General features: G+C 70.4%; 56 protein-coding genes. 20 read left to right on the top strand and 36 right to left on the bottom strand.

Annotated features, from left to right (window positions below; translation table 11 throughout):
* Nucleotides 1-25: 25 nt before the first annotated feature.
* From H9Y04_RS35905 to H9Y04_RS35895, 3 genes are all read right to left on the bottom strand, one after another.
* The gene (locus H9Y04_RS35905; RefSeq protein WP_187818369.1) at nt 26-658 is read right to left on the bottom strand and encodes an AAA family ATPase; all 633 of its coding nucleotides are present in this window, start codon (nt 656-658) and stop codon (nt 26-28) included.
* A 4-nt stretch (nt 659-662) separates the two neighbouring features.
* A complete protein-coding gene (locus H9Y04_RS35900) occupies nt 663-1,334 on the bottom strand; it encodes a response regulator transcription factor (protein WP_187818368.1) in 672 nt (223 codons plus the stop codon).
* A 63-nt stretch (nt 1,335-1,397) separates the two neighbouring features.
* Entirely contained in the window at nt 1,398-2,603 is a 1,206-nt protein-coding gene (locus tag H9Y04_RS35895; protein ID WP_187818367.1) for a sensor histidine kinase, read from the bottom strand.
* Between the two features lie 157 nt (nt 2,604-2,760).
* On the opposite strand from H9Y04_RS35895, the gene H9Y04_RS35890 reads away from it, so the two are divergent.
* The gene (locus tag H9Y04_RS35890; protein ID WP_187818366.1) at nt 2,761-3,435 is read left to right on the top strand and encodes a DNA alkylation repair protein; all 675 of its coding nucleotides are present in this window, start codon (nt 2,761-2,763) and stop codon (nt 3,433-3,435) included.
* Between the two features lie 48 nt (nt 3,436-3,483).
* On the opposite strand, the gene H9Y04_RS35885 is transcribed toward H9Y04_RS35890, so the two are convergent.
* Both H9Y04_RS35885 and H9Y04_RS47090 read right to left on the bottom strand, forming a co-directional pair.
* Entirely contained in the window at nt 3,484-4,824 is a 1,341-nt protein-coding gene (locus tag H9Y04_RS35885; RefSeq protein ID WP_308801567.1) for a PH domain-containing protein, read from the bottom strand.
* Nucleotides 4,821-5,336, bottom strand: coding sequence for a PH domain-containing protein (locus H9Y04_RS47090; protein ID WP_236071893.1), 516 nt, complete (start codon nt 5,334-5,336; stop codon nt 4,821-4,823). Before H9Y04_RS47090 ends, H9Y04_RS35885 begins: the two co-directional genes overlap by 4 nt.
* A 53-nt stretch (nt 5,337-5,389) precedes the next feature.
* On the opposite strand from H9Y04_RS47090, the gene H9Y04_RS35880 reads away from it, so the two are divergent.
* Nucleotides 5,390-6,541 (top strand): NADH-quinone oxidoreductase subunit D, encoded by a 1,152-nt coding sequence (locus H9Y04_RS35880; RefSeq protein WP_187818364.1) that lies wholly within the window; start codon nt 5,390-5,392, stop codon nt 6,539-6,541.
* On the opposite strand, the gene H9Y04_RS35875 is transcribed toward H9Y04_RS35880, so the two are convergent.
* From H9Y04_RS35875 to H9Y04_RS35855, 5 genes are all read right to left on the bottom strand, one after another.
* Nucleotides 6,506-7,513 carry an SAM-dependent methyltransferase gene (locus H9Y04_RS35875; RefSeq protein WP_308801566.1) on the bottom strand — a complete coding sequence of 336 codons (1,008 nt, stop codon included), beginning with the start codon at nt 7,511-7,513 and terminating at the stop codon, nt 6,506-6,508. The two genes, H9Y04_RS35880 and H9Y04_RS35875, sit on opposite strands and share 36 nt — an antisense overlap.
* A 683-nt stretch (nt 7,514-8,196) precedes the next feature.
* On the bottom strand, nt 8,197-9,264 hold the full coding sequence (locus H9Y04_RS35870) for a hypothetical protein (RefSeq protein ID WP_187818362.1): 1,068 nt from the start codon (nt 9,262-9,264) through the stop codon (nt 8,197-8,199).
* Between the two features lie 134 nt (nt 9,265-9,398).
* Nucleotides 9,399-10,391, bottom strand: coding sequence for an ABC transporter substrate-binding protein (locus H9Y04_RS35865; protein ID WP_438818194.1), 993 nt, complete (start codon nt 10,389-10,391; stop codon nt 9,399-9,401).
* Nucleotides 10,392-10,563: 172 nt separating this feature from the next.
* Nucleotides 10,564-11,244, bottom strand: a complete 681-nt coding sequence (locus H9Y04_RS35860) for an ABC transporter permease (RefSeq protein WP_187818361.1) — start codon at nt 11,242-11,244, stop codon at nt 10,564-10,566.
* Nucleotides 11,241-12,002: an ABC transporter permease gene (locus tag H9Y04_RS35855; RefSeq protein ID WP_214661966.1), complete on the bottom strand. Its 762-nt coding sequence runs from the start codon at nt 12,000-12,002 to the stop codon at nt 11,241-11,243. Before H9Y04_RS35855 ends, H9Y04_RS35860 begins: the two co-directional genes overlap by 4 nt.
* Nucleotides 12,003-12,136: 134 nt before the next feature.
* On the opposite strand from H9Y04_RS35855, the gene H9Y04_RS35850 reads away from it, so the two are divergent.
* Nucleotides 12,137-13,297, top strand: a complete 1,161-nt coding sequence (locus H9Y04_RS35850; RefSeq protein ID WP_187818360.1) for an ABC transporter ATP-binding protein — start codon at nt 12,137-12,139, stop codon at nt 13,295-13,297.
* 61 nt (nt 13,298-13,358) lie between these two features.
* Here H9Y04_RS35850 and H9Y04_RS35845 read toward each other — a convergent pair whose 3' ends face one another.
* The gene (locus H9Y04_RS35845) at nt 13,359-14,468 is read right to left on the bottom strand and encodes an alpha/beta hydrolase (protein ID WP_187818359.1); all 1,110 of its coding nucleotides are present in this window, start codon (nt 14,466-14,468) and stop codon (nt 13,359-13,361) included.
* A gap of 211 nt (nt 14,469-14,679) precedes the next feature.
* Between H9Y04_RS35845 and H9Y04_RS35840 the strand changes: the two genes are divergently transcribed.
* From H9Y04_RS35840 to H9Y04_RS35815, 6 genes are all read left to right on the top strand, one after another.
* On the top strand, nt 14,680-16,467 hold the full coding sequence (locus H9Y04_RS35840) for a phosphatidylglycerol lysyltransferase domain-containing protein (RefSeq protein ID WP_438818193.1): 1,788 nt from the start codon (nt 14,680-14,682) through the stop codon (nt 16,465-16,467).
* A gap of 120 nt (nt 16,468-16,587) precedes the next feature.
* Complete coding sequence (gene folP, locus H9Y04_RS35835; protein ID WP_187818357.1) at nt 16,588-17,532, top strand: dihydropteroate synthase; 945 nt, start codon at nt 16,588-16,590, stop codon at nt 17,530-17,532.
* Entirely contained in the window at nt 17,529-17,978 is a 450-nt protein-coding gene (locus H9Y04_RS35830) for a nuclear transport factor 2 family protein (protein WP_187818356.1), read from the top strand. Before folP ends, H9Y04_RS35830 begins: the two co-directional genes overlap by 4 nt.
* A gap of 300 nt (nt 17,979-18,278) precedes the next feature.
* A complete protein-coding gene (gene folB, locus H9Y04_RS35825) occupies nt 18,279-18,647 on the top strand; it encodes a dihydroneopterin aldolase (protein WP_187818355.1) in 369 nt (122 codons plus the stop codon).
* Complete coding sequence (folK, locus tag H9Y04_RS35820) at nt 18,644-19,243, top strand: 2-amino-4-hydroxy-6-hydroxymethyldihydropteridine diphosphokinase (RefSeq protein ID WP_187818354.1); 600 nt, start codon at nt 18,644-18,646, stop codon at nt 19,241-19,243. Before folB ends, folK begins: the two co-directional genes overlap by 4 nt.
* A gap of 93 nt (nt 19,244-19,336) precedes the next feature.
* The gene (locus H9Y04_RS35815; protein ID WP_187818419.1) at nt 19,337-19,822 is read left to right on the top strand and encodes a DUF3180 domain-containing protein; all 486 of its coding nucleotides are present in this window, start codon (nt 19,337-19,339) and stop codon (nt 19,820-19,822) included.
* A gap of 69 nt (nt 19,823-19,891) precedes the next feature.
* Here the strand turns inward: H9Y04_RS35815 and folE are convergent, their stop codons facing one another.
* The 6 genes from folE to dacB all read right to left on the bottom strand — a co-directional run bounded on the left by folE (nt 19,892) and on the right by dacB (nt 27,516).
* Nucleotides 19,892-20,497, bottom strand: coding sequence for a GTP cyclohydrolase I FolE (folE, locus tag H9Y04_RS35810; protein WP_187818353.1), 606 nt, complete (start codon nt 20,495-20,497; stop codon nt 19,892-19,894).
* Nucleotides 20,498-20,637: 140 nt separating this feature from the next.
* Nucleotides 20,638-22,701 carry an ATP-dependent zinc metalloprotease FtsH gene (ftsH, locus tag H9Y04_RS35805; RefSeq protein ID WP_187818352.1) on the bottom strand — a complete coding sequence of 688 codons (2,064 nt, stop codon included), beginning with the start codon at nt 22,699-22,701 and terminating at the stop codon, nt 20,638-20,640.
* Between the two features lie 224 nt (nt 22,702-22,925).
* Nucleotides 22,926-23,486 (bottom strand): hypoxanthine phosphoribosyltransferase, encoded by a 561-nt coding sequence (gene hpt, locus H9Y04_RS35800; protein WP_052581335.1) that lies wholly within the window; start codon nt 23,484-23,486, stop codon nt 22,926-22,928.
* Between the two features lie 69 nt (nt 23,487-23,555).
* Nucleotides 23,556-24,590: a tRNA lysidine(34) synthetase TilS gene (tilS, locus tag H9Y04_RS35795; RefSeq protein ID WP_187818351.1), complete on the bottom strand. Its 1,035-nt coding sequence runs from the start codon at nt 24,588-24,590 to the stop codon at nt 23,556-23,558.
* Nucleotides 24,591-24,775: 185 nt separating this feature from the next.
* Nucleotides 24,776-25,903 (bottom strand): zinc-dependent metalloprotease, encoded by a 1,128-nt coding sequence (locus H9Y04_RS35790; protein WP_187818350.1) that lies wholly within the window; start codon nt 25,901-25,903, stop codon nt 24,776-24,778.
* A 167-nt stretch (nt 25,904-26,070) separates the two neighbouring features.
* Nucleotides 26,071-27,516, bottom strand: a complete 1,446-nt coding sequence (gene dacB, locus H9Y04_RS35785) for a D-alanyl-D-alanine carboxypeptidase/D-alanyl-D-alanine endopeptidase (protein ID WP_308801559.1) — start codon at nt 27,514-27,516, stop codon at nt 26,071-26,073.
* Nucleotides 27,517-27,607: 91 nt separating this feature from the next.
* On the opposite strand from dacB, the gene H9Y04_RS35780 reads away from it, so the two are divergent.
* Complete coding sequence (locus H9Y04_RS35780) at nt 27,608-28,096, top strand: inorganic diphosphatase (protein ID WP_093611989.1); 489 nt, start codon at nt 27,608-27,610, stop codon at nt 28,094-28,096.
* A gap of 153 nt (nt 28,097-28,249) precedes the next feature.
* Nucleotides 28,250-29,893, top strand: coding sequence for a threonine/serine exporter family protein (locus tag H9Y04_RS35775; protein WP_187818418.1), 1,644 nt, complete (start codon nt 28,250-28,252; stop codon nt 29,891-29,893).
* A gap of 63 nt (nt 29,894-29,956) precedes the next feature.
* Here the strand turns inward: H9Y04_RS35775 and H9Y04_RS35770 are convergent, their stop codons facing one another.
* Nucleotides 29,957-30,550 (bottom strand): dihydrofolate reductase family protein, encoded by a 594-nt coding sequence (locus tag H9Y04_RS35770; protein ID WP_187818348.1) that lies wholly within the window; start codon nt 30,548-30,550, stop codon nt 29,957-29,959.
* A gap of 98 nt (nt 30,551-30,648) precedes the next feature.
* On the opposite strand from H9Y04_RS35770, the gene H9Y04_RS35765 reads away from it, so the two are divergent.
* Nucleotides 30,649-31,218, top strand: coding sequence for a TetR/AcrR family transcriptional regulator (locus H9Y04_RS35765; protein WP_187818347.1), 570 nt, complete (start codon nt 30,649-30,651; stop codon nt 31,216-31,218).
* A gap of 56 nt (nt 31,219-31,274) precedes the next feature.
* On the opposite strand, the gene H9Y04_RS35760 is transcribed toward H9Y04_RS35765, so the two are convergent.
* On the bottom strand, nt 31,275-31,964 hold the full coding sequence (locus tag H9Y04_RS35760; RefSeq protein WP_187818417.1) for a DedA family protein: 690 nt from the start codon (nt 31,962-31,964) through the stop codon (nt 31,275-31,277).
* A gap of 192 nt (nt 31,965-32,156) precedes the next feature.
* Between H9Y04_RS35760 and H9Y04_RS35755 the strand changes: the two genes are divergently transcribed.
* Nucleotides 32,157-32,525 carry a YbjQ family protein gene (locus H9Y04_RS35755; protein ID WP_187818346.1) on the top strand — a complete coding sequence of 123 codons (369 nt, stop codon included), beginning with the start codon at nt 32,157-32,159 and terminating at the stop codon, nt 32,523-32,525.
* Between the two features lie 76 nt (nt 32,526-32,601).
* Here H9Y04_RS35755 and H9Y04_RS35750 read toward each other — a convergent pair whose 3' ends face one another.
* A complete protein-coding gene (locus H9Y04_RS35750) occupies nt 32,602-33,360 on the bottom strand; it encodes a MerR family transcriptional regulator (protein WP_187818345.1) in 759 nt (252 codons plus the stop codon).
* Between the two features lie 207 nt (nt 33,361-33,567).
* Between H9Y04_RS35750 and gad the strand changes: the two genes are divergently transcribed.
* On the top strand, nt 33,568-34,995 hold the full coding sequence (gene gad / locus H9Y04_RS35745; RefSeq protein WP_187818344.1) for a glutamate decarboxylase: 1,428 nt from the start codon (nt 33,568-33,570) through the stop codon (nt 34,993-34,995).
* 245 nt (nt 34,996-35,240) lie between these two features.
* On the opposite strand, the gene H9Y04_RS35740 is transcribed toward gad, so the two are convergent.
* The 4 genes from H9Y04_RS35740 to H9Y04_RS35725 form a co-directional block, all read right to left on the bottom strand.
* On the bottom strand, nt 35,241-36,449 hold the full coding sequence (locus H9Y04_RS35740; RefSeq protein ID WP_187818343.1) for an exo-alpha-sialidase: 1,209 nt from the start codon (nt 36,447-36,449) through the stop codon (nt 35,241-35,243).
* 153 nt (nt 36,450-36,602) lie between these two features.
* On the bottom strand, nt 36,603-37,439 hold the full coding sequence (locus tag H9Y04_RS35735) for an ABC transporter permease (protein ID WP_236071887.1): 837 nt from the start codon (nt 37,437-37,439) through the stop codon (nt 36,603-36,605).
* Nucleotides 37,436-38,386, bottom strand: a complete 951-nt coding sequence (locus tag H9Y04_RS35730; protein WP_187818342.1) for an ATP-binding cassette domain-containing protein — start codon at nt 38,384-38,386, stop codon at nt 37,436-37,438. The genes H9Y04_RS35735 and H9Y04_RS35730 overlap by 4 nt, the downstream gene beginning before the upstream one ends.
* A gap of 231 nt (nt 38,387-38,617) precedes the next feature.
* Complete coding sequence (locus tag H9Y04_RS35725; RefSeq protein ID WP_187818341.1) at nt 38,618-39,268, bottom strand: PadR family transcriptional regulator; 651 nt, start codon at nt 39,266-39,268, stop codon at nt 38,618-38,620.
* A gap of 40 nt (nt 39,269-39,308) precedes the next feature.
* Here H9Y04_RS35725 and H9Y04_RS35720 point away from each other — a divergent pair, with 40 nt between their 5' ends.
* Complete coding sequence (locus tag H9Y04_RS35720) at nt 39,309-40,043, top strand: bleomycin resistance protein (protein ID WP_187818340.1); 735 nt, start codon at nt 39,309-39,311, stop codon at nt 40,041-40,043.
* Nucleotides 40,044-40,117: 74 nt separating this feature from the next.
* Here H9Y04_RS35720 and H9Y04_RS35715 read toward each other — a convergent pair whose 3' ends face one another.
* The 3 genes from H9Y04_RS35715 to H9Y04_RS35705 all read right to left on the bottom strand — a co-directional run bounded on the left by H9Y04_RS35715 (nt 40,118) and on the right by H9Y04_RS35705 (nt 43,160).
* Nucleotides 40,118-40,666: a DinB family protein gene (locus tag H9Y04_RS35715; protein WP_187818339.1), complete on the bottom strand. Its 549-nt coding sequence runs from the start codon at nt 40,664-40,666 to the stop codon at nt 40,118-40,120.
* Nucleotides 40,667-40,767: 101 nt separating this feature from the next.
* The gene (locus H9Y04_RS35710; RefSeq protein WP_187818338.1) at nt 40,768-42,225 is read right to left on the bottom strand and encodes an aldehyde dehydrogenase family protein; all 1,458 of its coding nucleotides are present in this window, start codon (nt 42,223-42,225) and stop codon (nt 40,768-40,770) included.
* 71 nt (nt 42,226-42,296) lie between these two features.
* On the bottom strand, nt 42,297-43,160 hold the full coding sequence (locus H9Y04_RS35705; RefSeq protein ID WP_187818337.1) for a Sco1979 family transcriptional regulator: 864 nt from the start codon (nt 43,158-43,160) through the stop codon (nt 42,297-42,299).
* Nucleotides 43,161-43,435: 275 nt separating this feature from the next.
* On the opposite strand from H9Y04_RS35705, the gene H9Y04_RS35700 reads away from it, so the two are divergent.
* Nucleotides 43,436-43,927, top strand: a complete 492-nt coding sequence (locus tag H9Y04_RS35700) for an ATP-binding protein (RefSeq protein ID WP_187818336.1) — start codon at nt 43,436-43,438, stop codon at nt 43,925-43,927.
* 71 nt (nt 43,928-43,998) lie between these two features.
* Here the strand turns inward: H9Y04_RS35700 and H9Y04_RS35695 are convergent, their stop codons facing one another.
* The 7 genes from H9Y04_RS35695 to H9Y04_RS47085 all read right to left on the bottom strand — a co-directional run bounded on the left by H9Y04_RS35695 (nt 43,999) and on the right by H9Y04_RS47085 (nt 49,807).
* The gene (locus H9Y04_RS35695; RefSeq protein WP_214661971.1) at nt 43,999-44,220 is read right to left on the bottom strand and encodes a DUF397 domain-containing protein; all 222 of its coding nucleotides are present in this window, start codon (nt 44,218-44,220) and stop codon (nt 43,999-44,001) included.
* Between the two features lie 161 nt (nt 44,221-44,381).
* Nucleotides 44,382-44,879: an SRPBCC family protein gene (locus tag H9Y04_RS35690; RefSeq protein ID WP_187818415.1), complete on the bottom strand. Its 498-nt coding sequence runs from the start codon at nt 44,877-44,879 to the stop codon at nt 44,382-44,384.
* A gap of 9 nt (nt 44,880-44,888) precedes the next feature.
* Nucleotides 44,889-45,254 carry an ArsR/SmtB family transcription factor gene (locus H9Y04_RS35685; protein WP_187818334.1) on the bottom strand — a complete coding sequence of 122 codons (366 nt, stop codon included), beginning with the start codon at nt 45,252-45,254 and terminating at the stop codon, nt 44,889-44,891.
* A gap of 16 nt (nt 45,255-45,270) precedes the next feature.
* Nucleotides 45,271-45,663, bottom strand: a complete 393-nt coding sequence (locus H9Y04_RS35680) for a VOC family protein (RefSeq protein ID WP_187818333.1) — start codon at nt 45,661-45,663, stop codon at nt 45,271-45,273.
* 71 nt (nt 45,664-45,734) lie between these two features.
* Complete coding sequence (locus tag H9Y04_RS35675; RefSeq protein ID WP_187818332.1) at nt 45,735-47,987, bottom strand: FUSC family protein; 2,253 nt, start codon at nt 47,985-47,987, stop codon at nt 45,735-45,737.
* Nucleotides 47,988-48,104: 117 nt separating this feature from the next.
* Nucleotides 48,105-49,295, bottom strand: a complete 1,191-nt coding sequence (locus tag H9Y04_RS35670) for a DUF2786 domain-containing protein (protein ID WP_187818331.1) — start codon at nt 49,293-49,295, stop codon at nt 48,105-48,107.
* A complete protein-coding gene (locus H9Y04_RS47085) occupies nt 49,292-49,807 on the bottom strand; it encodes a winged helix-turn-helix transcriptional regulator (RefSeq protein ID WP_187818330.1) in 516 nt (171 codons plus the stop codon). The genes H9Y04_RS35670 and H9Y04_RS47085 overlap by 4 nt, the downstream gene beginning before the upstream one ends.
* Nucleotides 49,808-49,854: 47 nt before the next feature.
* Between H9Y04_RS47085 and H9Y04_RS35660 the strand changes: the two genes are divergently transcribed.
* Complete coding sequence (locus H9Y04_RS35660) at nt 49,855-50,679, top strand: NAD(P)H-binding protein (RefSeq protein ID WP_187818329.1); 825 nt, start codon at nt 49,855-49,857, stop codon at nt 50,677-50,679.
* 111 nt (nt 50,680-50,790) lie between these two features.
* Here H9Y04_RS35660 and H9Y04_RS35655 read toward each other — a convergent pair whose 3' ends face one another.
* Both H9Y04_RS35655 and H9Y04_RS35650 read right to left on the bottom strand, forming a co-directional pair.
* A complete protein-coding gene (locus tag H9Y04_RS35655; protein WP_187818328.1) occupies nt 50,791-51,630 on the bottom strand; it encodes a nitrilase-related carbon-nitrogen hydrolase in 840 nt (279 codons plus the stop codon).
* 79 nt (nt 51,631-51,709) lie between these two features.
* Entirely contained in the window at nt 51,710-51,970 is a 261-nt protein-coding gene (locus H9Y04_RS35650) for a GntR family transcriptional regulator (RefSeq protein ID WP_308801552.1), read from the bottom strand.
* Nucleotides 51,971-52,139: 169 nt separating this feature from the next.
* On the opposite strand from H9Y04_RS35650, the gene H9Y04_RS35645 reads away from it, so the two are divergent.
* The 3 genes from H9Y04_RS35645 to H9Y04_RS35635 are packed head-to-tail and all read left to right on the top strand — an operon-like array spanning nt 52,140 to nt 54,309.
* On the top strand, nt 52,140-52,418 hold the full coding sequence (locus H9Y04_RS35645) for a hypothetical protein (RefSeq protein WP_187818327.1): 279 nt from the start codon (nt 52,140-52,142) through the stop codon (nt 52,416-52,418).
* Entirely contained in the window at nt 52,415-52,621 is a 207-nt protein-coding gene (locus H9Y04_RS35640; RefSeq protein WP_187818326.1) for a hypothetical protein, read from the top strand. Before H9Y04_RS35645 ends, H9Y04_RS35640 begins: the two co-directional genes overlap by 4 nt.
* Complete coding sequence (locus H9Y04_RS35635) at nt 52,618-54,309, top strand: bifunctional 3'-5' exonuclease/DNA polymerase (protein WP_187818325.1); 1,692 nt, start codon at nt 52,618-52,620, stop codon at nt 54,307-54,309. Before H9Y04_RS35640 ends, H9Y04_RS35635 begins: the two co-directional genes overlap by 4 nt.
* Nucleotides 54,310-54,363 lie beyond the last annotated feature (54 nt).

Here is a 54,363-nt window from a genome sequence, read left to right as displayed (position 1 = left end):
AAGCACGCCGAAGGCGCCCACCCCCTCAGTCGAACCGAATGTGCCTGGCCCCGGTAGCCGCCCGCCGCAGCCGCCCCCGTAGCGGACCGTCCGTGTTCGGCAGGAGGGGCAGGCCCGCCGACTCGGCGATGGTGTCCGCGACTTGGGGGATCGGGAGCGAGTCCGTCCACAGGTGCTCGGCGAACTCGGGGCGTGCCAGGGACTCCAGGCAGGCGTCGAGGCGGCGTACGGCGAAGGTCTCGCGGCGAAGGGGCGCGTCCTTGCCCGCCACGAGCTGGAGCGCGCGGCCGAACGCCCGCTCGCGCAGCCGGTTCAGGACCGTCTCGCGGGAGGCGAGCAGCGCGAAGTGGTGGACCTCGTGGCCGCGTTCGCGCAGCCGGCCGACCGTCTCCTCGAAGTACGCGGGGTCGATCACGGTCATCGGCACGAGCACCGGCCCGTCGTGCTTGGCGAGTGCCAGGTCGAGGACCTCGTAGACGCCCTGGCGCCAGGCCGGCAGATCCTGGAAGTCGCCGCGCAGCGCGGGCGGCAGCATCCGGTGCAGTCCGAAGCCCACGTGCTCCGGATCGCAGACCACACTCCCGGGCAGCCTGCGCCGCAGCTCGTACGCGGTCTGCGTCTTGCCGCCGCCGAAGGGGCCGTTGATCCAGACGAGCACCGGCTCAGCTCCCGCCGCCGGCGCGCACCAGGCCCGTCTCGTACGCGAGGACGACGACCTGGACGCGATCGCGCAGCCCGAGCTTGGTGAGGATCCGGCCGACGTGGGTCTTCACGGTGGCCTCGGACAGGACGAGCCGGGCGGCGATCTCGCCGTTCGACAGGCCCTGCGCGACCAGGATCATGACCTCGCGCTCGCGGCCGGTGAGGAGTTCGAGCTCCTTCTGGGGCGGCTGCGCGCCGGTGTTCGGGAGCATCGGGGCGAAACGGTCGAGCAGACGACGGGTCGTGGACGGAGCCACCACCGCGTCCCCGCTGTGCACGGCGCGGATCGCGCCGAGCAGCTCGGCGGGCGGCACGTCCTTGAGCATGAACCCGGACGCACCGGCCTTCAGGCCCGAGAACGCGTACTCGTCGAGGTCGAAGGTGGTCAGGATGAGCACCTTCGGCGGGTTGTCCTGCTCGCAGATACGGCGGGTCGCCTCCACCCCGTCGAGCCTCGGCATCCGCACGTCCATCAGGACCACGTCGACCGCCGTGGCCCGCAGCACCTCGAGCGCCTCCGCGCCGTCGCCGGCCTCCGCGACCACCTCCATGTCCGGCTGCGCGGCGAGCACCATCCGGAACCCGGTGCGCAGCAGCACCTGGTCGTCGACGAGCATCACGCGGATGGTCATGGGGTTCCTTCCAAGGACTTCGGAGCGGGATCGGGGCTTCGGGAACGGGGACAGTGACAGGTGTCAGTGGGCCGGTTTGAGCGGCAGCAGGGCGCTGATGCGGAATCCTCCGCCGGGTCGGGGCCCGGCGTCCAGGGTGCCGCCGACCATGCCGACGCGCTCCCGCATCCCGATCAGACCATGACCGCGGCCGTCCGCGCCGCCGTCCTCGTACAGCTCGTGGGGCGCGCCCTTGCCGTCGTCCTCGACGAGCAACCCGAGCCCGTCGTCGAAGTAGACGATGCGCACACTCGCGCCGGCGTTGGGCCCGCCGTGCTTGCGGGTGTTCGTGAGGGCTTCCTGCACGATGCGGTACGCGGTGAGCTCCACTCCGCTGGGCAGCGGCCGCGGCGTCCCCTCGACCTTGAAGTCGACGGTGAGTCCGGCCTCGCGGCACTGGCTGACGAGGTCGTCGATCTGCTCGACGTCGGGCTGCGGCACGTACTCGCCGCCCTCGGCGGGCTCGCCCGTGCGCAGCACGCCGAGCAGCCTGCGCATCTCGGCGAGGGCCTGGCGGCCGGTGCCCGAGATGGTCTCCAGGGCCTTCTTCGCCTGGTCGGGGGCCTGGTCCATGACATACGCGGCGCCGTCGGCCTGGACGACCATCACGGACACGTTGTGCGCGACGACATCGTGCAGCTCCCTGGCGATCCGGGCGCGCTCGGCGGCCACGGCGACCTTGGCCTGCGCCTCGCGTTCCCGCTCAAGGCGTGCGGCGCGCTCCTCCAGCTGGGCGAAGTAGGCGCGGCGGGTGCGCAGCGAGTCGCCGAGCACCCAGGCGAGCAGGAACGGAACGATCATGAAGCCCGTGAGCAGAACGGTGCCGACCGCGCCCGTCCCGTTGTCCTCGTGCCAGCGCAGCTGGGAGAGCGGCGCGGCGACCAGGCCGCCGCCGAGGGCGAAGCGCCGGGCCCAGGTGACGTCGCGGGCCGCGACCGTGTAGATGATCACGAGCATCGCGAAGTTCGCGACCATCACGTCGTTGTCGGTGATCAGCTGGACGAGGCCGCCGCCCGCGGAGAGCAGCAGCATCTGTTCGGGCGCCCTGCGGCGCAGGGCGACGACCACGCACTGGACCAGCGCGAGCAGCGCCGCCATGACGCCGGGGTCGCGCGCCTCCTGGCTCGCCTCCGTGACAAGACCGAGCGCGGTCATCCCGAAGAGCACGACAGCCCAGAAGCTGTCGACACCCGTGGGGTGTCTGCGGAGGAAGTCGTAGAGGCGCTGCACGTAACCCAGCGTAGAGACGGGGGGCACGTGCTGGGGTCAACCGCAGGGGCGATACGTGGAGCGGGGGCGTACTCCCCAAGGTGGATACGGTGCTGCGCCCGGCCCTGACCTACCCTGAATCCGCAGCCGTACGGAGAAGGAACCGAGGTGACCCGTCGTGGACCAGGTCGAGGAGCTGCTCGCGGAGCTCGCCGCGCTGGACGAGCCCAAGGTCCGGGCCGTCAACGAGAAGCACGGGGACGATCACGGGGTCAATCTCGGCAAGCTGCGGGCCATCGCCAAGCGGCTCAAGACCCAGCAGGAGCTCGCGGAGGAGCTGTGGGCCACCGATGACACCGCGGCGAAGCTGCTCGCGCTGCTGATCTGCCGGCCGAAGGCCTTCGAACGGGATCAGCTGGACGCGATGCTGCGCCGGTCCCGTACGCCGAAGGTCCAGGACTGGCTCGTGAACTACGTGGTCAAGAAGAGCAAGCACGCCGAGGAGCTGCGGCTCGCCTGGACCGAGGACCCGGACCCTGCGGTGGCCAGTGCCGGCTGGGCGCTGACCGCCGAGCGCGTGGTCAAGAAGCCCGAGGGGCTCGATCTCGACGGGCTGCTCGATGTGGTCGAGGCCGAGATGAAGGATGCTCCGGAGCGCCTGCAGTGGGCGATGAACATGGTGCTCGCCCAGATCGGCATCGAGAACCCGGGGCTGCGCGCCCGCGCGCTGGCCATCGGTGAGCGTCTGGAGGTTCTGAAGGACTACCCGACCTCGCCGGGCTGCACCTCTCCGTACGCACCGGAGTGGATCAACGAGATGGTGCGCCGGCAGGAGGCCGCGGCCGCGAAGTAGGGCGTGGGCGCAAGCCCGAAGCAAGGTGGCGGGCGCAAGGGCGCGGCCTCACGCCCCCTCCCCCGCCATCCACCGGTCGGGCCGCGCCTCCCGCCGCCCCGTACGCGAGCGCTCCGCCTGGGACTCCAGGAGCTCCGAGGCCTCGGCGGAGGACCGCAGCCGGGCCGCGACCGAGGTGTTGGCTCCGGTCTCGACGTGGATGTCAGCCACGCCGTGCAGCCGCATCCAGGGCCCCTGCGACAGCCGTACGCTCTGCACCTTGGCGTGCGGGACCAGGGAGAGCTTGCGGCTCAGACGGCCGTGGCGGGCGGCGAAGACCGTCTCGGTGACCGCGAGGCCGTAGCCGCGCCACCACAGCGGTACGCACCAGCGCGCCGAGGCCGGCGGCCGGGAGAGGCCGGAGGGGACGACGACGCCCGGCAGGATCCGTTCGATCACCGCTTCGGCGATCTCGCGGGGCGCGACCGGCACCAGGACGTCGTTGGAGGATCCGGCGACATCCAGCTCGATCCGGACCCAGCCGCGCCGCCGCCACAGGAGCGGCTCGACGATGTGCACGGTCTGCACCCGGCCCGGCGGCACCGTCTCGTGCGCCTTGTCGAGCAGGCCGTGGTCGAGGCGCAGGCCGTCCTGGGAGGCGCCGACGGTCCAGTCGTACTCCTTGATGAACCGCCCCACGCTGCTCGCGCCCGCCGCGCCCAGGAGCGGGATCCCGGTGCCGATGACCAGCGGAAGGGAATGCGTGAGGAACCAGAGCCCGACCGGCACGGCGATGCCGGTGACCGCCCACGCCCACATTCCGCCGGACAGGGCCAGGGAGATCGCGAGCATCTTCGGCGGTACGTGCAGCAGGACCGCGGCCGGTGCCTCGCCCACCTCGCGGGCGTGCTCGGGCGCGAACCCGGCCGCGCGGGCGAGGAGTTCGGCGCGCAGGGCGCGGGCGTCGGGCTCGCTGAGATACGCCAGTTCGTCCTTCTTGTCCGCGCCGATGACGTCCATCTTCAGCTTGGCGACGCCCAGGAAGCGGGCGAGCAGCGGCTGGTTCAGGTCGACGGCCTGCAGCCGGTCGAGCCGGATGTGCGCGGTGCGGCGGAAGACCAGGCCGGTGCGGATGCGCAGCTCGGTGTCGGTGACCGAGAAGTGCGTGAACCACCAGCTGAGGAATCCGTAGAGGCAGGCGAAGAGGACCAGCGCGCCGCCGGCGAGCAGCACGGTCTCGGCGGCGAGGTCGGAGACCCGGCGGTACGCGCCGTCCGGATCGTGCACCGCCCAGCCAGCGCCGACGGCGACCGGGGCCCAGGCGCGGCGCAGGGGGGTGACGGGGTGCAGCCGCCGCTCGCCGGGCGCGGGCCGGGCTTCCGTGGCCTGCTCCTCCGCCTCCGGGTTCACAGCCCCGCCGATCGGGCCTCGCCCAGCTCGGTGAGCCGGTCCCGCAGGCGTTCGGCCTCGGCGGGGTCGAGCCCGGGGATGGTCGCGTCCGTGGCGGCCGCCGCCGTGTGCAGCTGCAGGCTCGCCAGGCCGAACTTCCGCTGCAGCGGCCCCGATTCGACCTCCACGAGCTGCATCCGCCCGTACGGGACGACCGTCTCCTCGCGCCACATCACACCGCGCTGGATCAGCAGATCGTCCGCGCGCTCCGCGTACCGCCACGAGCGCCAGTTCCGCCCGAGCATCGGCCAGCCCCAGACCAGGAAGAAGCCGGGGATCAGCGCGAAGAGCGCCCAGACCGGACCTGCGAACAGCCACAGGAGCACGGCGGTGCCGACCGTGATCGGCGCCAGCCACAGCACGAGCAGCAGCCTGCGCAGCCTCAGCATCGCGGCCGGCAGCCCCTGCCAGCTCGGCTCCTTCTGCTGTGGAGCGCGCCCGCCGGGCACCCCGCTCGTCGTCCCCGCCGTCATCCCGGTCTCCCCTGGCTTCACGACTACCACCCTACGTACGACAGACTGTGCGCATGAGTCCCAAGACGGAGACCATGATCGGTATCGGCGGAGCCGCGGAGAGCACCGACATGGTGCTCAACATCGGCCCACAGCACCCGTCCACGCACGGCGTGCTGCGCCTGAAGCTGGTGCTCGACGGTGAGCGCATCGTGCAGGCCGAGCCGGTCATCGGCTATATGCACCGCGGCGCCGAGAAGCTCTTCGAGGCGCGCGACTACCGGCAGATCGTGATGCTGGCCAACCGCCACGACTGGCTCTCCGCCTTCTCCAACGAGCTGGGTGTGGTCCTCGCCGTCGAGCGGATGCTCGGCATGGAGGTGCCCGAACGTGCCGTGTGGACCCGCACTCTGCTCGCCGAGCTGAACCGCGTCCTCAACCACCTGATGTTCCTTGGTTCGTACCCTCTCGAACTGGGCGGAATCACCCCGGTGTTCCATGCCTTCCGGGAACGCGAGGAACTCCAGGCGGTGATGGAGGAGGTCTCCGGCGGCCGGATGCACTACATGTTCAACCGGGTCGGCGGCCTCAAGGAGGACCTGCCTCTGGGATGGACGCAGCGCGCCCGCGCGGCGGTTGCCTCGGTCCGCTCCCGGATGGACGTCTACGACCGCCTCGTCCTCGGCAACGAGATCTTCCGCGCCCGTACGCGCGGGGTCGGCGAACTGACCGCCGCGGCCGTCCACGCGTACGGAGTGAGCGGGCCCATCGCCCGCGCCTCCGGCGTGGACTTCGACCTGCGCCGCGACGAGCCGTATCTCGCGTACGGCGAGCTGCAGTCGGCGCTGAAGGTGGTCACGCGCGAGGAGGGCGACTGCCTGGCCCGCTTCGAGGTCCTCCTGGAGCAGACGCACAACTCCCTGGACCTGGCCGACGCGTGCCTCGACCGCATGGCGGACCTTGCGCCCGGCCCGATCAACCAGCGGCTGCCGAAGGTGCTCAAGGCCCCTGAGGGCCACACGTACGCCTGGACCGAGAACCCGCTCGGCATCAACGGCTACTACCTGGTCTCCAAGGGCGAGAAGACCCCGTACCGCCTCAAGCTCCGCTCGGCCTCGTACAACAACATCCAGGCCCTCATCGAGCTGCTGCCCGGCACGCTGGTCGCGGACATGGTCGCGATCCTCGGCTCACTGTTCTTCGTGGTCGGGGACATCGACAAGTAGCGCCTGGGGCGCGATGCCCACCGGCTGGAGCAGCCAGCCGAAGTCGCCGAGGCCGCCGCGCGCGGTGAGTTCGGCGGCCTCGCCCGCCCGCGCGAGCGCGCGCACGTAACCCGCCGGATCGGTGGAGGCGAGCGCGAGCGGCGGGCGGCCTGCGGGGATGCCCAGCGCCTGCAGCGCCTCGCGCTGCGTCAGGAGTACGGCGCCGTCGCAGGCACAGGCGTCCAGGGCGACGTGGGCGGTGATGTCGCAGGAACCGTCCGGTACGGGCCGGCACTCGCGGCCCTCTTTGAATCCGGTGAGCGTCCCGAACGGGGGCCGGTGCTCCCTGCCGTGCGCGTAGTCCACGGCCACGGCCAGACCGCGGCGCACCGCCCCGGCCGCCCGCGCCCAGGCCTCGTCCCTCGGCCGCCCGATCTCGGCCCGGTTGCCGGGCTCGTCGCCCAGCGGCCACCACCGCGCGAGCCACTCGCTGTCGGGGCCCGGGGCGAGGGGCTGTCCGAGCGTCTCGGTGCCGTCTTCGTGTACGAGGACTTCGCGGGCGATGCCGTTCTCGTCGACCTCGGCGACGTCGACGGGCACGTTGTCGAGCCACTCGTTGGCGAAGAGCAGGCCGTTGATGTCCGCGGGGATCTCGGCGGTCCACTCGACCGCGGCGTCGATGCCGGTCGGCCTCTCCGCCCGCTCGACGGCGTACGCCCTGACGCGCGCGGCCGTCGCCGGCTCCAGCATCCTGAGCACTCCCTGCGTCAACTCGCCCCGCCCGGCGCCCACATCGACGAAGTCGAGGGTGCCGGGGTGGCCGAGGGCACGGTCGACGCGGGTCAGGAGCTCGGCGACGGCCTGGGCGTACAGCGGGGACGCGTGCACGGAGGTGCGGAAATGCCCGCCGGGCCCTTCCGGCCGCAGATAGAACCCACCGGGCCCGTACAACGCCTGCTCGACGGCGTCCCGCCAACGGATTCCTGTGGTCACGCCACGAGTATCCCTGGGCCCCGGCCCACCTCGTGCCTGCGCCTGCGCCTGCGCCTGCGGCGGGCTTTCCCCCACCCCGCCCCTTCCCGCTGTATCGATTTGCGGCTTCGCCGCGGGCGTGGGCTGCGCCCCCAGGCCCCCGGGGTGGGTGGGCCGACGTGGGGCTTCGCTCCTGGGTCTTGTGAGCACCCGGGTGGGTGGGCCTCTTGGGGCTTCGCCCCTTGCCCCCTATCGCGCTGAACGCGCTCGTCCTCAAACGCCGGACGGGCTGGAGGTGGACGCTCCGTCCAGCGTGGCCGCACGCGGCCGCGCACCGGTCGAGCCAGAACCCCACTCGGCCCGCAGCCGCAAGCCGTTGCCGGGGCACAAGCCCACCCGCCCGACCCCCAACGTGATGCGGCCGGACCAGAACCCCATCCGACCTGCAGCCGCGATGCGGCGGGAGGGGACGGGGTGAGGTGCCTGGTTTTCGGGCGGACCGTTGGCAACAAGGTGAGTCCCTCGGTACCGGCCCACATTGCCCGAAAACCAGGTACCCCACCCCGGCACCGACCCCAAAGCGAAGCAGCAGGCGGCGGCAAGCGGACCAGCCGGAACAGACCCGCGGCCAAGCCAACGAGACGAACCGGGCACGCGGCCAAACCGGCGGGACGCAGGTCAGACCGGCGGGTCGGAACCGAGCCTCAGCCGCCCGAAGCCACCGAGCGCAGGGACGCCACGTCGATCTGCTCGGTCTCGTCGTGGGCCGTGAGGTCGATGACCTCGCCGACCGCCCGCTCCGCCGTCTCCCGCGCCTTGAACTGCCCCTCGGCCTCCGCCTTGTGCACCGCGAGAGCCTCCGCCCCCACCACATCCGCGAGGTCCTCGTTCTGCACCGCCGCGATCTCCGCCGCGCCGCCCCCCGACTTCGTACCGAAGAAGTCGAAGCCACCGATCAACGGCCGGCGCACCGGCGTATGCGGCGCCACGGCCACCGCGGGCCGGGCCACCGGGGACAAGGCGGCCGCACGCTCATGCGCGACGACCGCCTCGGACTTCCCCTGCTCCGTCGCCTCCTCCGAAGCCGAAGCCGAAGCCGAAGCAGAGGCAGAGGCAGAGGCCGAACCAGCCCCCACCGCAGGCATCCCGTTCACGGAGCCCACAGAGCCCGAACCCACGGGCCCGACGCCCCCGCCACCCCGCTGCTGCGGCACCTTCGCCAACTTGTCCAGGGCCGCATTCGCCTTGAGGTACAGCGACACCGTCCCCCGCGGCACACCATCCGCCCCCGCCGGCGGCAACGCCCGCGCCGGAGCCGCAGCCTCGATCGCCAGCTGACGCCGCCCTTCGAGCGCGCTCGCCCGCTCCGTCTCCGCCGTGGCGTACCGCCGCAGCAACGCCGCGTGTTCGCCCCGCAGCGCCGCAAGTTCACCCCGCTTCGACCGCAGCCGCGCCTCGAGCTTGCCGCGCAGCTCACGCGATTCGTCGAGATCCGTCTCCAGCTCGGCTATGCGCTCGTCGTACTTCCACTCGTCGCTCGCCCGCGCCCGCGTCAGCTCGGCGACCCGCTTCCCTGCGAGCCGGTCCCAGCGGCGCATGACGATCGCGCCGACCACGGCGGAGGCCGCCGCGACCCCGGCGAGTGCGCGCAGCACCACGGTGTCGGGAACCAGCCAGGTACTCGCCGCGGCGAGAACGGACACGGCGGCGACCGTCGACGGCGGAAGCAGTCGGTGCAGTGGGGGTGAATGGCGGTGGCGTCCACGTGGCATGGCCAGAAATTTACCGCGCGTAGGCATCACTCGGACCCCCGCCCGGCAATCTGTTCCCTTCCGGTTACTGAACTCCGCACGGAACACTCCACCGCCCTCACCGCACCACCGTCTACTTCTTCTCGAACAGACCCCTACTTCTTGAGCAGCCCCTTCGACTCCAGGTACTCCTTCGCCGCATCGGTCTCCTTCACACGCTCGGCGTCGACCTTCCTGTTGAGCTCCGTGAGGTCCTCCGTCGTGAGGGTCTGCGTGAGCTTCGCGAGAACGTCCGCGATCTCCTTGGCACCCGCGTCCTTGGTGTTGACGACCGGCAGGACGTTGTCCGCGTTCTGCAGATTCTTGTCGTCCTCCAACAGGACCAGGTCGAAGTTGCCGAGCGTCGCGTCGGTCGTGGTGGTGAGCACCAGCTGGTCCTCACCGTTCTTCACGGCCTGCTTGGACTGCGGGGTGCCGACGCCCTTGGGGTCGATCCCGGCGACGTCGATCCCGTACTTCGCCTTCAGACCGGGCGCGCAGAACGGCCGCACCTCGCATTCCTCACCGGCCGCGATCTTCACCTTGAGCTTGGACTTGCCGAGATCGGAGAGGGTCTTGAGGTTGTTCTTCTCCGCGAATTCCTTGCTGACCGCGAAAGCGTTCTGGTCCACGGCCTCGCCGGCCGGAAGGACCGTGAGCCCGCGCGGCTTCGCGAGCTTCTCCAACTCGGCGACCGTCTTGGCCACATCGCTGGACGCGACCGGCTTCTTCTCGGGGGCCTCGGGGCCGTTCACCTTGGCGTTGAGGAATTCCGCGAGCGTCGCCGCGTACTCGGCGACGACGTCGATATCGCCCTTTTCCAGGGCTGGTTCATAGAGCTCACGCGTTTCGACGGTCTTGATCGAGGTGTCGTATCCGGCATCGGCGAGCAGCTGTGCGTACAGCTCGGCGAGGACCTTGGACTCGGTGAATCCGGCCGAACCCACCACCAGCGAGCCCTTCTTGTCACCGCCGCTGCCGCTGTCGCCGGAGCCGCCCGAGCCCTTGTCCTCCAGGCTGTCGCCGCCGCACGCGGTCAGCCCCGCGCCGAGAGCCACGACCACGGCCGCGGCCGCCGCCATCCGTATGCCACGCGGGAACTTGTTCATGGATCCACCATTCATGGTTGTCGCAAGGAAGTTGTCTGAAGGAGTTGCCTGAAGGAGTTGTCTGAAGGAGTCGCCTGAAGGAAGTCGTCCGAAGGAGCTGTCTCGGCGAAGTCGTCCCGGCGAAGTTGTCTCAGCGAAGCCGCCTCAAGGAAGTCGTCTCGAAGAGGGCGTCTCAGACAGCCGACGACGTGCGCCCGCGCATCGGGTCGCACCACTTGCCGACCAGCACGAGCACCAGCTCCACCAGGAGCGCAAGGCCGCCGACGAGGATCGCGCCGGCCACCACCTGCGCGGTGTTCTGCACCGCGAAGCCGTACGTGATGATCCGCCCGAGGCCCCCCTCACCGGCCATCGCCGCCAGGGCCGCGGTCGCCACGACCTGCACGGTCGCCGAGCGGAGCCCGGTCATGATCAGCGGATACGCGAGGGGCAGTTCGACCCGCAGGAACACCTGCCCTCCGCTCATGCCCATGCCGCGCGCGGCCTCCACGACCGAGCGGTCGACCTCGCGCATACCGATATAGGCGTTGGTGAGCAGCGGCGGCACGGCGAAGAGCACCAGCGCGATCAGCGTGGGCAGATCGCCGTGGCGGCCGAGCGGCGTCATGGTGAGCAGCACGAGGATGGCGAGGGTGGGGATCGCCCGCCCCACGTTGGAGAGATTGACCGCGAGCGCACCGCCCTTGCCGATATGGCCGAGCCAGAGCGCGAGCGGCAGAGCGATCAGACACGCCACGGCCAGGCAGACCCCGGTGAAGTAGAGGTGCTCGGCCAGGCGGTTGAACACCCCCTTCTCGCCCTGCCAGTTGGCACCCGTGGTGAGCCACTCCAGCGCACCCGATATCGCGTTCATGCCGGTTCTGCCACCTTCGCGATCCGGGAGTCACGTATTCGGCCACCAGGTGCTTCGGCCCGCACCCGGGTCCAGGGGGTCAACAGCCTCTGCAGCAGCAGCAACAGCAGGTCCGCCACGATCGCGAGCGCCACGCACAGCACGGACGCCGTGAGCACCTGGGCCTTGAAGTCGCTGTCGAGGCCGTCCATGATCAGGCCGCCGAGCCCGCCGTAATCGACGATGGCCCCGACGGTGGTCAGCGCGACCGTGGACACCGTGGCGATCCGGACACCGGCGAGGATCGCCGGGAGCGCCAGCGGCAGTTCGACCTCCCAAAGGAGCCGCCCCGGCCCGTACCCGAGCCCGCGCGCGGCTTCTCGCGCCTCCGCCGGTACGGCCGCGAGACCCGCCATCACATTCCGTACGAGAATCGTCAGCGAGTAGAGCACCAGGCCCGTGATCACCAGGGCCGGCGAGAGCCCGAACACCGGAAGCAGCAGCGAGAACATCGCGAGCGAGGGAATCGAGTAGAGCGCCGTGGTCAGCCCGAGCACGGGGCCCGCGAACCCCTTGCCCGCGCGCGCGAGCAGCGCGAGGGGGAAGGCCACCAGCAGGCCGATCACGACCGAGGCGGCCGTGATCCACACATGCTGGACGGTCGCGTCGATCAGCTCCTGGCTGCGTGTCTCGAAGTACTCGGGACACACCCACTCGTTCGCCACCAGGCAGTTCACCTGGTCCACTGCACTCGTCGCAGCACTTGTCGCGGCACTCATCACGGCGCTCACCTCCCCCGTCACGCCGAACGTATGTATGCCCGAAGACACTAAACCCCCGCACTGACAATCGCCGAGGACTGGCGTCTTGCAGCAACATGGCGTTCACAACAAGCCCACCACAATGGGGAGTCATGATCCGGTTCGAGCACGTCAGCAAGCGGTACGCCGATGGCACCATGGCCGTCGACGACCTGTCCTTCGAGGTCGCGGCGGGTGAACTGGTCACCCTGGTGGGCCCGTCGGGCTGCGGCAAGACCACCACCATGAAGATGGTGAACCGGCTGATCGAGCCCACATCCGGGCGGATATTCCTCGACGGCGAGGACATATCCGATATCGATCCGGTCCAGCTGCGGCGCCGTATCGGCTATGTGATCCAGCAGGTCGGCCTCTTCCCGCACAAGACGGTCCTGGAGAACACCGCGACCGTTCCCCATCTCCTCGGCTGGAAGAAGGGCGAGGGAAAGAAGCGCGCCGCCGAACTGCTCGACCTGGTGGGCCTCGACCCCTCCGTCTACGGCGACCGCTACCCGGAGCAGCTCTCCGGCGGCCAGCGCCAACGGGTCGGCGTGGCAAGGGCATTGGCCGCCGATCCGCCCGTGCTCCTGATGGACGAGCCGTTCGGCGCGGTCGACCCGGTGGTGCGCGAGCATCTGCAGACGGAGTTCCTGCGGCTGCAGCAGGAAGTGAACAAGACGGTCCTCTTCGTCACACATGACATCGAGGAGGCCGTACGGCTCGGCGACCGTATCGCCGTCTACGGCCAGGGCCGTATCGAGCAGTACGACGCCCCCGCCGCGGTGCTCGGCGCTCCCGCCACGGACTATGTCGCCGATTTCGTCGGCTCGGACCGCGGTCTGAAGCGGCTCTCGGTCACTCCGATCGAGGTGACCGACCTCGAACAGCCCCCCGTCGTACGCCCGGAGGACGACGCGAAGAGCGCCGCCGAGCAGATGCGCGCGGAGGGCGCCGGCTGGGCGGTCGTGCTCGACACCTCCGGCGAACTGCACGGCTGGGTGGGCGCCGGCCATCTCACCTCGGGCACGGTGGGCGACCACGCCCGCCGCATGGAGGCCTGGCTGCCGGTCGGCGCCTCGCTGAAGCGGGCGTTCTCGACGATGCTGCAGCACGACGCGGGCTGGATCGCGGTGATCGACGAGGACGGCAGGGGCCGCTTCCTCGGGGTGCTCACGCCGGGCACGCTGCACGAGGCGCTGCGACGGTCCACGGCGGCGGATGCACGCGACATTCCCCGTACGGAAGTGGAGTTGGAGTCGATCACGGGAGCGTGAGGCGCGGAAGGCAAGGAAGGCAAGGAAGGCGCCAGGGCCCGCGCCGGTCCAGCGAAGGGCGCTAAGCCTTCAGCCGCCCGCCGATCCACACCAGCGTCGCCGGGATCTCCCGGCGCCAGGTGTTGAAGTTGTGGCCGCCGGAGTCGAGCAGGATCGAGGAGACCCTGGTCGGCGCCTTGACCTTGTCGATGAACTTCAGGGTGTCCTGGTAGTTGTCCTCGCCCTGCTTGCTGCTGGTCGCGAGCAGCGAGACGGGCGGGGCGGGCTTGTGGTCGAGCAGCCACATCAGGTCGGACTCCTGCTTGAGCTTCTCGTCGCCGTGGAACAGGTCGCCGGTCTGGCCGTCGATCGGCGCCATGTAGTTGGCGGAGAGCCCGGCGCCGGCGGCGAACCGGTCCGGGTGCTTCATCGCGATCTTCAACGCGCAGTAGCCGCCGGTGGAGTTGCCGATCACGCCCCAGTTCTCCGGCTTCGTGCCGATGCGGTACTTACTGGCGACCGCGGTCGGCAGATCCTCGGCGAAGAAGGTCTCGGTCTGCGGGCCGCCCGGTATGTTCACGCACTCGGTGTCGCGGCCGGGGACGATCGAGGGCCGCAGCATGACCAGGATCATCGGCTGCATCTCGCCCTTGCGCGCCTTTTCATTGGCGGTCTGCGGATAGTGCAGGCCCTTGATCAGGTTCTCGGCGGTGCCCGGGTAGCCGGTGATCACGACGGAGGCCGGGAAGTTCTTGTCCTTGTACGCGGGCTGGAAGTACTCCGGCGGCAGATAGACGTACGCGGGGCTGGCGAGCTTGGACTTCGCGCCGGCGATGTCCACCTTCTGGATCTGCCCGCCGACGCGCGGCACCGAGCCGCCGGGCACGTTCACGGACTGCGTGCCGGTCACCTTGACCGGGCCGCTCGCGGTGTCGTGGTCGACCACGACACCGGGCTCCTGCTCCTGGCCGAAGAGGTCGGCCCAGGAGGCGTAGAAGCCGAACTCCCGGTTGGCCGCGAGCCCCACCGAGGCGAACACCATGACCTGGGTCAGGGCGAGCAGCAGGATCCGGCCGAGTACGGCCCGCCAGTTCCGTCCGGCCAGGCGCGGCCAGCACCAGACCGTGCCGACGAACAGGAGCACGGCCAGAAGGACGGCCACTGCCAGCACTGCATCGCTCGTGAGACCCATGGGATTGCTGCCTGTTCTGCCCGGACTGCCTGTCTGCTTTGGGCGGGTTTTGACCGTCTTCGAGTGAACCTGCTCCCCGATCGCGTCGTCCTACAGGGCGCAATCCGCCCGGCGCGCACAGCGGCGGGCACCGGCTCTCGCAGAACCACGGGGTGCGATGTCCAGCTCGATAGATGCGGAAAAAACGGACAAGGTTCCCTTCGGTCCCAGGATGCGCCGTCTGCCCCGAGGTCCGCGCCCCGAGAAGGTCCCGTCCCTGATCGCGACGGCCTGCACCCTGATCGGTCTGCTCGACATCGCCGCCGGCGTCTTCCCGCGCTTCCGGCACAGCCGCATCCACGCCCTGGCCCAGGTCCTGCCGGGCGCCCTCGGCCCGTACGCCGCCGCCCTCGCCATCTGCGCCGGAGTACTGCTCCTGCTGCTCGCGCACGGCCTGCGCCGCCGCAAGCGCCGCGCCTGGCGGGCCGCCGTGGTGCTGCTGCCGCTGGGGGCCCTGGCGCAGTTCACGTACCGGCACTCGATCCTCGGCGTCGTGCTCCCGCTCCTGCTCCTCGCGCTGCTGCTCCGCCATCGGAGTGAATTCGCGGCGCTGCCCGACCCCCGCAGCCGCTGGAAGGCCCTGACGAACTTCCTGCTCATGAGCGTCTTCTCGCTCGGCATCGGCTGCGTGATCGTCAGCACCCACCCCGAGCGCACGGTCGGCGACCCCTCGGTGGCCGAACTGCTCAAGCACGTCGTGTACGGCCTGGTCGGCATGGAGGGCCCGGTCGACTACTACGGCCGTACGTCCTGGACGGTCGGCGCATCCCTCGGCGCCCTCGGCCTGCTCACCGCCCTGACCACGATCTACCTGGCCTTCCGCCCCGAACACCCCGCCGCCCGCCTCACCGCGGACGACGAGGACCGGCTGCGCGCCCTCCTCACCAAGCACGGCGCCCGCGACTCGCTCGGCCACTTCGCGCTGCGCCGCGACAAGGCCGTGGTGTTCTCGCCGAGCGGCAAGGCCGCGGTGACCTACCGCGTCGTCTCCGGCGTGATGCTCGCCAGCGGCGACCCGATCGGCGACGTGGAGGCCTGGCCGGGTGCCATCGAACGGTTCATGGCCGAGGCCGAGGCCCACTCCTGGACCCCCGCGGTGATGGGCTGCTCGCGCACCGGCGGCGAGGTCTGGACCCGCGAGAGCGGCCTGGACGCCCTGGAGCTCGGCGACGAGGCCATCGTCGACGTCACCGACTTCTCCCTGGCGGGACGCGCGATGCGCAACGTCCGCCAGATGGTCAAGCGCATCGAACGCGGCGGCTACACCACCCGCGTACGGCGGGTGCGCGACCTGAGCGACGACGAACTCGACCGCGTCCGCCGCGCCGCAGCCGACTGGCGCGGCACCGACAACGAACGCGGGTTCTCCATGGCACTCGGCCGCATCGGCGACCCCGCCGACGGCGACTGCCTGATCGCCACCGCCCACCTCGACGACCCCGAAACCCCCTCCCCGTACGGCGACTTGAAGGCCGTCCTGCACTTCGTGCCCTGGGGCCCCGACGGCGTCTCGCTCGACCTGATGCGCCGCGACCGCGGCGCCGACCCGGGCATGAACGAACTCCTCATCGTCGCCGCCCTGCAGGCCGCACCCGGTCACGGCATCCAGCGGATGTCGCTGAACTTCGCGATGTTCCGCTCGGCACTCGCCCGCGGCGAACAACTCGGCGCGGGCCCGGTCCTGCGCACCTGGCGCGGACTGCTCGTCTTCCTGTCGCGCTGGTTCCAGATCGAGTCGCTCTACAAGTTCAACGCCAAGTTCCGCCCCCGCTGGGAGCCCCGCTTCGTCGTCTTCCGCTCCTCGCGCGACCTCCCGCGGATCGGCTTCGCCGCGATGCAGGCGGAGGGCTTCGTCACCCCGGCCCTGCCCCGCGCCCTGCGCTTCCTGCGCCCCGCACCGCGACAGCCGCGCGCCTGCGCGCACGAGATCGGGGCCGAACGCGAGGCCCGGGCGGCCTGAGACCCGCGGAGTGCCCCCCTCTCCTCGTACGAGGGGAAGCCCTGCTCCTCGTACGAGGGGAAGCCCCGCTCCTCGTACAAGCGGGGCAGAGCTGCCCCCGTGCGGGCCTAGGCTTGGCGTATGAGTACGTCTCGTGGCCGAGGACATGTCGAGGGCCTGCCCGACTGGGACCGCTGCGCGGTCATGGGTGTGGTCAACGTGACCCCGGACTCCTTCTCCGACGGCGGCCGCTGGTTCGACACCACCGCCGCGGTCAAGCACGGCCTCGACCTCGTCGCCCAGGGCGCCGACCTGGTCGACGTCGGCGGGGAGTCCACGCGTCCGGGCGCCACCCGCGTCGACCAGGACGAAGAGCTGCGCCGGGTCATCCCGGTCGTCCGCGGCCTCGCCTCCGAAGGCGTCGCGGTCTCCGTGGACACCATGCGCGCCACCGTCGCCGCCCAGGCGCTCGCCGCCGGCGCCCTGCTCGTCAACGACGTCAGCGGCGGCCTCGCGGACCCCGAGATGATCCCGGTCGTCGCGGCCGCCGGAGCGCCGTTCGTCGTGATGCACTGGCGCGGCTTCAGCCAGGACATGAACAGCCTCGCCGTGTACGAGGACGTGGTCGGCGAGGTCGTCACCGAAATCAGCGCCCGCCTGGACGCCGTCATCGCCGGCGGGATCGCCCCCGAGCGGATCGTGGTCGACCCGGGCCTCGGCTTCGCGAAGAACGCCGAGCACGACCTCGCCCTCCTTGCCGGCATGCGGGAACTGCGCGCCCTCGGGTACCCGGTGCTCGTCGCCGCCTCCCGCAAGCGCTTCCTCGGCCGCGTCCTGGCCGGACCCGAGGGCGCGCCGCCCCCGGCCCGCGAACGCGACGCGGCCACCGCCGCGGTCTCGGCGATCGCCGCGCACGAAGGCGCGTGGGCGGTGCGGGTACACGAGGTACGGGCCACGGCGGACGCGGTGCGCGTGGCACGCGCGGTCGAAGGCGCCGTGGCACGGCAGCAGACCGGTGAAGCCGGGGCACAGCAGGAGCCCCGTGAAGCCGAGGCACAACAACAAACCCCTGAAGGAGACCGGTGACGTCACGCGTGGACCTCGAAGCCGTCGAGAAGGCCAACACCGCCTTCTACGAAGCGATGGAACGCGGTGACTTCGAGGCGCTCTCCGATCTGTGGCTCACCGGCGACGAAGGCGACGGCGTCACCTGCGTCCACCCCGGCTGGCCCGTCCTGACGGGCCGGGGCGAGGTGCTCCGCTCGTACGCGCTGATCATGGCCAACACGGAGTACATCCAGTTCTTCCTGACCGACGTCAAGATCGCGGTGAACGGGGACACCGCCCTGGTCACCTGCACCGAGAACATCCTGAGCGGCGCACCCTCCGAGGAGGCCGGCGAGCTCGGCCCGCTGGTCGGCCAGCTCGTCGTCGCCTCCAACCTCTTCCGCCGCACCCCGGACGGCTGGCAGCTGTGGTCCCACCACGCATCGCCGGTCCTTGCCGAGCGTGATGCCGAGGACGACGAATAGGAGTCCTCGGAAACCCCGGGACACCCCGCTTTCGACGTACGCGCTCCCGCACGTCGCATTCCCGCCCCGCACGTCGCACTCCCGCCCCGCACGTCCCCCGCCCGAGTGGCCCGCCCGTGCAAAAAGGGTTCATCTCCACGGCACCGGGTAGGCGCCGCAACCAAGCCGCCGTATCACCACCCTGCCCACCTGTCCATAGCCCCCGCGGGCGAGCCCGACCCGCACCCGAAGGTAGATTCGAAGGGGACTGGTGTGCCGACCGCACTCGGCTGCAGCCCGATGAAACCGAGATGAGCAGGAGTGATTCGCGTGGACCGTGTCGCGCTGCGCGGCCTCAAGGCCCGTGGTCACCACGGCGTTTTCGCCAAGGAACGCGAAGAGGGCCAGACCTTCATCGTGGACCTGGTGCTGAGCCTGGACACCCGCTCGGCCGCCGCCGACGACGATCTGACGAAGACCGTGCACTACGGCGTGGTCGCCGAGGAGGTCGTGGCCGTCGTGGAGGGCGAGCCCGTCGACCTCATCGAGACGCTCGCCGAGCGCATCGCCCAGACCTGCCTCAAGCATGAACCGGTCCAGGAGGTCGAGGTCGTCGTGCACAAGCCGGACGCCCCGATCACCGTGCCGTTCGACGACGTGACCATCACGATCACCCGGAGCCGAGCATGAACAACGTGCAGAGCGACCCCACGGTCCAGCCCGTACCCGCCTCCGTGGTGGCACAGGTGGACGCCGCCGACACCACGCTGCAGAACCCCAAATTCGCCGTGATCGCCCTCGGCGCCAACCTCGGCAACCGTCTGGAGACCCTCCAGGGCGCCGTCGACGCCCTCGAGGACACCCCCGGCCTGCGAGTGAAGGCCGTCTCGCCCGTCTACGAGACGGAGCCCTGGGGCGTCGAGCCCGGCTCGCAGCCCTCGTACTTCAACGCGGTCGTCGTCATCAAGACGACCCTGCCCCCGTCCTCGCTGCTCGAGCGCGCGCACGCCGTCGAGGAGGCCTTCCACCGCGTACGCGACGAGCGCTGGGGTCCGCGCACCATCGACGTCGACATCGTTTCCTACCAGGACGTCGTCTCCGACGACCCCGTCCTCACGCTGCCGCACCCGCGCGCCCACGAGCGCGCCTTCGTGCTCGCGCCCTGGCACGACGTCGACCCCGAGGCCGTCGTCCCCGGCCGCGGCCCGGTCTCCGAACTGCTCGCCCAGGTCACGCGCGAGGGCGTAGCCCCGCGCGCCGACCTGGAACTGCGGCTGCCCGAGTAATCGTTAAGGTCTAACGGGCCCTGATACGAAGGGGCCCACCCGGACCGTACGAGGACGGGGCCGCACCCCGTCCGTGTGGAGGCGAACACCCACGTGAAGCAGCTGCGCATCAGGACGCTCGCGGGCACCTTCGCGGTGGCCGGCGTCCTGTCCTGGGCCCTGGCCAAGCTGCTGGTGGCACGGGACTCGCTCGGCACCCTGCCGAGCGTCCCGCTGGCCGCCCCGATCGTGCTCGCGGTGATCGCGGCCGTCCTCACGGCCACGGCCTTGTCGCTGCGCTCCCGCCTTCGCGCCCAGCGCGACCGCGTCCCGGGCGCGAAGGGCGTGGAGCCGCTGATGGCCGCGCGCGCGGTGGTCTTCGGCCAGGCGAGCGCACTCGTCTCGGCCCTGGTCAGCGGCGTGTACGGCGGTGTGGGCATCTTCCTGCTCTCCCACCTGGACGTACCGGCCCGGCGCGACCAGGCCGTCTATGCGGGCCTCGCGGTGGTCGCCGGCATCGCGGTCATCGCCGCGGCCCTGTTCCTGGAGCGCGTCTGCAGACTCCCGGAGGACGAGGACACGGAGGGCGCGGCGGCCTGAGCCACCACGCCCTCGCGTAGACCTGCCGTACGGGAGGTGTACCTCCCGTACGGGAAACTCGGCGCCGCGTCAGCGCGCCATGATCAAACTCATCGCCTCGGCCCGCGTCGCCGGGTCCCGCAGCTGCCCGCGCACGGCCGACGTCAGCGTCTTCGCCCCCGGCTTGCGCACCCCCCGCATGGTCATGCACATGTGCTCGCACTCGACGACCACGATCACACCGCGCGGCTCCAGGATCTCCATCAGGGAGTCCGCGATCTGCGTGGTCAGCCGCTCCTGCACCTGCGGCCGACGGGCGTAGACATCCACGAGGCGGGCCAGCTTGGAAAGCCCCGTGATCTTGCCGTCCGTGGACGGGATGTACCCGACGTGCGCGACGCCGTGGAAGGGCACCAGGTGATGCTCGCAGGAGCTCATCACCTCGATGTCCTTCACGAGCACCATCTCGTCGTGCCCGAGGTCGAACGTCGTGGTCAGGACGTCCTCCGGCTGCTGCCAGAGCCCCGCGAATATCTCCCTGTACGCCCGCGCCACGCGCGCCGGCGTCTCCCTGAGTCCCTCGCGGTCCGGGTCCTCGCCGACCGCGATGAGCAGTTCGCGTACGGCGTTCTCGGCGCGCTTCTCGTCGAAATCGCCGATCTTGGATGCGCCGTCCAGCGTCACCGGGTCGGTCATCTGTGCCTCGTTCCTGTGTGAAGCCCGTCCGGGCCCGCCGCCCGGCAAAGGGAAATGCCGCGCCCCCCAAGGCTAAAACCTGGGGGGCGCGGCATCCATTCCGGGCCTGCTGAGGCCGCCGGGGCGGCCGGGCAGCAGGGTTACGCCTCGGGGCGGTCCTCCGGGGCGGGCGCCGGGGCCTTGTTCAGCTCCGGCGTGGCCGTCTCGGTGGCGGAGGCGGTGACCGCGGGCGTCGCACCATTGGCGCCGTTGGTCAGCGAGAGCTCACGGGGCGAGAGCACCGGGGGGCGCGTCGAGGGCGTCCGCCGTGCGGAGCCGGTCCACGCGGGGCGGGCCGGGCGCTTGACGATCGGCGCGAAGATCTCGGCGATCTGCTCCTTGTTGAGCGTCTCCTTCTCGAGGAGCGCGAGGACGAGGTTGTCGAGGACGTCGCGGTTCTCGACCAGGATCTCCCAGGCCTCGTTGTGCGCCGTCTCGATGAGCTTCTTGACCTCCTCGTCGACCAGCGCGGCGACCTCTTCCGAGTAGTCGCGCTGGTGCGCCATCTCCCGGCCGAGGAACGGTTCGGTGTTGTCGCCGCCGAACTTGATGGCGCCGAGCCGCTCGGTCATGCCGTACTGCGTGACCATCGCGCGGGCCGTGGCAGTGGCCTTCTCGATGTCATTGGCAGCACCCGTGGTCGGGTCGTGGAAGACGAGCTCCTCGGCCGCGCGCCCGCCCAGCATGTACGCGAGCTGGTCGAGCATCTCGTTGCGCGTGGTCGAGTACTTGTCCTCGTCCGGCAGCACCATCGTGTAGCCCAGAGCACGGCCTCGGGAGAGGATCGTGATCTTGTGGACCGGGTCGGAGTTCGGCGAAGCCGCCGCGACCAGGGCGTGACCGCCCTCGTGGTACGCGGTGATCTTCTTCTCCTTGTCCGACATGATCCGGGTCCGCTTCTGCGGGCCCGCGACCACACGGTCGATCGCCTCGTCCAGGGAGTGGTTGTCGATCAGCTTCTTGTCGCTGCGCGCCGTCAGGAGCGCCGCTTCGTTCAGCACGTTCGACAGGTCCGCACCCGTGAAGCCAGGGGTACGACGGGCCACGGCGCCGAGGTCGACGTCCGGGGCGACCGGCTTGCCCTTCTGGTGGACCTTGAGGATCTCGAGGCGGCCCTGCATGTCCGGGCGGTCGACCGCGATCTGGCGGTCGAAACGGCCGGGGCGCAGGAGCGCCGGGTCGAGGATGTCGGGCCGGTTGGTGGCGGCGATCAGGATGACGCCGCCCTTCACGTCGAAGCCGTCCATCTCGACGAGGAGCTGGTTGAGGGTCTGCTCGCGCTCGTCGTGACCACCGCCGAGGCCGGCGCCGCGGTGGCGGCCGACCGCGTCGATCTCGTCGACGAAGACGATCGCCGGGGCGTTCGCCTTGGCCTGCTCGAAGAGGTCACGGACTCGGGAGGCACCGACACCGACGAACATCTCGACGAAGTCGGAACCGGAGATCGAGTAGAAGGGGACGCCCGCCTCACCCGCGACGGCGCGCGCGAGCAGCGTCTTGCCCGTACCGGGCGGGCCGTAGAGCAGCACACCCTTCGGGATCTTGGCGCCGACGGCCTGGAACTTGGCCGGCTCCTGCAGGAACTCCTTGATCTCGTGGAGCTCCTCGACGGCCTCGTCCGATCCGGCGACGTCCGCGAAGGTCGTCTTCGGGGTGTCCTTGGTGATCAGCTTCGCCTTGGACTTCCCGAACTGCATGACGCGCGAGCCGCCGCCCTGCATCTGGTTCATCAGGAAGAGGAAGACGACGACGATCAGGACGAAGGGCAGCAGGGACAGCAGGATGCCGACGAACGGGTTCTGCTTCGACGGCGAGACGGTGTAACCGTCCTTGATGTCACCGTTGTCGTAGTTGTCCTGCAGGGTGTTGGCGATCGTCACACCCTGATCGCCGATGTAGCTGGCCTGGATCTTGGTGCTGCCGCCGTACTTGTCCTTGTCGGCATCGCTGATGCCGTCCTTCAGCTCGACCTTGATGAGCTGCTCGTCACCGGTGGTGAGCTTGGCGCTCTGGACCTGCTTGTCCTTGATCGCCTGGTAGACCTCGCCGGTGTCCACCGTCTTGTAGCCGCCGGACGAGCCGACGACCTGCATCAACACGACCACGGCGAGGACGGCCAGCACGATCCACATGACCGGCCCACGGAAGTATCGCTTCACGTCCATCCATACGGAGCGGAGCCGCCCCGTCCCTCCTGCCATAGTGAGTTTGATAGGGCTTCAAGCTTGTTCAGCAAAAAAGCTGTTCTTCGGACGGTACCCCAGCATTGTCACCCGACGCGGCAGGGGACGGCCGATTGGCCCGCCTTCCCCTGCTCCAACGCCGGGAATCGGGTGAGGGTTCCCGCAAAAACCCGCGAGGGCCCCAACGGCCGTACGGGGTACGGAGCTCAGCCGCCGTAGACGTGCGGGGCGAGGGTGCCGACGAAGGGCAGGTTCCGGTACTTCTCGGCGAAGTCCAGGCCGTAGCCCACGACGAACTCGTTGGGGATGTCGAAGCCGACCCACTCGACGTCGATGGCCACCTTGGCGGCCTCGGGCTTGCGCAGGAGGGTGCAGATCTTCAGGGACTCGGGCTCGCGCGAGCCGAGGTTGTTGATCAGCCAGGAGAGGGTCAGACCGGAGTCGATGATGTCCTCGACGATCAGGACGTGCTTGCCCTTGATGTCGGTGTCGAGGTCCTTGAGGATCCGGACCACGCCCGAGGACTGGGTCCCGGCGCCGTAGGACGACACCGCCATCCAGTCCATCGTGACGGGGGTGGACAGCGCACGCGCCAGGTCCGCCATGACCATCACCGCGCCCTTGAGGACGCCGACGATCAGCAGGTCCTTGCCCGCGTACTCCGCGTCGATCTTCGCGGCCAGCTCGGCCAGCTTCGCGTCGATCTCTTCCTTGGTGATGAGCACCTTCTCGAGGTCGGTGCCCATGTCGTTCGCGTCCACCCGCATCACTTTCGTCGTCCGAGGTGCCGGCCGCCTCAGCAGTCGGCGAGGTACCGCCCGCATCAGCAGTCGGCTTCAGCCCTGCCGGATGACAAGTCTGCCACCCTGCCGCTGGGCCACGACCCGGCCGGGCAGGTTGATGGCCTTCTGGCCGCGCCAGCCCGTGATCAGGCGGTCGACTTCCTCGATGTGGCGGGCGAAGAGCGAACCGGCGGGCGCACCGGCGTCGATGGCCGCGCGGCGCAGGATGCGGCGCCGTACGGCGGGCGGCAGCGCGTACAGCTTGGCGCACTCCAGGAGTCCGGTGTCGTCGCGCACTGTCGACTCGGCCTGTGCGGCCCAGGAGTCGAGGGCGTCGGCGTCGTCACGGGAGAGCTGGGCGGTGCGGGCGAGGGCCTCGACGACGCCTTTGCCGAGCGCCTTCTCCAGGGCGGGCAGCCCTTCGTGCCGCAGCCGTGAGCGGGTGTACGCGGGGTCGGCGTTGTGCGGGTCGTCCCATACGGGCAGCGACTGGACCATGCACGCCTTGCGCGCGGTCTGCCGGTCGACCTGGAGGAACGGGCGGCGGTAGCGGCCCGCGGTACCCGAGGTCTCCGCCATGCCGGAAAGGGAGCGGATCCCGGAGCCGCGGGCGAGGCCGAGCAGCACGGTCTCGGCCTGGTCGTCGCGGGTGTGGCCGAGCAGGACGGCGGCGGCGCCGAGGCGCTGGGCGGTCTCGTCGAGGGCGGCATAGCGGGCGTCGCGGGCGGCCGCTTCGGGCCCGCCTTCGCGGCCGACGGTGACGGCGACGGATTCGACGGGGGAAAGACCGAGGGCTGTCATCCGTACGACGACTTCGGCGGCGCGCAGATCGGAGCCGGGCTGAAGGCCGTGGTCGACGGTGACGGCGCCGGCGCGGATACCCAGTTTGGGGGCCTCGAACGCGAGGGCGGAGGCGAGCGCCATGGAGTCGGCGCCGCCGGAACAGGCGACGAGGACGAGAGGACCGTCGGCGGGGCTCTCGGCCGGCGCGGTGGAGGCGTCGGTGGCGATGGAGTTGTCGGTGAGGATGTCGTGGAGTACGCGGCGGACCGCCAGGCGTATCGCTGCGACCGCAGGATGGGGACCCATTGTCCGGTTCCCTTCGGGGAGCTTCGTGAAGTACGGGGCGTGAAGTTCGGGAGTTCCGTCACTCAGAGTGCGTAGATGGTGACAGAGACGAGTCGTTCCCCGAGCATTGCACGCCTTCCGCAGGCCCACGGTCCCTCGGAAGGGTGATTACGAAGGCCCAGTTCTGCCGACGGGTGGCGCAGCGCTCAGGAATCTGCCTTACGGTGCACCCGCGCGACCCAGTCCGCCGGTTTGGCGATCTCCGACTTGGTGGGCAGCGTGTTGGGTGAGGTCCAGACGCGGTTGAAGCCGTCCATTCCGACCTCGTCAACGACTGCGCGGACAAAACGTTCGCCGTCGCGGTACTGCCGCAGCTTGGCATCGAGCCCGAGCAGCTTCCGTAGCGCCATATCCAGCCGCGAGGCGCCCTTGGCGCGGCGCTGCTGGAACTTCTCCCTGATCTCCCCCACGGACGGCACGACATCGGGTCCGACGCCGTCCATCACGAAGTCCGCATGCCCTTCGAGCAGCGACATCACGGCGGTGAGGCGGCCGAGGATCTCGCGCTGGGCGGGGGTCTGGACGATTTCGACGAGGGAGGGGGACTCGTCGTCCGCGCCCTCCGTCTTGTTGCCGGCGAGCGCGGAGGCCGCCTCGCGGAAGCGTTCGAGGACCGTCATCGGGTCGACCTCGGTCTCGCCGAGGAATGACTGGATCTCGCCCTCGAGGTGGTCGCGCAGCCAGGGCACCCCGGTGAACTGGGTGCGGTGGGTCTCCTCGTGCAGGCAGACCCAGAGCCTGAAGTCGTGCGGGTCGACGTCGAGTTCGCGCTCCACGTGCACGATGTTCGGCGCCACAAGGAGCAGTCGGCCGCCGCCGACCGCGGAGCCGGGGAGCTCCTTGGTGGGGGGCGCGAAGGTCTCGTACTGACCGAGGACGCGCGAGGCCAGGAAGCTGAGCAGCATGCCGAGCTCGACACCGGTGACCTTGCCGCCGACCGCGCCGAGCATCGCGTTGCCGGGGCCGCCGCCGCGGCGCTCGTGCATCTTCTCCAGGAGGGGCTTGAGCACTTCGCGGAACCCCGCGACGTTCGCCCGCACCCAGCCCGGCCGGTCCACCACGAGGACCGGGGTGTCATGGGCGGCGTCGGTGGCCATCTTCGTGAAGGAACGGACGTGTTCCTCCGAGGACTTGGCGTGCCGGCGCAGCTCCGCGACGATGGCGCGCGCCTCGTCGCGGCTGACCTCGGGGCCTGGGCGCACCAGGCGGGTCGCGGTCGCGACCGCGAGATTCCAGTCGACCATCCCCTGTGCGGCACCGCCGATGCTCGTCATGCGTCAACCGTACGTTGTCGAGTCGCCGGAGGGTGAGGGTTCGGGGCGGGGTGGGTTGTTTCCGGGGGTTGGCCCCTAAGGGTCCGGCTCGGCGGCGGCGCAGGGCTCGGCAAGGGTCCGGCCCGGCGGCGGCGCAGGGCCCGGCTCGGCGCCGCCGCGGGGCCCGGTCAGCGGCAGCCGCAGTTGGCCACCGTGGCGGCCAGGCGGTCGAGGGTGGTCTGTGCGGCCTGGGGCCCTGCGGTGCCCGCGGCCGTGAACGCGAAGAGCAGCAGCCGGCCGTCGGCGTCGACCACCGATCCGGCGAGGGTGTTGACGCCGGTCAGGGTGCCGGTCTTCGCGCGGACCAGGCCGGTGCCGGGTGCCGCGCCCTCGGAGTCGTAACGGTTGCGGAGGGTGCCGGTGAAGCCCGCGACCGGGAGGCCGGTGAGCGCCGGCCGGAGCTCCGGGCGGGCCGGGTCGGCGGCCTTGGCGAGCAGGGCCGTGAGGAGGCGGGCGGTCACCTTGTCGGCACGGCCGAGTCCGCTGCCGTCGGCGAACTTCGCGCCGTCCACCGGCAGTTGGAGGTCCCGCAGCCGCTTCTCGACGGCCTTCGCGGCTCCGTCGAAGCTCGCCGGCTCGCCGGATGCGAGGGCCACCTGGCGTACGAGGGCTTCGGCGATGTCGTTGTCGCTGTTGGTCAGCATCCGCTCGACGAGGGCCGTGAGCGGCGCGGACGAGGTGCTGCCCAGCTCCTGCGCGTTCGCGCCCGCCTTGGACGGCTGCGGTGCGCCGCCTTCGAGCCGTACGCCTTCTTCGCGCAGCATCTCCGCGAAGCGCTTCGCGGCCGCGGCGGCCGGGTCGCCCGTGCGCGGGGCCGGGCCGCTGGCGGAGTCGTCGAGGCGTCCCTCGTCCACCATCAGGGCGGTGACCGGGGCGATGTTCTCGTTCGGGCCGATGGGGTGCAGGACCGGCCCCGAGTAGAGCGAGGTGTCGTACGAGAGGCGGAGCTTGCCCTCGCGGGGGTTGTCCGCGAGGGATTTCGCGGTGGCGCGGGCGAGTTCGCGCAGGCTCGCGTTGCCCTTGGCGTCGGGCCTGGCGGTGAGGGTGGGATCGCCGCCGCCGACGAGGACCAGCTCGTTCGCGCCGGGGTCCGCGACCGCCTTGGTCACGATGCGGTGGTCCGGGCCGAGTGCGCCGAGCGCCGCGACCGCCGTGGCGATCTTGATGGTGGAGGCCGGGGTGACCGGGTCCGAGGACTTCGCCCCGTACAGCTCCTCACCGGTCAGCGCGTCGACCACGGAGGCGGTGCGGTGCGTGCCGAGCGAGGGGTCCTTCAGGAGGGGGTCGAGCACGTCCGCGAGTGCGCTCTTCGTCGGGGCGGGGGCCGAGCCCTGCGGGGCGCCGAGCGCGGAGAGGACGTCCGGGGCGGCGGGCGCGGGGTCCTGCTTGCGCCCGCGGCGGCCGTGATCTGCGCCACCGTCCGCTTCCCGCGATGCGGCCCAGGCCCGCTCGGCCGTACGCTGGCCTGAGTCCCAGGGACCGGCCGCGGTCACCACCACGGCCGTCAGCACCAGACCGGACGTGGCGGCGGCAGCCGTGAACTGCCAGGTCTTCAGCGGTCCAGCGGGCACCACGGACCAGCCCCTTTCGCGATCACACACTTGCGTGAGGGACACTTAATCACTGCGTCTTTCGAAGTATGTGCTGATCATGGAGGAGTCACCGGTGGAGTTCGACGTCACGATCGAGATCCCGAAGGGTTCGCGTAACAAGTACGAGGTGGACCACGAGACCGGTCGTATCCGTCTGGACCGTCGTCTGTTCACCTCGACCAGCTACCCGGCGGACTACGGCTTCGTCGAGGACACCCTGGGCGAGGACGGCGACCCGCTGGACGCGCTCGTCATCCTGGACGAGCCGACCTTCCCCGGCTGCCTCATCAAGTGCCGCGCGATCGGCATGTTCCGGATGACCGACGAGGCGGGCGGCGACGACAAGCTGCTCTGCGTGCCGGCCTCCGACCCGCGTGTGGAGCACCTGCGCGACATCCACCACGTCTCCGAGTTCGACCGCCTGGAGATCCAGCACTTCTTCGAGGTCTACAAGGACCTGGAGCCCGGCAAGTCCGTCGAGGGCGCGAACTGGGTCGGCCGCACCGAGGCCGAGGCCGAGATCGTGCGTTCGTACGAGCGCTTCAAGACCGAGGGCCACTGAACTTTTTAGCGGTCGCGGCGAACGGGCCGCTCGTCCCCGAACCGGGGGCGGGCGGCCCGTTCGCGTATGCGAGCGCTCTGTTCGGGTACAGGAGGGGCCGGTGAGCCGGTTGGTGTATCCGTACGCATACTGGGCGTACTGGCCATGCCGATGATGGAGACGAGGGGCGTGACGGAGCAGGAGCCCGAGGACCGCAAACCGCAGTCCGATGAGGCGCGCAGTGCCTTCGCCCCGGTGGGAGGTGTCGAGGCGCCCGCACCGCAGGAGGTCGAGCAGCCGACCTCGGAGTTCACCATCCCGGAAGGGCTGCGCATTCCGCCGGCTCCGGAGTCGGATGCCTCGGCGTTCACGCACCCGCAGACGTACCAGCACGGCGCCTTCACACCTGCAGAGGGCATTCCCCGGGTGCGGCTGACCAAGGACGCGCCCTGGCAGGACCGGATGCGCACCATGCTGCGCACGCCGGTGGCGGATCGGCCCGCGGCGGAGCCCACGCAGAAGACGGAGGACGAGGGTCCCGCAGTCCCGCGTGTGCTCGACCTGACCCTGCGTATCGGGGAGCTGCTGCTCGCCGGCGGTGAGGGCGCCGAGGACGTGGAGGCCGCGATGTTCGCGGTCTGCCGGTCCTACGGCCTGGACCGCTGCGAGCCCAACGTCACCTTCACGCTGCTTTCCATCTCGCACCAGCCCTCCCTGGTCGACGACCCGGTGACGGCCTCGCGCACCGTACGGCGCCGCGGCACCGACTACACGCGCCTGCAGGCCGTGTACCAGCTGGTCGACGACATCAGCGCCGAGGAGATCGACGTCTCCCTGGAGGAGGCGTACCGCGCGCTCGCGCAGATCCGCCGTAACCGGCACCCGTATCCCGGCTGGGCCCTGACGCTGTCCAGCGGGCTGCTCGCGGGGGCGGCGTCGGTGCTTGTCGGCGGTGACACGGCGGTGTTCTTCGCGGCGATGATCGGCGCGATGCTGGGCGACCGGCTCGCGTGGCTGTGTGCAGGGCGGGGATTGCCGGAGTTCTACCAGTTCGTGGTGGCGGCGATGCCGCCGGCCGCGATGGGCGTGGCGTTCACCCTCAGCCATACGGCGAACCTGAGCGGGTCCGCGGTCATCACGGGTGGTCTGTTCGCGCTGCTGCCCGGACGTGCCCTGGTGGCGGGTGTGCAGGACGGTCTGACCGGCTACTACATCACCGCGGCGGCCCGGCTTCTGGAAGTCATGTACTTCTTCGTGGCCATCGTGGTGGGTGTGCTGTCCGTGCTGTACATCGGTGTGCAGCTGGGCGCGAAACTCGATCCGGACACGGTCCTGCAGATCACCGAACGGCCGGTGACCCAGATCCTGGCGTCGATGGCGCTGTGTCTGACGTTCGCCGTGCTCCTTCAGCAGGAGCGGGCTTCGGTGCTCGTGGTGACGCTCAACGGCGGGGTGGCCTGGGCGATCTACGGGGCGCTGCACTATGCGGGCGGTCTCTCGCCGGTGGCGGCCACGGCGGTCGCGGCCGGCGTGGTGGGGCTCTTCGGCCAGCTCTTCTCGCGCTACCGCTTCTCGTCCGCGCTGCCGTACATCACGGCGGCGATCGGGCCGCTGCTTCCGGGTTCGTCGACGTACTTCGGTGTGCTGTCCATCGCGCAGAACGATGTGCAGGGCGGGCTCGGTGCCCTCACCCGTGCGGCCGCCACGGCCATGGCGATCGCGATCGGCGTGAACCTCGGAAGCGAGATCTCCCGGCTGCTCCTGCGGGTGCCGGGCGCTGCCGGGCGGCGGGCGGCGAAGCGCACGCGCGGCTTCTGATCGCAGCTGCGCGTGGGCCTCGGCCGCCCGCTTGCGGCTTTCCCGTCATGACTGCTTCGTGCGTCATGACTTCTTCGTGTACGTGAGGAACACCGTCCCGCTCTTCAGCGGGGTGCTGTCCGTCAGCTCGTACAGCGTGGGGTCGAACGCGGTCGTGTGGGCGAAGAGCGGGACGCCCGAGCCGACCGTGAGCGGGGCGAGCTTGATGATCAGCTCGTCGATCTCCCCGTACAGGACGCCGGCCAGCTCGCCGCCGCCGATCAGCCAGAGGTCCTTGCCCTCTTCCTGCTTGAGCTCCCTGACCCTGGCCACCGGGTCGGTCGCGACCAGTTCCACGGCCGGGTCGGGCGACTCGGTCAGGGAACGGGAGAAGACCAGGTGCCTGAGGTGCGGGTAGGCGTCGGTGAGTCCCGCGTCCAGGCCGATCTGATACGTGCGGCGGCCCTCCAGGACGGTGTCGAAGCGGGTGCCCATGTCGGTGATGCCGAGGGCGGCCCGGGCGGGTGCGGGCAGGGTCTCGGGGAACGCGGTGGCCAGGTGCTCCACATAGTCCTGGCCGACGGGCCAGAAGCCGTCGGGGCCTGTGGGGTCGGAACCGTCGGGTCCGGCGATGTAGCCGTCGATGGTCGAGGCGATGAAGTACGTGAGCTTTCGCAAGGGTGAGCTCCCAGGCAGTCGTTTGAAGTACTCTGTGTGCAGTGGTTTGAACTTAGTACTGCACCTGCAGTGGTGTCAATGACTTTTGAGGAGCTCGTATGAGGCAGAACCAGGCACGGCGCACCGCGCTCCTCGACGCGGCCATCGAGGTGCTCGCACAGGAGGGTTCACGTGGTCTCACGCTCCGCGCGGTCGACGCCACGGCCGAAGTGCCCAAGGGGACGACGACCAACTACTTCGCCAACCGCGCGGAGCTGCTCACGCAGGTCATGGGCCGCATCCAGGAACGTCTGACCCCCGACAAGACCGAACTGGCCACCACCATGCGGCAGAAGCCGTCCCGTGAACTGGTGGCCACGCTGCTTCAGGGGACTCTGGAGCGGATGCGGGCCGACCGCAGCAGCCATCTCGCGCTGCTCGAACTCCGCCTCGAGGCCACGCGCAGGCCGGAGCTGCACGCGGAGCTGACGCGCTTCTTCACCGCTCAGCTGGAGGGCAATATCGCCTTCCATCTGGATGCCGGGCTGCCCGGGGAGCGCACGGATGTGGTGCTGCTCTATCTCGCGATGCTGGGCATGATCGTGGACGATCTGACCGTGCCCGAGCTGCTCGCCCCCTTCGAGGTGGACCAGCTGATCGAGGCGCTGGCGAACCGGGTGCTCGCCTGAGGGCTCAGCGCTCCAGCTTCACGGCTCGGAGCCCTGAGCTCGGGCTGTCGTGAAGCTCAGCGCTTGGCGTGGCGGCCGCGCTGGGGGGCGGCCGGGGCGCCGCCCTGGCCCGTGGCGGCGGCCTTCTTCGACTTCGAGCGGGCCCGCAGGAACTCGATGGCGATCGGCAGCACGGACAGGAGCACGATCCCGATGAGGATCATCTCGATGTTCTTGTGCACGAACTCGACATTGCCCAGGGCCGCGCCCAGGAGCGTGACGCCGACGCCCCAGAGGATGCCGCCGACGATGTTGAACGTGATGAACGAGCGGTAGTTCATCCGGCTCACGCCCGCGATGATCGGCGTGAAGGTGCGCACGATGGGTACGAAGCGGGCCAGGACCAGCGACTTCGGGCCGTACTTCTCGAAGAATTCGTGCGCCTTCGTCACGTTCTCCTGTTTGAAGAACTTGGAGTCCGGGCGGTTGAAGAGCGAGGGCCCGACCTTGCGGCCGAAGAGATAGCCCACCTGGTCGCCGACGATCGCGGCGATCGCGATCAGGGTGCAGACCAGCCAGAGCGGATAGTCGAGCTTGTTGGTGGTGACCAGCAGGCCCGTGGTGAACAGGAGCGAGTCGCCCGGCAGGAAGAAGCCGATGAGCAGCCCCGACTCGGCGAAGACGATGAGCAGCAGGCCGTAGAGACCGAACTCGTTGAGCAGAAAGTCCGGATCGAGCCAGCTCGGTCCGAGCGCAAGCGTCGTCATCACGGGTCCGGGCTCCTGTGGGGGTGTCGTGGGCATGAAAGCTCGCGGCGGGGCGTGGGCCGCCTAAAACTATCAACGCAGGGAGACAGGGCCAGGTTCCACCGGGAGCTCTCCAGGATGCACTGCGGCCGAATCGGTACAAAGCTCTGCAGGTGAGGCGGGGTGTGACGGACGCGACGGAAGGAACGGCCGATGGGGATCGAGGAATACGGCGGCGGGCAGACCGCACAGTCCGATGTGCTGGTCGTGACGACCAATGACGTGCCGGGCTATCAGGTGCAGCAGGTGATCGGCGAGGTCTTCGGGCTGACCGTACGGTCGCGGCATCTGGGCAGTCAGATCGGGGCCGGTCTGAAGTCGATGATCGGCGGCGAGCTCAGAGGGCTGACGAAGACGCTGGTCGAGACGCGGAACCAGGCCATGGAACGGCTGGTCGAGCAGGCGCGGGCGCGGGGCGCCAACGCGGTGCTCATGTTCCGCTTCGACGTGACCGAGGCGCAGGACGTGGGGACCGAGGTGTGTGCGTACGGCACGGCCGTGGTGATCAGCCGGGCCGGCTGACCGCATCACGACCCGGCCGGGTCGGCCGAGCACATGACGACGAGGCGTACGGCCTTGATGCCGTACGCCTCATCGGCTACAGGTGACGCAGCGCGTTGGCGATCATCGCCTCGCTCATGTACGCGGCCAGACCCGGCTTCGCCTTGTCGATGTTGCGCGTGAAGCGTTCATCCGCGACGAACATCTCCGCAAGGCAGCTGTGGATCTCGTGCGTGCAGGTGTAGTGGTACTGGCAGATCTGCTGACGGTGCTCCTCCGCCATGTCCATCGCGGCCTCGGACGTGGGCTCGGCCCCCGACTCGATGAGCGCGATCATCCGGCGGGTCCAGCCGTCGGCCTCGGCCCGGATCCGCAGCCAGTCCTCCTTCGTGTACGAGGCGGTCTTGCGCCGGGACTCGGCCCACGCGTCGGTGCCGCCCCAGCGCTGCTCCGCCTCCTCCTCGTACTGCGCGGGGTCCTCGTCACCGAAGACCTCGAACCGCTCCTCGGGCGTGAGGTTGATGCCCATCTTCTTCGCCTCCATGGCTTGTTCGACGGCCGTGGCCATCTTCTGCAGCTGCTCGATCCGGTCGGCCAGCAGGCTGTGCTGGCGCCGCAGGTGCTCCTGCGGGTCGACTCCCGGGTCGTCGAGCAGCACCTTGACCTGGTCGAGCGGGAAACCGAGCTCGCGGTAGAAGAGGATCTGCTGCAGCCGGTCGAGGTCCTCGTCGCCGTAGCGCCGGTGGCCCGCGTGGCTGCGCTCGCTCGGGGAGAGCAGGCCGATCTCGTCGTAGTGGTGCAGGGTGCGCACCGTGACGCCCGCGAGGCCGGCGACATGTCCGACGGAGTAGCTCATGGCCGCCGATCCTTTCCTGTCCGTGCTCGGTGTCCGGTTTCCCGTACGTGGTGCCGGCCGGTTCTCCGGCCGTTCGTGCTGTCCGGTTTCCCGTACGGGATTCACCATGAGGCCTCACGTCACGTGAGGTGCAAGCCCGGATTCTCGGGCTGATACATCCCGTATGCCCGATTAGTGTGGCGAGGGGGGTCATCCCAGGAGGCCAGCATGTCCCTGCACCGCGGCGGCACCGAGCAGCACGGAGACCGGAGCGAGCTGCGACGGCTCGCCCTGAACCCCTTCCTCGGCGAGGCCAACCCGGTGAGCGGGATGACCGAGGCGCCACCTCGGCACCGGATGCCCGCCGGGCCGCTGCCGCCGACGACCGCGTACCAGCTGGTCCATGACGAGCTGATGCTCGACGGCAACGCCCGCCTGAACCTGGCCACCTTCGTGACCACCTGGATGGAGCCGCAGGCCGGGGTCCTGATGGCCGAGTGCCGGGACAAGAACATGATCGACAAGGACGAGTACCCGCGGACCGCCGAGCTGGAGCGGCGGTGCGTGGCGATGCTCGCCGATCTGTGGCACGCACCGGACCCGGCGGCCGCCGTCGGCTGCTCGACCACCGGGTCGAGCGAGGCCTGCATGCTGGCCGGGATGGCGCTCAAGCGGCGGTGGGCGCGGCGCAACGCCGACCGGTACCCCTCGCGCGAGGCCCGGCCCAATCTGGTCATGGGCGCGAATGTGCAGGTGTGCTGGGAGAAGTTCTGCAATTTCTGGGAGGTCGAGGCGCGGCTCGTGCCCATGGAGGGCGAGCGGTTCCATCTGGACGCCGACTCGGCGGTGGAGCTGTGCGACGAGAACACCATCGGGGTCGTGGCGGTGCTCGGCTCGACCTTCGACGGGTCGTACGAGCCTGTCGCGGAGATCTGTGCCGCCCTGGACGCGCTGCAGGAGCGCACGGGACTCGATGTGCCCGTGCATGTCGACGGCGCCTCCGGCGCGATGATCGCTCCCTTCCTCGACGAGGATCTGGTGTGGGACTTCCGGCTGCCGCGGGTCGCGTCGATCAACACGTCCGGCCACAAGTACGGGCTCGTCTATCCGGGCGTGGGCTGGGCGCTGTGGCGCTCGGCCGAGGAGCTGCCCGAGGAACTGGTCTTCCGGGTCAACTACTTGGGCGGCGACATGCCGACGTTCGCCCTGAACTTCTCGCGGCCCGGGGCTCAGGTGGTCGCGCAGTACTACACCTTTCTGCGCCTTGGACGCGAGGGATACCGGGCCGTCCAGCAGGCCTCGCGCGATGTCGCGCGCGGGCTCGCCGAACGGATCGAGGCCATGGGGGACTTCCAACTGCTCACCCGGGGCGATCAGTTGCCGGTGTTCGCGTTCACCACAGCTGCGGATGTGTCGGCGTACGACGTGTTCGACGTCTCGCGGCGGCTGCGGGAGCGGGGGTGGCTCGTGCCGGCGTACACCTTTCCCGCGGACCGTCAGGATCTGTCGGTGCTCCGGGTCGTGTGCCGCAACGGGTTCTCGGCGGATCTGGCGGCGCTGTTCCTGGAGGATCTGCGGCGGCTGCTGCCGGAACTGCGGCGCCAGAGCGGTCCGTTGGGACGGGACGAGGCGGCGGCGACGGCGTTCCACCACTGAGACCGGCCGCACGGGGCAAGCTCGCCGCCTGCGCGCGGAGCTTGTCGGCATGACGGCGGACCAGCCCCATGGCGCGGGCCTCGGTCAGTTCCGCGCGGCGGCGCTTGTCGTTCGCGATTCTCCTGCGGGCGGCCTCGATGCGCTCTCGCACGAGGTCGTCGACGTTCATGACGGGTGTCCTCCCGGTCGGACGGAGGCGGTCGGTGTCCGTGCCGTGGCCAGCATCGTGGCCAGCACCGTGGTCATCAGTCGGCCAGCGTGAAGCTGTGCCAGTGCAGGCCGTCCCTTGATATGCGGTACGAGCCGTTGCCATAGCCGTCCGACCACAGCCAGCCGAGCGGCGTCCTGCGGACGGAGCCCGAGGGCTCCTCGCCGGCTTCGGCCTCGCGGAAGGTACGGCCGCCCGTGTCACTGACCCAGACGCCCGACTCGCTGTAGACCGTGAGCGTGGAGTCGTCCGCAATCAGAGCGCCGAGCATCGAGTTGGGCTTCACTCCCGGGCGGTACGCCCAGACCCGCTTCCAGGTGCCGTCCGCTTGCAGCTCGTGGATGGTGACCAGACCGTTCTTGACGGCTTCCCCCTCCGGGAGTTGACCGATCTGCAGGGCCAGCGTCCTCTTGCCGCCGGAGACGACGCTGAAGCCGAAGCTGTACTCGGTCGCCGGCTGCGGCACCGGCGACTCCCGCCAGGTGATGCCGTCGTCCGTGCTCACCGCCAGGGTGGGCCTGCCGGTGTCGCGGGATTCGCCCTCGACGTACAGGGCGCCGCCCGCCTCGCCCACCGGAACCACCACGCCTGCCAGCGGCGGCTGGTGGGCCAGGGCGTAGTACTCCCCCAGATGCGGCATGATCACCGCGAGGCGGGCCCGTCCGCAGTTGTTGCCCTCCTCGTCCATGGCGAGGCAGGCGGAGACGAGGCGCCCGTCCTCGGGCACCTCGGCCACGGTGCCCTTGAGGGCGGTCGTGCCCTTCGTCCAAGTGCGGCCGCCGTCCGCCGTGTACCACGTACGGTCGATGAGCGTCTTGCCCTCGCGGATCAGGGCGCGGCCCGAGCCGAGCACGACCAGGTCGGCCGACACACCCCAGTCCGGGGCGGTGTCGGGAAGCGGTGAGGTCTTCGCCAGGCGCCATGCGCGTGCGCCCTTGTCGAGCACGGCGACGCTCTGCTTGCAGCCCTCGCCGTTCCCGTCCGGGCAGTCGGCGAGCAGCGCGAAGCCCGAGCCGTCGGAGGCGAAGCCCAGCGAGTGCGCCCAGCCGGGCAGTGCCTTCGCCGACGGTATCCGCGGCGGACTGGTGCGCTCGCCGCCCTTCTCCGCGCCCGTCGCGGACTGCGAGGCCTTGGCGCGGCCCTGTCCCGCGGCCCGCTCCCCGCCGGGATCCGCGCACGCCACGAGAGTCAGGGCCGCCACGCCCACGACGGCCACCAACACCCGCTGCCCGTATACCCAGTTCATGAAGTCCCCCGGTGCCCGGCGCCGACCGCGTCGGGCGGTCGGCAAGTACTTCTGATACACCGCGGGCCGGGACGGGGTTCCCCTTTTTCTCGACGGATCGCCGTTCGCTTCGGATTGCCGGTGCCGCACCCGGAACGACGATGCCGCCCCCGACTACTTACTGAGCCGCGCGAACCTCCGTACCGCCAGCGGGAAGAACACCGCCACCAGGACCACCGGCCACACCACCGCGAGCAGCGCGGCGTGCTCGGACGCCCAGGACGCCGACGACACACCGCCCTCGTTGCCGAACAGATCGCGTACCGCCGTCGCCGTGGCCGACATCGGGTTCCACTCGACCGTCGCGCCCAGCCAACCCGGCATGGACTGCGGAGTCGCGAACGCGTTGGAGAGGAAGCTGACCGGCCAGACCAGGATCTGCACGGCCATCACCAGCTCCGGCTTGCCGGCCACCATCGCGAGGTGGATGCCCATCCAGAGCATCGCGAAGCGCAGCAGCAACAGCAGCCCCATCGCGGCGAGCACCGCCCCGAACGAGCCGTGCCAGCGCCAGCCCACCGCGAGCCCCACCGCCATGAGGAGCACCAGCGAGAGCAGGGACTGCAGCATGTCGGCGACCGAACGGCCCACCAGGACCGCCCCGTTGGTCATCGGCATGGAGCGGAAGCGGTCCACCACTCCCTTGTTGAGGTCCTGCGTGACCGCGACCATCGTGGCGTCCAGCCCGAACGCCATGGTCAGGGCGAACATGCCCGGCACCAGATACTCGCGGTAGTTGCCCTCGATCCCGAGGCCGCCGCCCATCAGGTAGCCGAACATCAGGAGCAGCATCACCGGAAAGGCCAGGCCCACCACGACCTGCACGGGCTGGCGCGCCCAGTGCAGCAGCTCGCGCCGGGTCATGGTCCAGGAGTCGGCGAGCGCCCAGCCCAGCCGCGTACCGCCGGATCCGGCATCGCCGACCGCCCCTGCCGTCATCGACGTACTCATGCGTCCTCCTTCTCGGCCTCGGCACCGGGCCGCCCCGTCAGATCCAGGAACACCTCGTCCAGCGTCGGCCGCCGCAGCGCGATGTCCTCCGCCTCGATCCCGGCCTCCTGCAACGCCCGTACGACGTGGGTGAGCGCCGCCATCCGGTCCGCGACCGGCGCACTGACCAGGCGCAGATCCGTATCGACCGTGGCCTCTCCGGGCAACAGTCCGGCGACGTGCGCCAGTTGGGCCGGATCGTGCAGCACCACGTCGATCCGGTCGCCGCCTGTCTTCGCCTTGAGCTCGTCGGAGGTGCCGTCGGCGATCACACGGCCGCGGTCGATCACGGAGATACGGTTCGCCAGCTGGTCCGCCTCCTCCAGGTACTGCGTCGTGAGCAGCACGGTCGTGCCGCCGCCGACCAGCGAGCGCACCGCGCCCCACACCTCGCCGCGCGCCCGCGGGTCGAGACCGGTGGTCGGCTCGTCCAGGAACAGCACCTCGGGGTCCGTGATCAGCGAGGCCGCGAGGTCGAGGCGCCGCCGCATGCCGCCGCTGTACTGCTTGACCGCCTTGCTGCCGGTGTCCCCGAGCCCGAACCGTTCGAGCAGTTCACCGGCCCGCGTCCGCGCCCGCCGCGCGCCCAGGTGGTACAGCCGGCCGAACATCTCCAGGTTCTGCCGCCCGCTCAGGTCCTCGTCCACCGCCGCGTGCTGCCCGAGCAGACCGATCCGCCGGCGCACCTCGTCCGCGTGCGTCGTCACGTCGAAGCCGGCGACCCGCACGTGTCCCTCGTCGTGCCGCAGCAGCGTCGCCATGATCCGTACGGCGGTGGTCTTGCCCGCCCCGTTCGGGCCGAGCACTCCGTGCACCGTGCCCCGCGCGACGGTCAGGTCCAGGCCGTCGAGCGCCCGCTTGGCGCCGTAGGTCTTCCGTACGCCCTCGATGGTGATCGCGTCGGTCATGGGCCTCCTTCTCCCCTCGCACCCTATTAGTCAAACTTGACTAGGTGCTCGAAGGTACTGCCCGCCCCGGCATTAGTCAAACTTGATTACGGAGAATCCTCGGCCGCTCCCGCCGCCGCCGCGAAGGACTCCCCGCCGCCGCGAAGGACTCCCCGCCCCCGCGAAGGACTCCCCACCCCCGCGCAGGACTCCCCACCCCCGCGCAGGAACCCGACTCCCGCGAAGGAGCCCCTACTCCCGATCCCCGGGATGCACCTCACCCGACGCGTACGGGTTCTCCTGGCCCTCCGCGAGCACCCCCACAAAGGGCTCGCCCTCCCCCGAGAACGTGTACGCCCCGCCCTCGATGCGCTCGATCAGGCCCCGCGTCCACTCCGCCCCCGCGTCCGCCGAGTGCACCCACAGGTGCATGATCTCGCCGATGTGGCCGAGCTGTTCGGGCCCGTCCTCGGGGATGTAGTGCTCGGTGACACCGGCCCGCCAGGCCTCGATCCCCTCGACCCGCTTCTTCAGCAAGGTGACCGCCTCCTCGCGCGGCAGGTCGACGATGAAGCCGATGGCCGAGGACAGCACGTCCATCTTCTGGTCGTAGGCGACCAGGGACTCCTTGAGCAGGGAGAAGTACTCCTCGGTGCCCTTCTCGGTGACCTCGTACTCGGTGCGCGGCGGGCCGCCCGCCGTGGACGGTGCGATCTCGTGCGCGAGCAGCAGCCCTTGCTTCGCCATCTGCTTGAGCGCGTGATAGATCGAGCCCGGCTTGGCGTTGGACCAGTCGTCCGCGCCCCAGAACTCCAGGTCGTTGCGCACCTGGTAGCCATGGGCGCGCCCGTGCTGGCGGACGGCGCCGAGGACGAGCAGACGGATCGCTGAGGGGCCGGACATACACAGGTCCTTTCTATTCAACTTTGACTAGACTACCCCCATGGCAAAGACCCCCACCGCAAGGACGTCCAAGGCGAGGACGATCCCCATCCTCCCTTGCCAGACCCTCCAGCCGGTACTCGACTTCTACACGGCGCTCGGCTTCGAGATCACCTTCCAGCAGAAGAGCCCCAACCCGTTCGCCGTTGTGGAGTACGGCGACATCGAGCTGCAGTTCTTCGGCCTGAAGGCGCACGATCCGCAGGGCAGTTACAGCACCTGCTACGTCCTGACCGACGACGTCGACTCCCTCTACGAGGCCTTCAGGTCCGGCCTCAAGGAGACGTACGGGAAGATCCCCACGCGCGGGCTGCCGCGGATCGGCACGCTCAAGGACATGTCGTACGGCGTGCGGCAGTTCCTGATGACGGACCCGGGCGGGAACTGCATCCGCGTCGGCCAGCCGATCAGCGAGGACCTGTACCACAGGCCCGCTCCCAAGGAGACCTTCGCGCGGGCGCTGCACAACGCGTCCCTCTTTGCCGACTCCAAGGAGGACCCGGCCGGCGCGGCGAAGATCATCGACCGGGTGCTCGGGATGGAGGACGAGCGGCCCACTTCCGTCCAGCTCCTCAAACTCCTCGTCCTGCGAGCGGACGTGGCCCTGCGGCTCGGCGACGACGCGAGGGCCCGTACGGCATGCGAACAGGCCGCCGCGGTCCAACTCACCGAAGAGGAGCGGGAGTCGGTACGCGACGACCTGGCGCGGCTGGAGGATCTGAGGTCCGGGATCTGAGGTCCGGGATCTGAGGTCCGGGATCTGAGGTCCGGGATCTGAGGTCCGGGACCTGAGGTCCGGGACCTGAAGCCCTACCCCCAGCTCTGCCCGCTCTCCTCGGCCACCAGATCCCAGGCCGACTTGCCGTCGAGGGACTCGCGGATGATGTCGGCGTGGCCCGCGTGCCGGTTGAGTTCGCGGATGAGGTGGAGGCCGACCCAGCGCAGGGAGACCCGCTCGCCCTTGGGGTACCAGGGCTCGTCCGGCAGCGCGAAGGTCGCGTTCAGGTCGGGGGCCGAGCGGAAGAACTCCTCGGTCTCGTCCGCGACTTGCTTCCAGTACGCGAGCTGCGAGCTGACCGTCTCGTCCCCCACGAGCGTGAAGCACTCGTGCCAGTTGGACTCGTCGCGCTGCATGCGCGCCGGCTCGCCCTTGGCCTTGGCGATCCAGCCCTGCTCGACCTCGGCGACATGCTTGATCAGGCCGGCCAGGGAGAGCTCGCTGGCGCTGGGCTTGGCCGAGGCCTGCTCGTCGCGCAGGCCGAGCACCGAGCGGCGCAGCCCGCCACGGGCCTCCTCGATGAAGGCGAGCAGCGCCCCGCGCTCATCGCCGTGGGCCTCTGCCGATACGTGGGTGACCATGGTCCGTCCGCCTTTCGCAGCGCCTGTCCCTTGCTGACAGACACCACGCTACGGGCCCTTGCGGTCAGCCGCTGTCCTAGATGCGCAGCGCCACACAATGACTACAAGGGGAACTGGCTGCGCCCGTGCTGCACCGAGATCCACTTCTGCGTGGTGAAGGCCTCCACCGTCGCGTCCCCGTTCAGCCGTCCGAGCCCCGAGTGCTTCTCGCCGCCGAAGGCCACGAAGGGCTCGTCGTGCACGGTCCCGTCGTTGACGTGCATCATCCCGGTCTCGATGCGCTTGGCGAAGCGCACGCCCCGCTCCACATCGGCCGTGTGCACCGCGCCGCTCAGTCCGTACGGGGTGTCGTTGGCGATCCGTACCGCGTGCTCCTCGTCGTCGAAGGGCACCAGGAGCGCCACCGGGCCGAAGAGCTCCTGGCGCAGGATCGGGGAGTCCACCGGCAGTCCGGTCAGGACGGTCGGCTCGACGAGGTTGCCGACGGTGCGGCCGTGGATCAGCGCGGTCGCGCCCTCGTCGAGTGCCTGCTGCACGAGGACGCCGAGTGCGTCCGCCTGGAACTCGTTGATCACCGGGCCGATGTGGGTCTCCGGGTCGCGCGGGTCGCCGGTCTTGAGCGCTCGTACGCGCGCGAGGAACTTCCCGGTGAACTCGTCCCACAGCGAGCGGTCCACCAGGATGCGGTTGGCGGCCATGCAGACCTGGCCCTGGTAGATGAAGCGGCTGAAGACGGCGGCGTCCACGGCGTAGTCCACATCGGCGTCGTCGAGCACCACCAGGGCGCTGTTGCCGCTGAGTTGGAGAATGGCCTTCTTGAAGTGGGCGGCCGTGACGGCGCCCACATGCTGCCCGACGCGGTCGGAGCCGGCGAAGGAGATCACCTTGGGCACCGGGTGCTCGATGAGCGCGTCACCGATCTCCGCGATGTCCGTGATCAGGACGTTGAGCAGGCCGGGCGGCAGCCCCGCGTCCTCGAAGATCTTGGCGATCAGGCCGCCGCCGACCACCGGGGTGTTCTGGTTCGGCTTGATCACCACGCCGTTGCCGAGCGCGAGCGCCGGGGCCACGGACTTCATCGTCACCAGGAAAGGGAAGTTGAACGGGCTGATCACGCCCACGACACCGACCGGGTTGCGGTAGAGCCGGTTCTCCTTGCCCGCTGTCGGGGAGGCGATGATGCGGCCCTCGGGGATCAGCGCGAGCTGGATCGCCTCGCGCAGGAACTCCTTGGCCAGGTGGACCTCGTAACGCGCCTTGAGCCAGGTGCCGCCGAGCTCCTCGACGATCGCGTCCGCGATCTCGTCCTCGAGCTCCTCGGTGACCCGCAGGGCCCGCTCGATGACGGCTCTCCTGGCATACGGGGAGGTCTCGGCCCACTCCTTCTGCACCCGCTCGGCCGCGCGGTAGGCCTCGTCCACTTCGAAGCGGCTGGCCACGGTCACCGCGGCGAGCTTCTCGCCGTTGTACGGGTTGAAGTCGATGATGTCCCAGGACCCGTTGCCCGTACGCCACTGGCCGTCGATGTACTGCCGGCCCAGGTCGGTGAAGAAGGACATGCGAACCCCCGGGCGCGTGTGAGCAGTCAACTGATCCTGATAGTCCGGCAGTTGTTCATCGTACTTGTGTTTCAGGACAGCTGGAGCAGACCACGGAGCAGATCACGAGTCTGGTCCGGATTCGGACTGTCGTTCTGCAGCCGCTCCATGACCTTCTCGTACTGCGCGACCTCTTCGCGCTTGTCGAGGTACAGGGCACTGGTCAGCTGTTCGAGGTAGACGACGTCGGAAAGGTCCGATTCGGGGAAGCGCAGCAGAGCGAAGGCGCCCGACTCCCCCGCGTGGCCGCCGAAGCTGAACGGCATCACCTGAAGGGTGACATTCGGCCGCTCGGACACCTCGATCAAATGCTCCAACTGCCCGCGCATGACCGATCGGTCCCCATACGGGCGGCGCAGCGCGGCCTCGTCGAGCACGCAGTGCAGCTGCGGTCCACGCTCGTCGACGAGCAGCTTCTGGCGCTCCAGGCGCAGCGCGACCCGGCGGTCGACCTCCGCACGGCCCAGGCCCTCCGCATTGCGCGTGACGACCGCGTGGGCGTACGCCTCGGTCTGCAACAGGCCGTTCACGAACTGCACTTCGTACAGCCGGATCAGGGAGGCGGCGCCTTCGAGACCCACGTAGGTCTGGAACCAGCCGGGGAGCACGTCCGAGTAACTGTGCCACCAGCCCGCCAAGTTGGCCTCGCGGGCGAGATCGAGCAAGGGCCCGCGTTCGCCCTCGGCCGTGACGCCGTACAGCGTCAACAGGTCCTCCACGTCCCTCGCCTTGAAGCTCACCCGTCCCAACTCCATGCGGCTGATCTTCGATTCGGAGGCACGGATCGAGTAGCCGGCCTGCTCGCGCGTGATCCCGCGCGATTCCCTCAGGCGCCGCAGCTGCGATCCCAGAAGGATGCGCCGCACCACTGAGCCGCTCGACTCCCCAGCCGTCACTGAACTTCAACCCTCCCCAGCCCACTCGGGCCCCTACAGGAGCCGAAGTCTGCCATTAAACGCTCCTGCGCGTACTCATTCGGTTACAGAAACAACTCCCTCACAGAACGACTACGAAAGAATACGCAGGAAGAAATAAGCAAGAACCGGTACTTGAAGGTCCAACTCCGGCACGTGCACGTGCATCTGCCCTTGCATCCGCCGTACGCATTCGGAACGATGGGCCCGCGCACCACCGCAACATCGCTACGGCCGCGGAACCGGGAGTGCCTCGCATGGGGACGAATGGATCGACCATGCTCGAGCCGTTACGGCAGGGGCTTCCCCCCATCGACCCCTCAGCGGTGTCGAATGCGGCCTCGGTCGCACTGCCCGCCCGCTATGAAGCGGTGCGCGGAGCACGCCAGTTCACCCGCTCCACCCTCACCGAGTGGCAGCTCGACGACCGTTTCGACGACGTCGCCCTGGTGGTCTCCGAACTCGTCACCAACGCGCTGCGCCACGCCCTGCCCGCGGACACCGTGCGCGACGACGCGGCTCCCGTGCGACTGCATCTGATGCGCTGGAGCTCGCGGCTCGTGTGCGCGGTGCGCGACCCCAGCCAGGAGAGCCCGGTCTCGCGCGAGGAGGAGGCGTACGAGGACTTCTCGGCCGAATGCGGCCGCGGTCTGTTCCTCGTGGAGTCCTTCGCCGACAGCTGGGGCTGGCACCCGCTGGCCGGGACGCTGGGCGGCAAGGTCGTGTGGGCGCTGTTCCGGCTGGCGTAGCAGCGGTTCTCCCGCGGGCGCAGCAGCTGTTTCCGGTCGGCCTCGTGCCGGCCGGAACACTTTCCGGCGCGTCAGGCCCCGGCTATCAGGTGGTCGAACTCGCCGTCCTTCACGCCGAGGAGCATCGCCTCTATCTCCGCGCGCGTGTAGACGAGGGCCGGCCCGTCGGGAAAGTTCGAGTTGCGCACCGCCACTCGACCTTCCGTCAGCCTGGCGAACTCCACGCAGGCACCTTGGGAGTTGCTGTGCCTGCTCTTCTGCCAGACGACCCCGTCGAGCTCTGTGGCCGCCATACCGTTGTACGCGTGGTCCACAAGTCGCTCCCGTTGGCACTGTGACTGATGATGCGGTGCGGTCAACTGCCCCGGATCATAGCTGTGTTCACCTGCAGATGCATGGGCAGATGCACGTGCACGCGGGGTGCGCGGCTGGTTACAGCCCCGGGAGCGCTCCGTCAGAGCGCGTCGAGAACCGCCCTGAGCGCGGTGATCACGGACGAGCGCCAGCCGCCGCCCATGATCTTGCGGGCCATGAGCTGCGTGGGATCGTCCGGATCGAAACCCTCGTGCACAAGGAAGAGACGCGTCCCGCGCCCTTCCGGCTCCAGGGTCCAGGTGATCGTCCAGTCCGCGGCATCCGGACGCTGCGCGTCCTGCCACCGGACGGCGAGCATCCGCTCCGTCTCGTATGCGAGCACCTCGGCGGCGACGGTCCCGGAGAACTCGGTGTTGGGCCGCGGCAGCGCGGTCATCGTGTAGCGGTGGCCGACCTCCAGGCGGAAGCATCCGTCAGCCGCTCCGCGGCGGGCACCGGGCATCATCCACTGCGCGATCAGCTCGGGCTCGGTGAGCGCGCGCCAGACCTTGGCGGGCGGGTGCGGCAGGAACTGGGCGACGCGGATGGTCGTGAGATCGCCGTCGTCGCCGTCGGTTTCGTGCTCGTACACGGGCATGATCACGCTTCATCTCGTACGGGGAGCAGGGTCCGCCTCATCGTCGGGCAGCCGGTCGAGCAGAGCACCCAGCTCCTTGAACCTGTCGCGCCAGAACCGCTCGTACGGATGGAGCCAGTCCTGCACCTCGGCGAGCGGCAGGGCCTCCAGGCGGTAGATCCGCTGCCGGCCCTGGCGCTCCTCCGAGACGAGACCGGCCTCCCGGAGCACCTTGAGGTGTTCCGAGAGGCTCGGACGTGCCATGTCGAAGTGGTCGGCGAGCGCCTGCACGGGCTGCGGGCCGTCCTCGCGCAGCAGCCTCAGCACCTCGCGGCGGGTGCTGTTGGCGAGGGCGGCGAAGACCCGGTCCTCGGGTGCGGCGCTCGTGGTGGCCACGGGGGTCCTTCCGGTCTCAGGCGGTGCCGTACGCGTTCTCCTGCGGCTGCTCCGTGAGCAGCATGAAGCCGTTGCCGTCGGGGTCCGTGAAGCCCGCCATGCGGCCCCACGGCATCGGGTCGGGCCCGCTGACCTCGACCCCGGCGGCCCTGAGCCGCTCGGCGTCCGCGTCGACATCGGTCGTGAGGAACATGATCCCCTGCGCCTGGCCGGGCGTGAAGCCGCCCATGCCGGGGCCGGAGAGCGTGAGCACGGTCTGGGCGCCTTCGGGCGCGACCTGCAGCCAGCGGCCGGGCGGCATCTGGCGGTCGCCGACGACCTTGAAGCCGAGGGTCTCGGTGTAGAAGCGCAGGGCCGCGTCCTGGTCGGAGACGGGGACGGTGAGGAAGGAAGCGTGGGTGATGTTCATGCGCTCCACAATATGTAGGGAATTTCCTACCTGTCAAACGTAGGAGATTTCCTACGGATAGATCTCGGGCGTCACCTCGGCGGCGCTGGCTCCAGTGCGTCCGACAGCTCGTCCAGGGCGTCGAGCAGCAGCCGCGCACCGCGCAGCACCACCCGGTCGGGGACGCCCTCGCCGTCCCAGTTCTCCAGGCACTCGCGTACGGGCCTCCAGTCCGGCACCCTGCGCTCGCGCACCGCCTTCGCGCCCTGGTCCGCCGACTCCCGCAGCGCGTCCGCGAGTTGGGCCGCGGCCGGCACCGGAGTCGTGCCGCGCTCGGGCACATGGGCCTCCATGAGCATGCCGATCCGGGCGATCTGCGCGAGCGCCTCGCCCGCCCCGTCCGCCGCCGCGTGGGACAGGCCCCGGTGGCGCACGGGTTCGATGGCGGCCCGCTGCAGCGCCTCCCGCCAGGCGATCCGGGCCGCCCGCGAGTCGAGCAGCGCCTGGCGGACCTCGCCCTGGCCGGACGGTGCGGCGTACTGCTCGATGACCGCCGCGGCGTACCGGCCGTCCGCGACCAGCCAGTCGGCCAGCTTCGTGCGCAGCCGCGGGGTCTCCCAGGCCGGGTACACCGCGTACGAGATCATCGCGAGCAGCCCGCCGAGCAGGGTGAGCAGCACGCGTTCGTAGACGGTCTGGCCGACGTCCGCGCCGATCGCGCCGAGCAGGAAGACGATGTACGCGGCGATCAGGACCTGGACGACCACATAGCCGGTGCGCAGCAGCAGATACATCAGGCCCGCGCAGACGATCGCCAGGGCGAGCGACAGCCGCTGCCCCGGCTCGGCGGCGAACACGACGACCGAGGCGAGCGAGACGCCGACGAGGGTGCCGCCGAAACGGGCGACCGCGCGGCCGTACGTCTGCGAGAAGTCCGGGCGCATCACCATCACGGAGGCGAGCGGGGCCCAATAGCCGTGCCCGAAGGGCAGGTTGTGGCCCGTCACGTAGCCGATGACGACCACGGCGGTCACGCGGATCGCATGCCGCAGATACGGCGATCCGCTCACCTTGAGCTCGTCGCGCAGGGTGCGGGCGGCGCGCGGGCCGAGGGCGGGGACGCTGGGGCGGAGCAGGGGGATGGGGCGGGTGTCGGACAGGACGGCGGCGGGCGGCTGGGCCGCGGCGGGAGCATGGGCTGCGGCGCGGGCTCCGGCAGGGGCTCCGCCGACGGTGCCTTCGGGGGCTTGGGCTTCTGCGGCCTGCTTCAAGTGCCGTGACGCGGCTCGGCCTTCGGGCGATCTGCGGCGCACCACCAGTGCCAGCCGGGCCAGGACCGTCTTGGGTACGGCCGCCGCCGTGTCCGGGGTGGCCGTCTCCACCACGTCGTCGAGCAGGGCCGCGAGCCGGCGCGACGCCCGGTAGGCCGGGCCGGTGAGGATCGCGCCGGTGTCCGGGGTGCGCAGCGCGGCGACCGCGCCGGGCGGGAGCGCGACGGGTTCGCCGTGGCGGATCGCGCGGGCCGCGGCGTCGAGGATCGCGCCCGCCGCGGCGAGCAGTTCGCGCACCCGGTCGCGCTCCGGGCCCTCGTCCGCGGCGCCGACGGCCGGGTCGGCGAGGGAGGCGAGCACGGGCCGGATGCGTTCGGCGAGGCCGCGTGCGCCGTGCAGTTCGGAGGGGCGCGTACGGGCCTGGCGCGCGGTGACCACCGCCGCCTCGCGTGCCGCCATCAGGGGCGCCGGATCGAAGGCCGCGGTCGGATCGTGGCGCAACCGGCGCGCGTAGTCCGCCTCGGCGGCGAGCGCGTCCGCGAGCGCGTCGCGCTGAGCGCCCCAGCGGCGGATGGGGAAGAGGACGATCAGGGCCGCCTGGACGAGCCCGCCGAGGAAGATCACGGCGGCGTGCCCCGCCGCTTCGGCGACGGTGGTGGGCAGGGTGACGGTGACGAGCACCATGGCCACGTTCGACGAGGCGATCACACCGACGGTCGGACCGAGTGCCCAGGTCAGGCCCGCCAGGAAGGTCCACAGCGCGAGCAGGGCGATGAACAGGACCAGATGGGCGCCCGCGAGATAGCCGAGGAAGGTGGTGATCGCGAGCGTCGTGCCCGAGGCGAGCGCGAGCACCGGGCGCGGGCGCCAGCTGCGCTGGAAGGTGGCGATCGCGGCCTGCAGCGCGCCGAACGCCGAGCTGACGGCGGCCTCCGGGCCCATCAGGGCGAAGCTGCTGCAGACGACGAGGGCGAGGCCGGCGGTGGCGCGCAGCGCGAAGAGGGGTTCGAGCCGGCTGCGCTCGACCTTCAGGCCGGAGCGCGTGGTCTCCTTCAGCGCCTTGAGCCAGCTCACCCGGTAAGGATACGTCCCGTATTGGGGGATTTGCGGCGGTTGCGGCGGGTGCTCGGGTGCGGGTGGGGCGCCTGCGGCGGGCTTTCCTCCCCGCCCCGCCCCTTCCCGAAACCGGGGCTACGCCCCGGACCCCGCATCCGACCTCCGGTCGGATCTGCTCAAGCTCCCCCACTGCCTTAAGGGCGTGGGAGGTACCCCCGGCAGGGGCTGAGTCGCCTCGTCCGCCGCTGCCCGCCCGTGCTCCCAGCCCGCCGCGTCGTCCACTCCCCGGACCCGCGTCCGCTGCGTCGACGGGAACATCTCGTCCACCGCGCCCGTCACCGCGACCTCGCGGGCCGCGAGGACCGGAAGGAGCGAGTAGTCCTCGGCCGCCACGTGGTCCGAGGCCGCGGCGAGGCGTTCGCCCACCCGATGCGCGTACGCCATCAGGAAGGACTGGCGGAAGGTCTTCGTGCGGCGGCGGCCGCCCGAGCGCTGGGCCGCCTCCGCGCGGGTCATCGCCGCCGTGCCCTGCACGAGGAGCGAGGTGTACAGGACCTCCGCCATCTCCAGGTCGGGCGCGAAGCCGACCACGGTGGAGAAGCCGAAGGACTCGTTCCACACCGCGCGGCAGCGGTTCGCCGTGGCCACCGCGTCGAGCAGGATCGCCTTCGCGGTCTCGTACGGGGCGTCCACGCCGATCCGGCAGGCGCGCGGCGCCTCGGCCGAGTGCTCGCGGTGGGCGAGCAGCGCCTCGTCGATGCTGTGGCGGGCCATCAGCTCCTGGGCCTTGGCCGTCAGCGCCTCCGCCTCGTCGGGGAAGTCGGTCGCCTCGGCCTTCGCGAGCAGGGCGCGGATACGGGTCAGCATGCGCGGTTCATGGCCGCCGCTCACGGGCGCGGTGTGCGCGGGAGTGCCCGGCGCCGGGCCCACCGGTTCGATGGCCGGCAGCCGCAGCAGGAGCCGGTAGAGCTCCAGCAGAGCGGTGGCGTGCAGGAACCGGTCCGCCGGTTCGCCTCGCGCGGGCAGCGCGGCAAGCTGGTCGTCCCAGCGGGCCGGGAGACCCCCGGTGTAGCGGCCGGTCTCGTCGAGGATCAGGCCGGCCGCCAACTGCGCGTGCTCCTCGGTCAGTTCGCGGCGCACCATCCGTACGACATCGGCGGGCTGCCATCCGCGCTGCCACGCCCGCGTGACGAACTCCGTGCCGCGCCGGCCTGCTTCCCCTACGGAGGCGAGATCGGCCGCGAGGAGTGCGGCGCCCGTGTCGAGGGCCGCGTCGTCGTCCGTGTAGAGCGCGGCCTCGAAGGCCCGCGTGACCGCATCGCTCACGGGTGGCTCTCGTCGTACACGCGGCGGGCCTCGTCGATGGCGGGGCGGTGCGCGATCGACCAGTCGGAGAGGGACTTCAGGAGGTGGCTCATGCTGCGGCCCATCGGCGTCAGCTCGTACTCGACCTGCGGCGGGACCGTCGGGTACACGGTCCGCCTGACGAGTCCGTCGCGCTCCAGGCGGCGCAGCGTGAGGGTCAGCATGCGCTGCGAGACGTCGCCGTGGATGCGGCGCTGGAGCTCCTTGAAGCGCAGGGTGCCTGCGGTCAGCTCGACCATGACGTACATCGACCACTTGTCGCCGAGGCGGTCGAGGACATCGCGTACGCCGCACTCGTCCTGCGGGGTCTCGCAGACGATCACCGGGTCCTGGGGAGCGGCGGGGGCGGTGGTGTCCGCGGGGGCGGGCACGGCGGTGGCATCCGCGGGGGCGGTTACATCGGTGGCATCCGCGGACGCGGTTACAGCGGCGGCATCCGCGGGGGCGGTTACATCGGTGTGCCCTGGTGACATGAAAGTGCCTCCTTACGCGGACGGCCGGACCTCGCAACGATAAGCGCATGCTCCTGATCACCGGCGCCGCGGGCGCTCTCGGCCGTCTTGTCACCTCCTCGCCGCTGCTCGCGGACCGTTCCGATGTCGTCGTCGGTACGCGCAGTCCCGCGCCCGGGCAGCGGCGAGTGGACTTCGACGATCCGCAGTCGCTGGACTTCTCCGGTGTCCACACCCTGTTGATGATCTCCGCGGGCGCCGCCGAGGACGATGTGGTGACGGCCCGGCACGAGGCGGTGATATCCGCCGCCGAGAAGGCAGGCGTACGGCACCTCGTCTACACCAGCCTCAGCGGCGACGGCGACCACCTCACGTACGCACTGGCCCACCGCTGGACCGAGCGCCGGCTGCGCGCCTCGTCCCTGGAGTGGACGGTGCTCAGGAACGGTCTGTACGCCGAGTTCCTGGCCGCCGTCGCCGCACCGGGACCGGACGGCACGATCGCCGCACCGCTCGGCGAGGGCCGGCTCGCGGCGGTGGCGCGGGCGGACCTCGCGGAGGCGGCGGTGCGGGTGGCCCTCGAACCGGCCGCGCACGCCGGGCGCACGTACGAGCTGGTGGGTGAAGTGGCGCTCGGGGGCGCCGAGTTGGCGGCGGCGGTCGGCGGCACCTACGAACCCGGGACCCTGGAGGCGACGCGCGCGGCGATCGCCGGCGCCGGGCAGGCCCTGCCGTTCCAGGTGCCGATGCTGCTCAGCACGTACTCGGCGATCCAGGGCGGCTTCCTGGACGGGAGCGGGGTGGCGGACACGTCCCGCGGGGATCTGCGGCGGCTGCTCGGGCGGGAGCCGCGGGCGGCGATCGAGGTGTACGCGGAGGTGGTGCGGGGGTAGCCGGACGAGGCTGGGGGCGTTGTCAGTGGGCGCCGATAGCCTTGGAAGGGCTCGGCCCCCGGGAGGGAGGGGTCCGTCCAGTCCCTAGGGCCTGATCCACAAGAACAGGCCCTAGCTGTCGCCGCCCTCGTCGATCAGGCGGCGCACCTCGCGGCCGACCATCCCGAGTCGCGCCTCCGCGACCAGCGGCACGGCGCGGCGCTGGCGGCGCGCCTCGTGCACGTCGATGTCGACCGTGACCAGGCCCGGCTCCCACTTCGGGGCCTGCGCGACGACGGTGCCGCGCGGGTCGACGACCCGGGATCCGCCCCAGAAGGTGGCGCCGTTCTCGTTGCCCACGCGGTTCACGAAGACCACCCAGCACTGCAGCATGCGGGCCGTGTACGAGAGCAGGGTGTCCCAGTACAGGCCGGTGTCCATGGCCTCGGGGTCGAGGCTCGCGGCGCTGTTGGTCGGCACGATGATGACCTCGGCGCCGTCCTGCACGGCGAGCCACGGGAGCACCGGCTGCCAGGCGTCGTTGCAGACCAGGGTGGCGGCGCGGCCGACGCCGCGGGGCAGGTCGTAGGCGCGCATGTTCTGGCCGGGGCTGACGTGCTTGCGCTCCTCCCAGGCCAGGTAGTTCGGCAGGTAGAGCTTGCGGTGCGCGTGCACCAGGGCGCCCTCGCTGTAGTAGGCCGAGGTGTTGTACGCGCGCAGGCTGGTGTGCTCGTGCAGACCCACCATGACGTCGGCGCCGAGCGTGCTCAGTTCGAGGACCCGCGGGTCCTGCGCCGCGATCGACTCGTCCCGCTTGAGCCCGCCCAGGTGGTAGCCGTGCAGACTGAGCTCGGGGAAGACCACGAGATTCGCGCCCTGGGCCACGGCCTGCTCGATCTGCTCCCGCGCGATGGCCAGGTTCTTGTCGACATCGCCGAGCTCGCAGTCGGTCTGGGCGAGGGCCACGCGCATGTGGGGGCTCCTTGAGGTTCGTTCCGGCGTACGGGACAAATCCTCGCAGAGGCGATGAAGCGGCGCGCTTCCGGCAGGTTCAGTCGCCCGCGGCGTCCGGGAGCTCGCGGACGACGAAGGTGCCGCGGGCGTGCACCGTGACCACGAGCCCCTTCTCGCGAAGGATCGCGAGGGCGCGCCGGACGGTGACGGGGCCGACCCCGAAGTCGGCTGCCGTCACCAGCTCCCCGGGAAGGCGCTGGCCCGGGGCGAGTTCGCCCCGACGGATGCGCCCTTCAAGGATGTTGGCGAGCTGAACGTAGTGGTAGTCGATGCCCTGCGGGTCGATCTCCTCAGTCACGAGAGCGACCGTAACTGGTCGACAGTGGGCGTGCATCATCAGTACTGATCGATAACGATCGACCACTATCGGTCGGTATCGATAACTACTAATGTCGACCACGAAGAGACCCCCGCGACGCGGCGAACGTCCGGGGGCACGGCCAACGCTCATCGCAAGGAGCGCCGACATGACCGAGCTTATCCGCCGCGCAGCGGCCTGGATGCTGCTTCTCATCCTCCCCGGTACGGGACGCCACCGGACGGGCGACCGCATCAAGAACCGGCCCGCACAGGCCAGTTGGCCCCGGCCCATCTCCCAATATGTCGCCGACGCACACACACCGCTCGACGGTGCGGCCAGCGCGCTCGTCCGGCCGTACACCGTGCGCCGCAGGCAACTCGCCCTCGTCCTGGCCGCCGACTACGGGATCGATCTCGACCAGCACGTACGAGGAGCAGCGGCATGACACAGCCACCGCCGAAGACCCCGCCGCGCCGCCCGGTCCGTATGTGCGTGGAGTGCGGTGTGCTCACCGACGACCCGGTCCTGGTGGCCGAGGTGCACCAGGGGACGGGGCCTGGTTTCAACGTCTACGCCTGCCGTGGCTGCGCCCCGAGCACGCGGCCGCACGCCGATTGTCAGTGCCCGCTGCCACCATCGGAGGCATGACGCGATGGGCGCTCGAAGCGACGGACGACGGGGGCGCCCGGCTCGTCGGCCTGTCCGCGGACGGGCGGCCCGAGGGTCCCGTGCTGCGCGAGCCCGATCTCGCCGCGGCCGTCCGGAGCCGTCCCGAGGTCACGCGCTGGGTGTGGCGCTCGACCTTCGGGATCTATCCGCGGCTGCTCGCGGCGGGTGTCCGCGTCGAGCGCTGCTATGACATCGAGGACGCCGAGTCCCTGCTCCTCGCCCACGAGGGCCGCCTCGGCGAACCCCGCTCGGCCGCCGCGGCCCTGGCCCGCCTGCGCCACGCCCCCGTGCCGCCGGACCCGCCGCAGCGAGCGGCCGAGCCCGGATCGCAGTCCTCGCTCTTCGAGCCCGGCCCCGTACCCGTATCGCTCGAAGATCTTCTTCAGGTGTACGGGGAGCAGCTGAAGCGGCACGAGGCGGCCGCGCATCCCGGGCGGATGCGCCTGCTCACCGCGGCCGAGTCGGCGGGCATGCTGATCGCCTGCGAGATGAACCGCTCGGGCCTGCCCTGGAGCGCCGACGTCCACCGCGAGGTCCTGACCGAGCTGCTCGGCGAGCGCTATGCGGGCGGCGGCGAGCCGCGGCGGCTCGCGGAGCTCGCGGACGAGGTCTCGGCCGCCTTCGGCCGGCGCGTACGGCCGGATCTGCCCGCGGACGTGGTGAAGGCCTTCGCGCAGGCCGGGATCAGGGTGAAGTCGACGCGGCGCTGGGAGATCGAGTCGATCGACCATCCGGCCGTGAAGCCGCTGATCGAGTACAAGAAGCTGTACCGGATCTGGGTCGCGCACGGCTGGTCCTGGCTGCAGGACTGGGTGCGCGAGGGCCGGTTCCGTCCCGAGTACCTGCCGGGCGGCACGGTGACGGGGCGCTGGGTGACCAACGGCGGCGGCGCGCTGCAGATCCCCAAGGTCATCCGGCGCGCGGTCGTCGCCGACCCCGGCTGGAAGCTGGTGGTCGCGGACGCCGACCAGATGGAGCCGCGGGTGCTCGCCGCGATCTCCCGCGATCCGGGTCTGATGGAGGTGGCGGGGCGGCCGGGTGATCTCTATCAGGCCGTGTCGGACAAGGCGTTCTCCGGTGACCGCGAGATGGCGAAGCTCGCGGTGCTCGGCGCGGTGTACGGGCAGACCTCGGGCGACGGCCTGAAGAACCTGGCGCTCCTTCGGCGGCGCTTCCCGCGCGCGGTCGCGTATGTGGACGACGCCGCCCGCGCGGGAGAGGAAGGCCGCCTCGTACGGACCTGGCTGGGCCGGACCTGCCCGCCGGCGGCCGGCTCCGGGGAGGCCGAGGAGGCGGGCATTCCGCAGGACGCGCCCGAGCCGGCCGCCGAGGGCGAGGAGGGCTGGGTGCCGGGGTATGCCTCGACCAATACCCGTGCGCGCGGCCGCTTCACGCGCAATTTCGTGGTGCAGGGCAGCGCGGCCGACTGGACGCTCCTGGTGATGGCGGCCCTGCGCCGCTCGATGTCCACGGCCGGTCTCGCCGCCGAGCTGGTCTTCTTCCAGCACGACGAGGTCATCGTGCACTGCCCGGAAGCGGAGGCACCGACGGTCGTCGAGGCGATCCGGTCGGCCGCGCAGGAGGCCAACCGGATCGCGTTCGGCGAGACGCCGGTGCGGTTTCCGTTCAGTACGGCGGTGGTGTCGTGTTACGCGGACGCGAAGTGAGCCGCCGGAGAAGGGAGTTCACGTGAGCCGCCGGAGAAGGGAGTTCACGTGAGC

This window comes from Streptomyces polyasparticus (genome assembly GCF_014493765.1).
GTDB classification, from domain to species: domain Bacteria; phylum Actinomycetota; class Actinomycetes; order Streptomycetales; family Streptomycetaceae; genus Streptomyces; species Streptomyces polyasparticus.
The sequence above is the reverse complement of the archived record's forward strand: the minus strand, read 5'-3'. Positions and strand labels throughout refer to the sequence as shown.

Excerpts from the sequence above, each read along its gene's own strand:
- folK (WP_187818354.1), top strand. The coding sequence starts at position 18,644 with ATGAACAACGTGCAGAGCGACCCCACGGTCCAGCCCGTACCCGCCTCC.
- H9Y04_RS35710 (WP_187818338.1), bottom strand. The coding sequence starts at position 42,225 with ATGTCCTTCTTCACCGACCTGGGCCGGCAGTACATCGACGGCCAGTGG.
- ftsH (WP_187818352.1), bottom strand. The coding sequence starts at position 22,701 with ATGGACGTGAAGCGATACTTCCGTGGGCCGGTCATGTGGATCGTGCTG.
- H9Y04_RS35695 (WP_214661971.1), bottom strand. The coding sequence starts at position 44,220 with ATGGCGGCCACAGAGCTCGACGGGGTCGTCTGGCAGAAGAGCAGGCAC.
- H9Y04_RS47085 (WP_187818330.1), bottom strand. The coding sequence starts at position 49,807 with ATGTCACCAGGGCACACCGATGTAACCGCCCCCGCGGATGCCGCCGCT.
- H9Y04_RS35870 (WP_187818362.1), bottom strand. The coding sequence starts at position 9,264 with ATGCCACGTGGACGCCACCGCCATTCACCCCCACTGCACCGACTGCTT.
- H9Y04_RS35775 (WP_187818418.1), top strand. The coding sequence starts at position 28,250 with ATGGAGACGAGGGGCGTGACGGAGCAGGAGCCCGAGGACCGCAAACCG.
- H9Y04_RS35640 (WP_187818326.1), top strand. The coding sequence starts at position 52,415 with ATGACACAGCCACCGCCGAAGACCCCGCCGCGCCGCCCGGTCCGTATG.
- H9Y04_RS35635 (WP_187818325.1), top strand. The coding sequence starts at position 52,618 with ATGACGCGATGGGCGCTCGAAGCGACGGACGACGGGGGCGCCCGGCTC.
- H9Y04_RS35725 (WP_187818341.1), bottom strand. The coding sequence starts at position 39,268 with ATGTCCGGCCCCTCAGCGATCCGTCTGCTCGTCCTCGGCGCCGTCCGC.
- H9Y04_RS35855 (WP_214661966.1), bottom strand. The coding sequence starts at position 12,002 with ATGAGTGCCGCGACAAGTGCTGCGACGAGTGCAGTGGACCAGGTGAAC.
- H9Y04_RS35645 (WP_187818327.1), top strand. The coding sequence starts at position 52,140 with ATGACCGAGCTTATCCGCCGCGCAGCGGCCTGGATGCTGCTTCTCATC.
- H9Y04_RS35690 (WP_187818415.1), bottom strand. The coding sequence starts at position 44,879 with ATGCCCGTGTACGAGCACGAAACCGACGGCGACGACGGCGATCTCACG.
- H9Y04_RS35845 (WP_187818359.1), bottom strand. The coding sequence starts at position 14,468 with ATGGGTCTCACGAGCGATGCAGTGCTGGCAGTGGCCGTCCTTCTGGCC.
- H9Y04_RS35765 (WP_187818347.1), top strand. The coding sequence starts at position 30,649 with ATGAGGCAGAACCAGGCACGGCGCACCGCGCTCCTCGACGCGGCCATC.
- gad (WP_187818344.1), top strand. The coding sequence starts at position 33,568 with ATGTCCCTGCACCGCGGCGGCACCGAGCAGCACGGAGACCGGAGCGAG.
- H9Y04_RS35900 (WP_187818368.1), bottom strand. The coding sequence starts at position 1,334 with ATGACCATCCGCGTGATGCTCGTCGACGACCAGGTGCTGCTGCGCACC.
- H9Y04_RS35700 (WP_187818336.1), top strand. The coding sequence starts at position 43,436 with ATGGGGACGAATGGATCGACCATGCTCGAGCCGTTACGGCAGGGGCTT.
- H9Y04_RS35655 (WP_187818328.1), bottom strand. The coding sequence starts at position 51,630 with ATGCGCGTGGCCCTCGCCCAGACCGACTGCGAGCTCGGCGATGTCGAC.
- H9Y04_RS35860 (WP_187818361.1), bottom strand. The coding sequence starts at position 11,244 with ATGAACGCGATATCGGGTGCGCTGGAGTGGCTCACCACGGGTGCCAAC.
- H9Y04_RS35680 (WP_187818333.1), bottom strand. The coding sequence starts at position 45,663 with ATGAACATCACCCACGCTTCCTTCCTCACCGTCCCCGTCTCCGACCAG.
- H9Y04_RS35730 (WP_187818342.1), bottom strand. The coding sequence starts at position 38,386 with ATGACCGACGCGATCACCATCGAGGGCGTACGGAAGACCTACGGCGCC.
- folP (WP_187818357.1), top strand. The coding sequence starts at position 16,588 with ATGAGTACGTCTCGTGGCCGAGGACATGTCGAGGGCCTGCCCGACTGG.
- H9Y04_RS35750 (WP_187818345.1), bottom strand. The coding sequence starts at position 33,360 with ATGAGCTACTCCGTCGGACATGTCGCCGGCCTCGCGGGCGTCACGGTG.
- H9Y04_RS35715 (WP_187818339.1), bottom strand. The coding sequence starts at position 40,666 with ATGGTCACCCACGTATCGGCAGAGGCCCACGGCGATGAGCGCGGGGCG.
- folE (WP_187818353.1), bottom strand. The coding sequence starts at position 20,497 with ATGACCGACCCGGTGACGCTGGACGGCGCATCCAAGATCGGCGATTTC.
- H9Y04_RS35735 (WP_236071887.1), bottom strand. The coding sequence starts at position 37,439 with ATGAGTACGTCGATGACGGCAGGGGCGGTCGGCGATGCCGGATCCGGC.
- H9Y04_RS35850 (WP_187818360.1), top strand. The coding sequence starts at position 12,137 with ATGATCCGGTTCGAGCACGTCAGCAAGCGGTACGCCGATGGCACCATG.
- H9Y04_RS35720 (WP_187818340.1), top strand. The coding sequence starts at position 39,309 with ATGGCAAAGACCCCCACCGCAAGGACGTCCAAGGCGAGGACGATCCCC.
- hpt (WP_052581335.1), bottom strand. The coding sequence starts at position 23,486 with ATGCGGGTGGACGCGAACGACATGGGCACCGACCTCGAGAAGGTGCTC.
- H9Y04_RS35790 (WP_187818350.1), bottom strand. The coding sequence starts at position 25,903 with ATGACGAGCATCGGCGGTGCCGCACAGGGGATGGTCGACTGGAATCTC.
- H9Y04_RS35760 (WP_187818417.1), bottom strand. The coding sequence starts at position 31,964 with ATGACGACGCTTGCGCTCGGACCGAGCTGGCTCGATCCGGACTTTCTG.
- tilS (WP_187818351.1), bottom strand. The coding sequence starts at position 24,590 with ATGGGTCCCCATCCTGCGGTCGCAGCGATACGCCTGGCGGTCCGCCGC.
- H9Y04_RS35660 (WP_187818329.1), top strand. The coding sequence starts at position 49,855 with ATGCTCCTGATCACCGGCGCCGCGGGCGCTCTCGGCCGTCTTGTCACC.
- H9Y04_RS35880 (WP_187818364.1), top strand. The coding sequence starts at position 5,390 with ATGAGTCCCAAGACGGAGACCATGATCGGTATCGGCGGAGCCGCGGAG.
- H9Y04_RS47090 (WP_236071893.1), bottom strand. The coding sequence starts at position 5,336 with ATGACGGCGGGGACGACGAGCGGGGTGCCCGGCGGGCGCGCTCCACAG.
- H9Y04_RS35865 (WP_438818194.1), bottom strand. The coding sequence starts at position 10,391 with ATGAACAAGTTCCCGCGTGGCATACGGATGGCGGCGGCCGCGGCCGTG.
- H9Y04_RS35840 (WP_438818193.1), top strand. The coding sequence starts at position 14,680 with ATGCGCCGTCTGCCCCGAGGTCCGCGCCCCGAGAAGGTCCCGTCCCTG.
- H9Y04_RS35755 (WP_187818346.1), top strand. The coding sequence starts at position 32,157 with ATGGGGATCGAGGAATACGGCGGCGGGCAGACCGCACAGTCCGATGTG.
- H9Y04_RS35740 (WP_187818343.1), bottom strand. The coding sequence starts at position 36,449 with ATGAACTGGGTATACGGGCAGCGGGTGTTGGTGGCCGTCGTGGGCGTG.